This is a genomic window from Serratia sp. BNK-4 (genome assembly GCF_048685115.1).
GTDB classification, from domain to species: domain Bacteria; phylum Pseudomonadota; class Gammaproteobacteria; order Enterobacterales; family Enterobacteriaceae; genus Serratia; species Serratia bockelmannii.
The window spans coordinates 2,780,639-2,836,417 of sequence record NZ_JBLQTM010000001.1 but is presented as its reverse complement, the minus strand read 5'-3'; the positions used below and the strand labels follow the sequence as shown (position 1 = coordinate 2,836,417).

At 59.1% G+C, this 55,779-nt stretch carries 58 protein-coding genes and 2 pseudogenes (2 of these 60 only partly in view); 26 read left to right on the top strand and 34 right to left on the bottom strand.

Features of this window, described 5'->3' with window-relative positions; genetic code table 11:
* The 26 genes from ACMGGW_RS13690 to ACMGGW_RS13565 all read right to left on the bottom strand — a co-directional run.
* Positions 1-596, bottom strand: the 5' portion of a protein-coding gene (locus ACMGGW_RS13690; protein WP_025303297.1) for a PP2C family protein-serine/threonine phosphatase. It extends 178 nt beyond the left edge of the window; 596 of the gene's 774 nt are visible here — the first part of the coding sequence; it begins with the start codon at positions 594-596; the stop codon falls past the left edge of the window.
* Positions 596-2,338, bottom strand: a complete 1,743-nt coding sequence (tagH, locus tag ACMGGW_RS13685; protein WP_049295874.1) for a type VI secretion system-associated FHA domain protein TagH — start codon at positions 2,336-2,338, stop codon at positions 596-598. Before tagH ends, ACMGGW_RS13690 begins: the two co-directional genes overlap by 1 nt.
* A gap of 480 nt (positions 2,339-2,818) precedes the next feature.
* Positions 2,819-3,154: a T6SS amidase immunity protein Tai4 family protein gene (locus ACMGGW_RS13680; RefSeq protein ID WP_227255704.1), complete on the bottom strand. Its 336-nt coding sequence runs from the start codon at positions 3,152-3,154 to the stop codon at positions 2,819-2,821.
* A gap of 69 nt (positions 3,155-3,223) precedes the next feature.
* Complete coding sequence (locus ACMGGW_RS13675) at positions 3,224-3,562, bottom strand: T6SS amidase immunity protein Tai4 family protein (protein WP_226905714.1); 339 nt, start codon at positions 3,560-3,562, stop codon at positions 3,224-3,226.
* Between the two features lie 20 nt (positions 3,563-3,582).
* The gene (locus tag ACMGGW_RS13670; RefSeq protein WP_089196535.1) at positions 3,583-4,062 is read right to left on the bottom strand and encodes a type VI secretion system amidase effector protein Tae4; all 480 of its coding nucleotides are present in this window, start codon (positions 4,060-4,062) and stop codon (positions 3,583-3,585) included.
* Between the two features lie 51 nt (positions 4,063-4,113).
* A complete protein-coding gene (locus ACMGGW_RS13665; protein ID WP_004961372.1) occupies positions 4,114-4,596 on the bottom strand; it encodes an Hcp family type VI secretion system effector in 483 nt (160 codons plus the stop codon).
* 195 nt (positions 4,597-4,791) lie between these two features.
* Positions 4,792-5,220, bottom strand: coding sequence for a T6SS amidase immunity protein Tai4 family protein (locus tag ACMGGW_RS13660; RefSeq protein WP_147823933.1), 429 nt, complete (start codon positions 5,218-5,220; stop codon positions 4,792-4,794).
* Positions 5,221-5,246: 26 nt separating this feature from the next.
* Complete coding sequence (locus ACMGGW_RS13655; protein ID WP_025303293.1) at positions 5,247-5,738, bottom strand: T6SS effector amidase Tae4 family protein; 492 nt, start codon at positions 5,736-5,738, stop codon at positions 5,247-5,249.
* A complete protein-coding gene (locus tag ACMGGW_RS13650) occupies positions 5,735-6,118 on the bottom strand; it encodes a Rap1a/Tai family immunity protein (RefSeq protein WP_025303292.1) in 384 nt (127 codons plus the stop codon). Before ACMGGW_RS13650 ends, ACMGGW_RS13655 begins: the two co-directional genes overlap by 4 nt.
* A 67-nt stretch (positions 6,119-6,185) precedes the next feature.
* Positions 6,186-7,691, bottom strand: coding sequence for a type VI secretion system contractile sheath large subunit (gene tssC / locus ACMGGW_RS13645; protein ID WP_016927259.1), 1,506 nt, complete (start codon positions 7,689-7,691; stop codon positions 6,186-6,188).
* A gap of 3 nt (positions 7,692-7,694) precedes the next feature.
* Positions 7,695-8,231 (bottom strand): type VI secretion system contractile sheath small subunit, encoded by a 537-nt coding sequence (gene tssB / locus ACMGGW_RS13640; protein ID WP_016927260.1) that lies wholly within the window; start codon positions 8,229-8,231, stop codon positions 7,695-7,697.
* A gap of 120 nt (positions 8,232-8,351) precedes the next feature.
* Positions 8,352-9,383 carry a type VI secretion system protein TssA gene (gene tssA, locus ACMGGW_RS13635; RefSeq protein WP_049206021.1) on the bottom strand — a complete coding sequence of 344 codons (1,032 nt, stop codon included), beginning with the start codon at positions 9,381-9,383 and terminating at the stop codon, positions 8,352-8,354.
* Between the two features lie 23 nt (positions 9,384-9,406).
* The gene (gene tagF / locus ACMGGW_RS13630) at positions 9,407-10,126 is read right to left on the bottom strand and encodes a type VI secretion system-associated protein TagF (RefSeq protein ID WP_025303290.1); all 720 of its coding nucleotides are present in this window, start codon (positions 10,124-10,126) and stop codon (positions 9,407-9,409) included.
* A gap of 18 nt (positions 10,127-10,144) precedes the next feature.
* Positions 10,145-13,780, bottom strand: coding sequence for a type VI secretion system membrane subunit TssM (tssM, locus tag ACMGGW_RS13625; protein ID WP_197790857.1), 3,636 nt, complete (start codon positions 13,778-13,780; stop codon positions 10,145-10,147).
* Positions 13,780-14,982, bottom strand: coding sequence for a DotU family type VI secretion system protein (locus ACMGGW_RS13620; protein WP_049272050.1), 1,203 nt, complete (start codon positions 14,980-14,982; stop codon positions 13,780-13,782). Before ACMGGW_RS13620 ends, tssM begins: the two co-directional genes overlap by 1 nt.
* 21 nt (positions 14,983-15,003) lie before the next feature.
* The gene (gene tssK / locus ACMGGW_RS13615; RefSeq protein ID WP_025303287.1) at positions 15,004-16,350 is read right to left on the bottom strand and encodes a type VI secretion system baseplate subunit TssK; all 1,347 of its coding nucleotides are present in this window, start codon (positions 16,348-16,350) and stop codon (positions 15,004-15,006) included.
* Between the two features lie 40 nt (positions 16,351-16,390).
* Positions 16,391-16,921: a type VI secretion system lipoprotein TssJ gene (gene tssJ, locus ACMGGW_RS13610; RefSeq protein WP_049209066.1), complete on the bottom strand. Its 531-nt coding sequence runs from the start codon at positions 16,919-16,921 to the stop codon at positions 16,391-16,393.
* Between the two features lie 29 nt (positions 16,922-16,950).
* On the bottom strand, positions 16,951-17,451 hold the full coding sequence (tagV, locus tag ACMGGW_RS13605) for a type VI secretion system accessory protein TagV (RefSeq protein ID WP_197832288.1): 501 nt from the start codon (positions 17,449-17,451) through the stop codon (positions 16,951-16,953).
* A gap of 48 nt (positions 17,452-17,499) precedes the next feature.
* The gene (locus ACMGGW_RS13600) at positions 17,500-17,892 is read right to left on the bottom strand and encodes a DUF4150 domain-containing protein (RefSeq protein ID WP_004934933.1); all 393 of its coding nucleotides are present in this window, start codon (positions 17,890-17,892) and stop codon (positions 17,500-17,502) included.
* Positions 17,893-17,908: 16 nt separating this feature from the next.
* Positions 17,909-18,544, bottom strand: a complete 636-nt coding sequence (locus ACMGGW_RS13595) for a DUF3540 domain-containing protein (RefSeq protein WP_025303284.1) — start codon at positions 18,542-18,544, stop codon at positions 17,909-17,911.
* A gap of 30 nt (positions 18,545-18,574) precedes the next feature.
* Positions 18,575-19,642 (bottom strand): pentapeptide repeat-containing protein, encoded by a 1,068-nt coding sequence (locus ACMGGW_RS13590; RefSeq protein WP_025303283.1) that lies wholly within the window; start codon positions 19,640-19,642, stop codon positions 18,575-18,577.
* Positions 19,639-22,191: a DUF2169 domain-containing protein gene (locus ACMGGW_RS13585; RefSeq protein WP_197832287.1), complete on the bottom strand. Its 2,553-nt coding sequence runs from the start codon at positions 22,189-22,191 to the stop codon at positions 19,639-19,641. Before ACMGGW_RS13585 ends, ACMGGW_RS13590 begins: the two co-directional genes overlap by 4 nt.
* 171 nt (positions 22,192-22,362) lie before the next feature.
* Positions 22,363-22,863, bottom strand: coding sequence for a hypothetical protein (locus tag ACMGGW_RS13580; protein WP_197832286.1), 501 nt, complete (start codon positions 22,861-22,863; stop codon positions 22,363-22,365).
* A gap of 101 nt (positions 22,864-22,964) precedes the next feature.
* Positions 22,965-23,354, bottom strand: a complete 390-nt coding sequence (locus ACMGGW_RS13575; protein ID WP_025303280.1) for a DUF3592 domain-containing protein — start codon at positions 23,352-23,354, stop codon at positions 22,965-22,967.
* 10 nt (positions 23,355-23,364) lie between these two features.
* Entirely contained in the window at positions 23,365-25,704 is a 2,340-nt protein-coding gene (locus ACMGGW_RS13570) for a type VI secretion system Vgr family protein (protein ID WP_025303279.1), read from the bottom strand.
* A 512-nt stretch (positions 25,705-26,216) separates the two neighbouring features.
* A complete protein-coding gene (locus ACMGGW_RS13565) occupies positions 26,217-27,149 on the bottom strand; it encodes a LysR family transcriptional regulator (protein WP_025303278.1) in 933 nt (310 codons plus the stop codon).
* A 97-nt stretch (positions 27,150-27,246) separates the two neighbouring features.
* Between ACMGGW_RS13565 and pcp the strand changes: the two genes are divergently transcribed.
* A complete protein-coding gene (pcp, locus tag ACMGGW_RS13560; protein ID WP_025303277.1) occupies positions 27,247-27,894 on the top strand; it encodes a pyroglutamyl-peptidase I in 648 nt (215 codons plus the stop codon).
* A gap of 34 nt (positions 27,895-27,928) precedes the next feature.
* Here the strand turns inward: pcp and ACMGGW_RS13555 are convergent, their stop codons facing one another.
* The 3 genes from ACMGGW_RS13555 to ydgT form a co-directional block, all read right to left on the bottom strand.
* Positions 27,929-28,960 (bottom strand): NADP-dependent oxidoreductase, encoded by a 1,032-nt coding sequence (locus tag ACMGGW_RS13555; protein ID WP_025303276.1) that lies wholly within the window; start codon positions 28,958-28,960, stop codon positions 27,929-27,931.
* A gap of 85 nt (positions 28,961-29,045) precedes the next feature.
* The gene (uspC, locus tag ACMGGW_RS13550; protein WP_025303275.1) at positions 29,046-29,465 is read right to left on the bottom strand and encodes a universal stress protein UspC; all 420 of its coding nucleotides are present in this window, start codon (positions 29,463-29,465) and stop codon (positions 29,046-29,048) included.
* 197 nt (positions 29,466-29,662) lie between these two features.
* Positions 29,663-29,878, bottom strand: coding sequence for a transcription modulator YdgT (gene ydgT, locus ACMGGW_RS13545; RefSeq protein WP_025303274.1), 216 nt, complete (start codon positions 29,876-29,878; stop codon positions 29,663-29,665).
* Between the two features lie 1,337 nt (positions 29,879-31,215).
* Here ydgT and flhD point away from each other — a divergent pair.
* From flhD to ACMGGW_RS13460, 17 genes and pseudogenes are all read left to right on the top strand, one after another.
* Complete coding sequence (flhD, locus tag ACMGGW_RS13540) at positions 31,216-31,566, top strand: flagellar transcriptional regulator FlhD (protein WP_004934891.1); 351 nt, start codon at positions 31,216-31,218, stop codon at positions 31,564-31,566.
* Complete coding sequence (flhC, locus tag ACMGGW_RS13535; RefSeq protein ID WP_016927281.1) at positions 31,566-32,150, top strand: flagellar transcriptional regulator FlhC; 585 nt, start codon at positions 31,566-31,568, stop codon at positions 32,148-32,150. The genes flhD and flhC overlap by 1 nt, the downstream gene beginning before the upstream one ends.
* Before the next feature lie 145 nt (positions 32,151-32,295).
* Positions 32,296-33,186 (top strand): flagellar motor stator protein MotA, encoded by an 891-nt coding sequence (gene motA / locus ACMGGW_RS13530; RefSeq protein WP_015378266.1) that lies wholly within the window; start codon positions 32,296-32,298, stop codon positions 33,184-33,186.
* Positions 33,183-34,259 carry a flagellar motor protein MotB gene (motB, locus tag ACMGGW_RS13525; protein ID WP_197832285.1) on the top strand — a complete coding sequence of 359 codons (1,077 nt, stop codon included), beginning with the start codon at positions 33,183-33,185 and terminating at the stop codon, positions 34,257-34,259. Before motA ends, motB begins: the two co-directional genes overlap by 4 nt.
* The gene (cheA, locus tag ACMGGW_RS13520) at positions 34,256-36,271 is read left to right on the top strand and encodes a chemotaxis protein CheA (protein WP_197832284.1); all 2,016 of its coding nucleotides are present in this window, start codon (positions 34,256-34,258) and stop codon (positions 36,269-36,271) included. Before motB ends, cheA begins: the two co-directional genes overlap by 4 nt.
* Before the next feature lie 32 nt (positions 36,272-36,303).
* Positions 36,304-36,804: a chemotaxis protein CheW gene (gene cheW, locus ACMGGW_RS13515; protein ID WP_025303271.1), complete on the top strand. Its 501-nt coding sequence runs from the start codon at positions 36,304-36,306 to the stop codon at positions 36,802-36,804.
* Between the two features lie 195 nt (positions 36,805-36,999).
* Positions 37,000-38,670 (top strand): methyl-accepting chemotaxis protein, encoded by a 1,671-nt coding sequence (tsr, locus tag ACMGGW_RS13510; RefSeq protein ID WP_089195993.1) that lies wholly within the window; start codon positions 37,000-37,002, stop codon positions 38,668-38,670.
* Between the two features lie 76 nt (positions 38,671-38,746).
* Entirely contained in the window at positions 38,747-40,363 is a 1,617-nt protein-coding gene (locus tag ACMGGW_RS13505; RefSeq protein ID WP_038629515.1) for a methyl-accepting chemotaxis protein, read from the top strand.
* 37 nt (positions 40,364-40,400) lie between these two features.
* Positions 40,401-41,273, top strand: coding sequence for a protein-glutamate O-methyltransferase CheR (gene cheR, locus ACMGGW_RS13500; RefSeq protein ID WP_025159837.1), 873 nt, complete (start codon positions 40,401-40,403; stop codon positions 41,271-41,273).
* The gene (locus ACMGGW_RS13495; protein WP_025303269.1) at positions 41,273-42,322 is read left to right on the top strand and encodes a protein-glutamate methylesterase/protein-glutamine glutaminase; all 1,050 of its coding nucleotides are present in this window, start codon (positions 41,273-41,275) and stop codon (positions 42,320-42,322) included. Before cheR ends, ACMGGW_RS13495 begins: the two co-directional genes overlap by 1 nt.
* 102 nt (positions 42,323-42,424) lie before the next feature.
* Positions 42,425-42,814 (top strand): chemotaxis response regulator CheY, encoded by a 390-nt coding sequence (gene cheY / locus ACMGGW_RS13490; RefSeq protein ID WP_004934862.1) that lies wholly within the window; start codon positions 42,425-42,427, stop codon positions 42,812-42,814.
* Positions 42,815-42,824: 10 nt separating this feature from the next.
* Complete coding sequence (gene cheZ / locus ACMGGW_RS13485; protein WP_004934858.1) at positions 42,825-43,469, top strand: protein phosphatase CheZ; 645 nt, start codon at positions 42,825-42,827, stop codon at positions 43,467-43,469.
* Positions 43,470-43,594: 125 nt separating this feature from the next.
* Positions 43,595-43,828: a type II toxin-antitoxin system VapB family antitoxin gene (vapB, locus tag ACMGGW_RS13480; RefSeq protein WP_089195989.1), complete on the top strand. Its 234-nt coding sequence runs from the start codon at positions 43,595-43,597 to the stop codon at positions 43,826-43,828.
* Positions 43,828-44,225, top strand: a pseudogene (gene vapC / locus ACMGGW_RS13475) (type II toxin-antitoxin system tRNA(fMet)-specific endonuclease VapC). The gene vapB and the pseudogene vapC overlap by 1 nt, the downstream one beginning before the upstream one ends.
* Positions 44,226-44,351: 126 nt before the next feature.
* Positions 44,352-45,503 carry a flagellar biosynthesis protein FlhB gene (flhB, locus tag ACMGGW_RS13470; protein WP_043138644.1) on the top strand — a complete coding sequence of 384 codons (1,152 nt, stop codon included), beginning with the start codon at positions 44,352-44,354 and terminating at the stop codon, positions 45,501-45,503.
* Positions 45,496-47,574, top strand: a complete 2,079-nt coding sequence (gene flhA, locus ACMGGW_RS13465) for a flagellar biosynthesis protein FlhA (RefSeq protein WP_127146020.1) — start codon at positions 45,496-45,498, stop codon at positions 47,572-47,574. The genes flhB and flhA overlap by 8 nt, the downstream gene beginning before the upstream one ends.
* Positions 47,574-47,978 carry a flagellar protein FlhE gene (locus ACMGGW_RS13460; protein WP_127146019.1) on the top strand — a complete coding sequence of 135 codons (405 nt, stop codon included), beginning with the start codon at positions 47,574-47,576 and terminating at the stop codon, positions 47,976-47,978. The genes flhA and ACMGGW_RS13460 overlap by 1 nt, the downstream gene beginning before the upstream one ends.
* A 2-nt stretch (positions 47,979-47,980) precedes the next feature.
* Here the strand turns inward: ACMGGW_RS13460 and ACMGGW_RS13455 are convergent, their stop codons facing one another.
* From ACMGGW_RS13455 to flgA, 5 genes are all read right to left on the bottom strand, one after another.
* Entirely contained in the window at positions 47,981-48,283 is a 303-nt protein-coding gene (locus ACMGGW_RS13455) for a helix-turn-helix domain-containing protein (protein WP_015378258.1), read from the bottom strand.
* Positions 48,276-48,650: a type II toxin-antitoxin system RelE/ParE family toxin gene (locus tag ACMGGW_RS13450; protein WP_025303266.1), complete on the bottom strand. Its 375-nt coding sequence runs from the start codon at positions 48,648-48,650 to the stop codon at positions 48,276-48,278. Before ACMGGW_RS13450 ends, ACMGGW_RS13455 begins: the two co-directional genes overlap by 8 nt.
* A 230-nt stretch (positions 48,651-48,880) precedes the next feature.
* Complete coding sequence (locus ACMGGW_RS13445) at positions 48,881-49,315, bottom strand: flagella synthesis protein FlgN (RefSeq protein WP_127146018.1); 435 nt, start codon at positions 49,313-49,315, stop codon at positions 48,881-48,883.
* A 40-nt stretch (positions 49,316-49,355) separates the two neighbouring features.
* Positions 49,356-49,667: a flagellar biosynthesis anti-sigma factor FlgM gene (flgM, locus tag ACMGGW_RS13440; protein ID WP_004934832.1), complete on the bottom strand. Its 312-nt coding sequence runs from the start codon at positions 49,665-49,667 to the stop codon at positions 49,356-49,358.
* A gap of 129 nt (positions 49,668-49,796) precedes the next feature.
* The gene (flgA, locus tag ACMGGW_RS13435) at positions 49,797-50,450 is read right to left on the bottom strand and encodes a flagellar basal body P-ring formation chaperone FlgA (RefSeq protein WP_025303264.1); all 654 of its coding nucleotides are present in this window, start codon (positions 50,448-50,450) and stop codon (positions 49,797-49,799) included.
* Between the two features lie 160 nt (positions 50,451-50,610).
* Here flgA and flgB point away from each other — a divergent pair, with 160 nt between their 5' ends.
* The 8 genes and pseudogenes from flgB to ACMGGW_RS13395 all read left to right on the top strand — a co-directional run.
* Complete coding sequence (flgB, locus tag ACMGGW_RS13430; protein WP_025303263.1) at positions 50,611-51,024, top strand: flagellar basal body rod protein FlgB; 414 nt, start codon at positions 50,611-50,613, stop codon at positions 51,022-51,024.
* A 5-nt stretch (positions 51,025-51,029) separates the two neighbouring features.
* The gene (flgC, locus tag ACMGGW_RS13425; RefSeq protein WP_004934826.1) at positions 51,030-51,434 is read left to right on the top strand and encodes a flagellar basal body rod protein FlgC; all 405 of its coding nucleotides are present in this window, start codon (positions 51,030-51,032) and stop codon (positions 51,432-51,434) included.
* Between the two features lie 12 nt (positions 51,435-51,446).
* Positions 51,447-52,124: a flagellar hook assembly protein FlgD gene (flgD, locus tag ACMGGW_RS13420; RefSeq protein ID WP_016927297.1), complete on the top strand. Its 678-nt coding sequence runs from the start codon at positions 51,447-51,449 to the stop codon at positions 52,122-52,124.
* A 54-nt stretch (positions 52,125-52,178) separates the two neighbouring features.
* On the top strand, positions 52,179-53,402 hold the full coding sequence (flgE, locus tag ACMGGW_RS13415) for a flagellar hook protein FlgE (protein WP_025303262.1): 1,224 nt from the start codon (positions 52,179-52,181) through the stop codon (positions 53,400-53,402).
* A 12-nt stretch (positions 53,403-53,414) separates the two neighbouring features.
* Positions 53,415-54,169 (top strand): annotated as a pseudogene (locus ACMGGW_RS13410) (flagellar basal body rod protein FlgF).
* Between the two features lie 18 nt (positions 54,170-54,187).
* Positions 54,188-54,970: a flagellar basal-body rod protein FlgG gene (flgG, locus tag ACMGGW_RS13405; RefSeq protein WP_004934819.1), complete on the top strand. Its 783-nt coding sequence runs from the start codon at positions 54,188-54,190 to the stop codon at positions 54,968-54,970.
* A gap of 83 nt (positions 54,971-55,053) precedes the next feature.
* On the top strand, positions 55,054-55,755 hold the full coding sequence (flgH, locus tag ACMGGW_RS13400; protein WP_004934817.1) for a flagellar basal body L-ring protein FlgH: 702 nt from the start codon (positions 55,054-55,056) through the stop codon (positions 55,753-55,755).
* Between the two features lie 10 nt (positions 55,756-55,765).
* Positions 55,766-55,779: the beginning of a flagellar basal body P-ring protein FlgI gene (locus tag ACMGGW_RS13395; protein WP_004934816.1), read on the top strand. 1,087 nt of this gene lie beyond the right edge of the window; only the first 14 of its 1,101 coding nucleotides appear in the window; the start codon lies at positions 55,766-55,768; the stop codon falls past the right edge of the window.

Genomic DNA, 55,779 nt, shown 5'->3' with positions numbered 1-55,779 from the left:
TCCAGTTCGGCCTGGCTGAAGCTGTGCCAGAAGCCGTCGGTGCACAGCAGGAAAACGTCGCCGTCTTCCAGCTGCAGCACGTCGCTGTAGGTGGCGTCGCGCTCTTCGTTGAGCCCCAGCGCGAAATACAGCAGGTTGCTGTTGATGCCGTTGGTCTGGTAGCCGGCGTCCTGCATCTGTTGGATCAGGCTGTGGTCGGTGGTGACGGTATGCAGGTAGCCGCGGCGGAACAGGTACAGGCGGCTGTCGCCGGCGTGCGCCCAGTAGGCCAGCTGGTAATCGCGATCGATAAACAGACTGACCAGCGTGGTGCCCATCTTGCTGTATTCGTCCGACTGCCGCTGCTGCTGGTGGATGGCGGCGTTGGCGCTGGTGATGTGCTGACGAATGCTCTGGGCGTTCAGGTGCTTTTCGCCGTCGAAGTTTTGCAAAATGGTGTCGCGTGCCAGTTTGGCGGCGATATCGCCGCCCGGAAAACCGGCGATGCCGTCGCACACCACGAAGCAGGCGGCGCGGTTGCCGAGCACCTCGCCGGTCTGATCCTGGTTGGAGGCGCGGCCGCCCTGGTTGGAGGTAGAGGCTATGGTGATATTCATTACGCGTCCGGTTTGGTCTGTGAGTCTTTGTATTGATTCACTTCAACGTCATAGGCGTGCAGGAAGGCTTCGCCGAACAGGGTGTGGAAATCGTCCTCGATTTCGCCGGAGGTTTGCTGATAGTTCTTTACGAAGTAGTCCCACAGCGCGGCCTTGCGGTTGGCGGGCAGCGACAGACGCGGCGCCACGCCTTCCTTGCGCGCTTCTTCTTCGAGACGCTCCGGGTTAAACGACTGCAGCATGGCGGCGATGATGGCGCGAATACCGGCGATCATCCCCAGCTGGTGCGCCTGCAGGTCGATCAGCGCGTCGCGCACCGCCTGCTCCGGCGGCATAAAGCCCGGCATCTGGCTGCCGAACATCTGCATCAGCACCGTTTTTCCCGAAGGCAGCAGCTTGAACGGGTTGTTGGCTTCGTCGAGGATCATGGTCATCTCGGCCTTCACGCCGCGCTTGAGGATCGAGCGGGATGAGAGCAGGGCGACGGTGCCTTGCGAGAACAGGCTCAACAGGCGACCGGCCTGGCGGATCTGTTGTTCGTCAAAGTGCGGCTGCGGTTGCAGATCGTCGAGACCGATGCCTTGCAGCAGCGCCGCCAGCAACGGCCCTTCCAATGCGTCGCCACTTGGCGCGGCGGCGTGCTGCCGCTGGGCAGACTGGTAGGCAACTGGATCGATGCCCAGGCGGTTGCCCTGGCGCGGGCGCGGCGGCTGTGCAGGCGGTTCCTGCTGGCTGAACTGCGGCGCAGGTTGGGGCTGTGGCTCAGGCGTCTGCACGGGCGGCGGCGTCGGCTGTGGGCGCGGCGCCGCCGGTTGTGCGGCGATCGGCGCCGGTGACGGCGACGGCGGTGCGGGCGGCTGTACCGGCTCCTCCGGCTGGGCCAGCGGCACGGCGCCGCCCATCAGCAGCCCCAGCGGATCGTTGCTGTTTAACGTCTCTGGCGAAGCGGGCGCGGATGAACCGCCGAACAGCGCCAGTGGATCCAGCTCTTGTTCCGGTTGCTGCGCATTCTGGACGGGGGGAGCAGGGCGCGGTGGCGCAGCCTGCTCCGCCAGCAGCGCGCTGGGGGTGGTGTCGGCCAGGATATGCTCACGCTCAAAGGTGGTGTCGGTGTTGAATAAGGCGGCCGGATCGGTTTGCTGTTGCTGCAATTGGCGCAGATCGACATCGCCCGCCAGCTGCGCCAGCGGATCGGCCGGGTTCAGCTCGCGAGCGGGGGTCTCCAGCAGTGGATGGCTGTCTGGATTGGCGACTGGCGGCGGCGTGACGGCGGCCGGTGCATTCGGTGTAAATTCTTCCACCAGGCTGTCCCAGATTTCGTTGGGGATTGGTGCAGCAGATTTTTCTTTGGCGGCGGCTGTTGGGGCCGCAGCAGCGGCAACGGCGGCGGCCTTGGCCACCGGTTGAGCCTGTGGCGCGGCGTGCTGGTGCAGCGCGCTGACTTCAATCTGGTAATCGTCGATGCCGAGTACGTCGCCATCCTGCAGTTCAACCTGGCGGCCGCGTTCCAGCGGAATGTCGTTCAGCAGCACGCGGGTAACGTTGCCGCGGTTGGTGATGCGGCATTCGCCGTCAGCGGAAATGTGCACGATCGCCTGCAGGCGGGAAATGGCGCGCTCTTCGTCCGGCAGCACCAGGTTGTTGTCCACGCTGCGGCCGATGGTGCCGCCCGGCGGCAGAAAATCGCAACTGCTCTGCGGCGGAACCTGGCCGCTTTTATTTTTTACAATGGAAAATCGCATAAGGCATTCCTGCTGATGGGGATTTTAGACTGCTTTGGGCGTATGTTGATTTAGTCATCTAATCTGATGGCTAACTTCTATTCTGTTCTTTTTTGTAATAGGTGTTTTTTGGTAGTTGAGTTAAGTAGATAAAGGTGAATATCAAACTGCCATAGTGTATAGAGTCATAGTCATAGTTGCCTAGTGGGTAGAAGAGATTAAGAAAATCATTCCCGTATGCAAAAATTGAGAGCTGTATGACGCCCATGACAACTACAATGAGACAGTTGAAAACAAAAAATGGATAATTGTGTTTGCGAGCCGATAATTTTTTTAAGTAATATAATGCCACTAAAGTTATGAGTGACAATGAAAAATAGGAAGGTAAGAATCCATATGAGTAAGTTGATAGCGTGACGTCTGGAGTCATGTTAATAATCAATAAGTTTTGATTCTCTTGAGTTGATAACTTTATGAAATTGGATTCAACAATCCTGACTATTACTTAGAGTAACGTTCAAAAATGGTTTCAGCTTCACTGGCGTTCTGCAGTGAAAGACAATCTAAAGTATGGTAAGTCCCTTGAACTGAGCCTTGGCTATTTTTATTTGCGTACTGTTCAGCCAGTTTTTCACCTTGTTCAAATGCATCCATCGGCAGTTTACTCAATTCTAAATAGGCGGAAGCGGAACGGAAGGCGTCTTGCTTGGTTCTTTCTGAGTCAGTGGACTTCCCAATGCAGCGGCTGGTTAACCAATTTTTATAAAGTGCCTCTTGCGATAAAGCATTGAGCGAGTTTTCAGCAAGGACTACATGGCTTCCGAGCAGCAGAGACATTAAAAAGTACGTGTATCTTCTCATCCGAGATAACCTTTGATATGAGCCGTCGTTTGAGCAACTCTGATATCAGTTGTCGTCTTTTCCTTGGTATTTCTTGATGATGGCTTGCAGCGCTTGGCTGTGTACAAGATCGATGCACTTGGCCATCGTCATCGGCTCCCCTGACATACTGTCATAGGGCTTTGCCAGAAATTCTTTTGCCAGCGCCCTGACGGCGGTATGCGCTTCCAGAGAATAATCGCCGAATTCCGTGTAACCCCGAGCGGCGGCGGCGGCATCGTTTTTGACTTCTTTTGCTGAGTACCCCTCGGCGATGCAAACGCTAAGCGCGTAGTTTTTGAGGTACTCTTCGGGGGTATAGGTTTCTTTGGCTTGAGCCGATTGAATACATCCCAAAAATATCATGCTTGCAACACACAGGGATTTTATTTTAGTAACCATATAGATGCCTCGTTGGATTTTGGAAAGTAACAATGATCTGAGCAGGTTGTACCGTTCCATAATGTTGCGTGTCCGCTGGCATCATTCCATCCTGGAACAGTGAAAACCAATATCCCTTTGTCTTTTGAAAAATCACTAGGGGTAGGGTTTTTAATCGTTTTATCAGGTTTGCCGAACTTATAATTCAAAAAGTTAATAATATCTCTGACGCGATAAATGTACCAATTTTTATCTTTGCCTGAAACGGTCTTCCATGCTCCTCGTTCAACTTTAAAACCAGAATAATTGAGCGTGTAACTCATGCGTATTGCGCAGGCATTGGTGAATCCTTGCAATGGGTCATTGACGCCAAGCTCAATGTTAAGACCTACATTTCCACCTATCTTTTTGCCAACGTCAGTAATATCTACGTTGATTTCGCTAAATCGTTGCCACGCTTGTTGGAATGAAGGGCGACTCATTATAACGTCCTCTGTTGATAGATGCCCCTAAGTCGGGGCATCTGTGTGGGAAGATTAAGCTTCGCGGTTTTCCTTGATGTTCCAACCTGCGCTGCTTTCGGCGCCTTTGCCGCCTTTGTCGCTCTGCTCCCAGTATTGCTGTTTCACTTTCGCCGCCTGGAAGGAGTAGGTGACGCCCACGGTGTCTTCGCCGCCTGCGCCGGTGTACTGCACGGCGGTGACCAGCACGTCGTCCAGGGTGATTTTAACGTACTCAACCTGAGTACCGCCCGCCTTGCAGACAGACAACTCAACCTTGGTCAGGTGCTTACCGCTGGAGCAGTGCTTCAGCAGCGCCGGGGTTGATTTGTCGACCAGCGCGTTAACGTGCAGATCGTTGAAGCACACTTTGCCGGCACCACCGCCGCCGCCAACGCCCATATTGCCCGGTTGAGAAGCGCCCCAGGAGAAAGAAGTAATGTCGGTCCAGCCTTTGTGATTCGAATCTTTGGATTCGCCGCTGGCACCTTCAACTTTCAGGAACATATCAATAGCCATAGTTTCTTCACTCTTTATTAAGGGTTAACAGTAGTATTAACGTTACGTTGAAAAACTCAGGTAATAGCAGCAGGAATTGCAAGTGTGGTAATGCATTACCAATTTATATCCTTGTGCCATGCACCTTCTTAAATACCGAAAACTATCGGTACGGGTTACCGAGCCACTATTAAGTGCTAATGGCTCAATGCTTAATTATTTCGCGTTATCTTGATTCCACGTGCGATCTGGGTTGCCTGCTATGAGCTGTCGAGAAAGCTTGTCCAATTCAGGGCTATGGTACAACCGCAGGCAGTTTAGGGTGACACCTTGACTCTTGTCTTTAGTTTCGCTGTGAAAATCATTGATTCTGGATTTATATTTGTCGATGAGAACATTGATTTTCTCATCACCTGATTCGATATCGAATGGCATCCATTCTCTCATCGCATTCGCCGTTCTGGCTGCATCAAGAGAGAATGCTTTATCCGAATCGGAGACCTGTGCCAGGCAGCGTGACAATGCCAGTTCTTTTACGACCTGGTGATAAGGCATCTGTTTGATAAATGCCACCGGATCCTGAATCGGCGCTGCTTGCAGCCTTAATGAGGTGATAAGCAAGCATGCAGTTAAACCAAACCTCATGCATTTACTGATAAGCCGATGGAACACTAGCTCAACTCCCAAAACCAGACCTCTTTGCAGTTAAAATAGCAATGGGAATGGCAGGTTAATAGCGAGTTTTCTGGTTCGATAAGATCAATGTGTCCGCCATCATAGTTGGTGATCTTATTGAAGAACACGACTCCTTTTTTATTGCCAATACCTTTCTCTGCATCTGGAGCATTAAAGAAAATTTTGGCTTTGCCAAAACTACTGGAGCGATGCAACTGATCGGCCAGCAATTTGGCTCCCGGTTCAATCGTTTTACCCTTATAGGCGCCTTTCTTGATTGGCAGGCGGCCTTTGAAGCTGATACCGGTTTTCAACAGCGCCAGGCTCATGCGGACGGCACAGGTATTGGCATAACCAGGATTTTGCTTTAGAAGCGTATCAAGCTCATAGCCAATCTCAGCGTAAACGGCTTCTGCTGCCAAATATCCCGGGCTAGAGTAATCAGAGGAGTAATGGCTGCTTTTTAGCTGACGATATAAAGGTTTCATGCTTTGCCTCCTTTGCAGGGGAAGCGAGTCGCCAGAGCCTCTTCAATCAGGGGGGCAGCCCTTTCGTGCAGGCGCGCAGCGGGAAGTTTATTAAAGAATTCGAACACAAACTCCTGCAGAGTGACGGTTTGTAGCTGGCTGTATTGGCACCAGCTTTTTCCTTCCGTCGCGTCCAGCACGCCCAGCAAATAAATCCGCGCTTTCTCTTTTTCCTGTTTATCTGCACTGCGATAGAAACGGAAAAAGTCGCTGCCTGGCAGATTGACATCATCGGACGTCAAATGCGCTATCGATGTCTGCTCTGCGAAAGCTGGCGGCGCGGCGGAGAGCGAGCAGACGACTGCCAACAGCGATGCCAGATAAAACCGTTTTGTCTTCATCTTTCTTTCCCTGTGATGAGGTTAATGTATCAGCCAGGCCGCACTACCGCGGCCTGACTTCAGTCCATCAGGACGCGTCGTTTTGCTTCAGCGAAGGCAGCTTCGACACCAGGCGCAGGGAGACGGTCAGGCCTTCCAGCTGGTAGTGCGGGCGCAGGAAGAACTTGGCGCTGTAATAGCCCGGGTTGTCTTCGATCTCTTCCACCTGCACTTCCGCCGCGGCCAGCGGTTTGCGCGACTTGGTTTCCTGCGAGGAGTTGGCCGGATCGCCGTCCACGTAGTTCATGATCCAGTCGTTCAGCCAGCGTTCCATGTCGTCGCGCTCGCGGAAGGAGCCAATTTTGTCGCGCACGATGCACTTCAGATAGTGCGCGAAGCGGCAGCAGGCGAACAGGTACGGCAGGCGCGCGGAAAGCTGGGCGTTGGCGGAGGCGTCGGCGTCGTAGTATTCCGCCGGCTTCTGCAGCGACTGCGCGCCGATAAAGGCGGCGAAGTCGGAGTTTTTGCGGTGCACCAGCGGCATAAAGCCGTTTTTGGCCAGCTCGGCTTCACGGCGGTCGCTGATGGCGATCTCGGTCGGGCACTTCATGTCCACGCCGCCGTCGTCGCTCGGGAAGGTGTGGCACGGCAGGTTTTCCACCGCACCGCCGGATTCCACCCCGCGAATGGCGGTGCACCAGCCGAACTCTTTGAACGAACGGTTGATGTTGGCGGCCATGGCGTAGGCGGCGTTGGTCCAGGTGTAATTGCCGTGGGTCGCGCCGTCGGTGTCTTCTTCGAAGTCAAACTCGTCTACCGGGTTGGTGCGGATGCCATACGGCAGGCGCGCCAGGAAGCGCGGCATCACCAGCCCCAGGTAGCGCGCGTCTTCCGATTCGCGCAGGCTGCGCCAGGCGGCGTACTCGGTGTTCTGGAAAATCTTGGTCAGATCGCGCGGGTTGGAGAGCTCCTGCCAGGACTCCATCTGCATCACGCTCGGCGCGGTGCCGGCGATGAACGGGCAGTGCGAGGCGGCGCCGATCTTGGCCATTTCGCCCAGCAGCTCCACGTCCTGCGGGCTGTGATCGAAGTAGTAGTCGCCCACCAGGCAGCCGAACGGTTCGCCGCCGAACTGACCATACTCTTCTTCGTAGACTTTCTTGAAGATCGGGCTCTGGTCCCAACCCACGCCTTTATAGCGCTTCAGCGTGCGGCCCAGCTCCTGCTTGGAAATGCTCATGAAGCGGATCTTCAGCATCTCGTCGGTTTCGGAGTTGTTGACCAGATAATGCAGGCCGTGCCAGGCGCCTTCCAGCTTCTGGAAGTCGTCGTGGTGAATGATCTGGTTGATCTGCTGCGACAGCTTTTCGTCGATTTCCGCGATCAGCGCCTGGATGGTGCGATAGGCGTCGGAAGAAACGGTGACGGTGTTTTCCAGCGCCTGCTGCGCCAGGGTTTTCACCGCGTTCTCGACCGCTTCTTTGGCCTGATCGGTCTTCGGCCGGAACTCTTTGTTCAGCAGCGCGCTGAACTCATCGCTGGAAAAAGTCTCGGTGGTTTGCAACGCATTCTGTTGCTGAGGCGAGTTGCTCATCGATTAATCCTCACGCTCGTTGTTGTCGTCGTTAACCGCCGGCTTCGGCGCGTCGGTCAGGGATTGCAGCAGCGCCGGGTTTTGCAGGATCTTGGAGATCAGCTCTTCGGCGCCGTTCTTGCCGTCCATGTAGGACAGCAGGTTGGAAAGCTGGGTGCGGGCGTCCAGCAGATTGTCCAGCGCGTCGACCTTGCGGGCGATAGCGGCGGGGGAGAAGTCTTCCATGCTTTCGAAGGTCAGATCGATGTTCAGCTTGCCTTCGCCGGTCAGGGTGTTGTCGACCTGGTAAGCGACGCGCGGCTTCAGCGATTTCATACGCTCGTCGAAGTTGTCGACGTCGATTTCCATGAATTTGCGCTCTTCCACGCTGGCTTGCGGGTCGACCGCTTTCCCCACCAGATCCGCCATCACGCCCATCACGAACGGCAGCTGGATTTTGCGCTCTGCGCCATAAATTTCGACATCGTATTCAATCTGTACGCGCGGCGCGCGGTTGCGGGCGATGAATTTCTGCCCGCTGCGGGATTTCGAGTTTGACATGATTTACTCCATCTAATGGCGATTGGGAACGCGCCTCGTCCGGCTGGGAGAGTCAGGTTCTGATTCGGGTCTGCGCAGGGCAGACGGTATCGGATGCGTCAAGAGAACAAAGGTCGGCGGCTAGCTGTTCTCCTCGTTGTCGGGGCGACCGAGAATGGTCTCCAGTTGGTTAAGCCCATCGGGCGCCAAATCGCGGACGATTTGCATAAAGTCCAGCGTAATCAGTCGCTGGACCCGATCGATCATCAGTGGCGCCGGGTGGCTCGGTTCATGAAGACGAAAATAGTTTTTCACCTTGTCCAGCATTAACTGGGCGTCGTCGCGCGACTGGATCTGCGCGCTGCGCCAGTTGAGTGGAGCGGTGGCGCTCTGTACGGCGGCCGGTTGCTGCATGGCAGCCGCTTCAGGCGTCGCGTCTGGTTCGTCGGCGGCCGGGGCATCGCTCTGGCCGGCGAGCGCCACCAGAGAAAACACCTTGGTCAGCGCGCTCATTTCCGGCAGCGCGCTTTCCCCCAGATGGCGGGTCACTTCGCTGCGAATGGCGCTCAGGGTGTTGGCGATGCGCGTCACCAGGGCGCCTTCGGGGCGATCCTGCTGCGCCAGTTCATCCTGCAGCCGCGCACGGCCGCCGGGAAAGTTGGGGCACTCCTGTTTGCTGCCGTCGAGCAGGGCACCGGCATCGCGCAGCGAGATTTCTCCGGCGGCGCTTTTCAGCAGCGGCGCGGCGCGTACGCTGGCGGCCAGCGCCGCTTTGTCGCCAAGGTCGGCCAGCGCGTTGATGCGAAACAGCGGATCGGCTTCTCCATCGAACTCCAGCGGCGGCTGCAGGGTGTTCCAGTAACGGGTCATCGACTGGTGGACCAGCGTCAGCCCGTCGGCGTAGCCCGGCAACCCGCGCAGCTGGGTCCAGGCGCGGGTGAGATACAGCATGACGCGCAGGTCTTTGGTGCGCGTTAGCAGCGAGGTCGCGAGGCGCTCGACCTGCACCCAATCCGGCGCTTCTTCCGGAATGATGGTGCTGCCGAACTGTTGTTCGGCCTTGCCGGTGGCGGCTTGTTCCATCGCCAGAAAGTCGGCGTCGTATTCCAGGTTGTCGCCGCAGGGATTGTCCGCGTCAACCGGGGCCAGCAGGGTATCGGTATCGATAGCCATAGAATTTCCTTCAACGAACGATGTTAATCAAACATTTGCGGGTACTGGCCGCCGCGGCCGGGGCGCGCCCAGCCGTTGGGTTCGAACAGCAGTGAAAACAGCTGCACGGTGAGGTTGCCGCTGTGCACGTGGGTGTAGAGCGGATGTCCGTCGGCCTGATTGGTCCACCAGAAGCTGGTGTACTGCGCCGGATCGAAGCAGTCGGCGGCCTGTTGCCAGCCGAGGCCCGGTACGTCCGGATGCTGGAAACCGATAATCGACAATATCTCGGAATCCGCTTCCGCCGGTGGGCTGGGCAGCGCCGGGATCGCCTGCAACGTGCGGTCGATCTGCTCGGCGGAGAAACCGTTGCGCACGCCGTTCAGCAGGGTATGGCCGAGCTGTTGATACCAGCTCGCCGCCATGTTCAGCTGTTGCGGGCGCCATTCTTGCAGGCTGAACAGGCGCAGTGCGCAGATGGGGTAGCGCCGCCCGACGCGATCGCGCGCCGGCAACAGGCAACCCATCTGCACGTACGGGCTGCCGAGCGTGGCGGGGATCACGAAGTTCCACACCGGTGCGTTGCTGAACGGGTGGCCGTTCGGCCCCTGTGCATCGCGCTGTAAATTCACCAGCCCGTTATGGAACCAGTGGGCCCAGTTGTTGACCACCGGGTCAGGCAAACGGCGTTGCAGGAAGTCACCGGCGGAAGGAAGTTTGCCGTACCAGCCGATGCTCGTCGGGGCGCTTGAATCAGTGCTCATGGTCATGTCCTTTCGGGGCTACGGGCACGAGAAGGCCGGCAGTTGGAACGGATTGCGGATGCTGTTGGGCGTGAACTCCAGCGTGACGCGGTGGCCGTCGAGATTGAACGTCGCCTGGCGGCCGAGGCCGCCGGTGCCCGACGATTGCGCCATGTCGACCAGGCGATTCAGCGCCCATGGTCCGCTGGTCACCAGGCTGGCGGTGGTGCCGTTGGCCAGCGCCAGCTGCAGATGCACCTGGTTGGTATTGCGGGTGCCCGGCCAACTGACCACCAGCGGTACCTGTGGGCCGTGGCTGTATTTGAACAGCTGCCCGTCGATATCCAGCGTCAGGTTGAGGATGTCGTTATCCATCCGCACCGGCCGCACGGTCACGCGGTAGGAGGGCGTCGCCGTGCCGTTGGCGAAAAAGGCGTCGCGGATGCGCTGCGCCTGCTGGAACGACCGCAGGATGCCTTCGCCGCCGGGCAGCGTCTTGCCGTCCACGCCGGGCGTGAAACGCCAGTTGGCGCGGGTGGTATCGACCTTGCCCTGCAGATTGTCGCGGAAGAAGCTGTCCATCAGCCCGCTGTTCGGCGCGAACATGCGCGCCAGATCGTCCGGCGTCACTTCCTGCCGCGCCCGGGCCACCAGCGGATAACGGCCGGCGATCGCCTGGCGGCAGAAGCTACCGACCTCGAAGCTGATGCGCTTTTTCACGTTCTCCATCTCTTTGCGCTGGGTATCGCTGCTGGCGCCGATCGCCAGCGACAGCAGCATCTGTTTGAACGGCACCGGCAAGCGGCCGGATTCGGCCTGCAGACGCGGGATAATGTCGCTCGGCGGCGCCGACATGCCGCTGTTGGCCGCGCCCTGCACCGCCGTCAGGTAACTGTACAGTTCATCGACCTGTTTCAGCACGCTGTCGAAAGGGATCGCCTTATTGCCTTCGCCCTGGCTTTGCGCCAGCTCCAGCAGCGGCGCGAAGTGCGCCATCACCAGCTGTTCCGGCTGGGCCGACACGTCACCGTCGGCGTTGGCCGGTCGGTTGGTGAACAGCGCTTCCAGCGTGCGGTTGGCATTTTGGTTCAGCTTATCTTCGGTTTTTGCCAGCAGCGAGCGCGAATCGGCGTCGTTTTTTTCGTCGCGCAGGGTGACGTTTTTGCTGACGTTGACCAGCAGATTGCGCATTGGCGACGGGTTGCCGGACAGCAGGCGCGCGCTGCTGATGCGCTGGGTCAGGTTGCCGATGTTGGCCAGTTGGATATCCCCCAGCAGCTCATCCCAGGCGCTGATGAAATCTTGCATGTACAGCTGGCGGATGGTCTTGGTCAGATCGGCGCTTTTCTGCTCCGGCGTCTGGCTGTTCAACACCCAGACGTCTTCCTTGCGCAAGGTGTCGGTCACCGGGTCGATGTTGTCGTTGAACGCTTTCCAGTACCCTTGTGAGGTGAACAGGCCCGGTACGCCGTCGGTGACCGGTTTGCCGCTTTTGCGGCTGAACGCCAGTTCGGTCTGCGGGCCGGCCAAATCGACCAGGCTGACCGGCTTGATGTCGGTCTGTTTCAGCAGCAGGCGCTTGAGGCGGCCATAGACGCGCTGCGACAGCGGCGCCCGATTGAGTGCGGCCTGCGCCTGCGCCACCAGCTGTTCGTCTTTGGCGTAAGGCGAGGCCTGGATCTGCGCATCCAGCAGTTGGCTGAGGTGCCATTCGATCTGCTGCAGCTGTTTCTGCGTGCTGCCCTGCGGCAGGTTGCGTTGCAGGTTGAGCATCACCCAGGCGCGCAGGAATTTACCGTCGTACTGCTTTGGCAGATACAGCATCTGATAGGCCTTCAGCGCTTCGTAGCTGAAGTCCGCGTCGCCGTGGTTGTCGTTGCGCAGCGTGGTGGCGATCTGTTGCGCCACCTGCGGCAGCAGCAGCTCTTTCAGCGCTTTTTGGTACAACGCATTGCCGGCGTCGCCCACCTGATCGCCGCGGAACAGCCCCATGCGGTAGGTGAACGGCGGATCGTCCAGCGAAAAGTTCTGGCTGTCCGGCAGATGCAGCAGGCTGTTGAGGAACGGCAGCAGCGAGAACATGTCGCCGTTGCCCAACGGGGTCAGGCTTTGTCCCTGTCGCTCGACGCCGGGCACCTTGGCGGCCACTTCCGCCAGATAGGCCTTGTTGTTGCCGTAGCTGGTGAACCACAACATCGCCAGCACCGCCAGGATCACCGCCAGCGCGATGTACCCTGCCCAGTGCAGGGCGCGGTTGCGGTATTCCCACCAGCGGTTGCTGCCCGCCAGCCCGGACTCCTGGAAGACCACCGATTCCAGCGTCTCTTTCAGGAAGAAGCTCTGGCCTTTGGCTGCCGGGATCGGCGTTTCCTGCCCCACGCTGTCCCAGGCCGCGTTGGCCTGCACCCCTGAGTTGGCCGTCGGCAGCTGCAGGTAGCGGTTCAGTTCGCCCATCACCCGGTCAAACGGCAGACCTTCCTGCGTGCCGCTGGTGAAATAGATGCCGCGCGGGGTAAAGCGGGTTTCAAAACTGGAGGTGGCGAACACCTGTTCCAGATATTGGCCGAGCAGCGGGCGCAGCGCGGCGAACTCCTGCGGGAACAGGTAGCTTTCGGCGCGTTGGCGCGCGTCGTGCTCCATCAGCAGCGTATCCGGCAGCGCCGCATCCAGCCGTTGTTGCAGCAGGGCGTATTGTTGTTCGAAGGCGGCGTTCAGGTTGAAGTCCGGCTGCCGTGAGCGCTCGTAAGGGAAGGTGAATCCCCAGATCTGGTCGCGCTGCGCTTTATCGAAGCTGCCGAAGTAGGCCATAAAGCCGTTGAGCAGGTCGGTTTTGGTCACCAGCACATAGACCGGGAAGTGAATGCCCAACTGTTCGTGCAGTTCAATCAGGCGTTTGCGCAGCGCGCTGGCCTGGGCGGCGCGTGCTTCGGCGCTGTCGCTCAGCAGATCGGCGACGCTGATGGTCACCATCACGCCGTTGATCGGCTGGCGGGTGCGGTATTTTTTCAGCAGCGCGACGAAGCTTTGCCATTCACCGGCGTCTTCTTCGCGCTGGCTTTCCTGGGTGGTGTAGCGGCCGGCGGTGTCGAGCAGCACGGCGTCGTTGGTAAACCACCAGTCGCAGTTGCGGGTGCCGCCCACGCCGCGCAGCGCGGCTTTGCCGAAGCGATCCGCCAGCGGGAAGTGCAGGCCGGAGTTGACCAGCGCGGTGGTTTTGCCGGCGCCGGGCGCGCCGATGATCACATACCACGGCAACTGGTACAGATATTGACGGCTGAAGCGGGTCATCCAGCGATGTTTACCGTCGCCCTGGCCCGGTGCGAAGCGCGCCTTTTTCAGCAGCTGCGCCGCTTCGTCGAAACGCTGCGCCAACTGATCGTCTTGTTTGACCTCGGGCTTGCCGTCTTCCGCCGGCACCGCTTCGGCGGCGCGCAGATTGCTCAGCAGGCGGCTGTTGAACCAGGCACTGTAGAGGCGCGGGATCAGGCGGCACAGGAACCAGATCAGGTAAATCACGCCGATGGCGATCTGGCGGTTGAGTTCCGGCTCCAGCGGGCGATAGTCGCCGATGGCCACCAGCGGGCCGATCGTCCAGATGATGAACGCCAGCGCGGTGATGCCGACAAAGCCCCACAGCAGGCGGCTGGTGATGATGGAGAATAACGTACTGAGCATTACTTTCCGGTTCCTTGCGGCAAGCCGTTGATTTCCGCCTGGGTGTTTTCAGGGGCGACCAACAGCGTAATTTCTACCCGGCGGTTCAACGCGCGGTTCACTTTGTTATCGTTCGGCGCGACGGGGTTGCTCTCGCCGCGGCCCTCGGCCTTGACCCGCTGCGGGTTGGCGAGGTGTTTTTGCAAGCGGGCGCTGACCGCTTCGGCGCGCGCCAGCGACAGCTCCCAGTTGGAGGCGAAACGGGCGCTGCGGATCGGCACGTTGTCGCTGTAGCCGGTGACCAGGATCTTGCCGCTGACGCCGTTCATGGCGGCGGCGATGCGGTCGATGACCGGAATATAGTTGGCGCGTACCGTGGTGGCGGCAGAGTCGAACAGCCCGTCACCTTTGAGGATCACCACGCTTTGCTGCGCTTCGTCGCGCACCACCACCAACCCCTCGGCGATCTCTTTACGCAGGAAACTTTTCAGGCTCAGCGTCGGCGGCGCGGCCGGCGCCGGGTTACCGATCGCCACCTGCGGCAGATTGGTTTGGTAAATCGCCGCCAGCACCGGGCTGGTGTTGTCGCCCAGTCGCCAGTTGAGGGCGATGAACAGCAGCGAAGCCAGGAAGCCGGTCAACGCCACGCAGGCCCACAGCGGCACCAGCGGGCGCCACAGTTTCTGCTGTACCGGCAGGTCCAGCGCATGAGGCGACAGCGGCGGGGCATAGCCGCCACGCACCGATCGGATCAGCTGCAGCAGGCGCTGCTTCATGGTTTCCAGCTGTGAGCGGCCGTTTTCCATCACCCGGTAGCGGCCTTCAAAGCCCAACAGCAGGCAATAATTGATCAGTTCCAGCAGGTTGATGTGCTCGCGCGGGCTTTGCGACAGCTTGGCCAGCAGCTGGAAAAACTTCTCGCCGCCCCAGGTTTCGTTATGGAAAGTCACCAGCAGCCCGCTGCCGGACCACACGCTGTTGCTGCCCCACGGGGTCAGCGCCGCCGCTTCATCCAGCGCGGTGCACAGACAATAACGCGCGCCGATGATCACCTCGTAAGGCAGGTTGGCGCGTTGGCCGCGGATCTCGAAGCGGCGCATTTCGTCAATCAGCTGTTGGCGCAGCTGCGCCGGGTTGGCGTGCGTGGCCGATTGGCGGATCTGCGAAATGGCGTTCAGCAGCGGGTTGGCGGCGTCTACCAGCGGGTTGGCCGCCGGCGCCATGCTATTTTCCTGAGTCATAGGTTACCGGTCCGTATGGCTGCGAATCGCCCAAAATTCCATGTCCAGCCCCGGGAATTCGCCGGCCAGGTGCAGGGCGAAGGCGCTGGATTTTTCCATCTGTTTCCACAGGTCGCCGCCTTTTTCCAGCTCGAAGTAGGTGTAGCCGGCGTGATAGGGGATCTGGCGCGGCGCAGCGGGCATGGTGCGCAGACCGATGCCCGGCAGCTGCAGCTGCACCAGATCGCGGATGCGCGTGACCGGGGCGATCTTCATCTGCGCCGGGAAATGGGTCAGCAACACCTCGGCGGCCACGTCGGCGCGCACTGCCAGCACGAAGCCAAAATCGCGCATCATTTTGGCGTCCTGCACGGTGGCGACGTTCAGCCCGTGGGAGCGTTCGACCAGCGTCAGCTGAATGGCGTTGTCTTCCAGCACCACCGACAGCCCCTGACGCAGCAGCAGCATCAGCTTGCCGAAGCACAGCGCCAGGTTGTCGTGGTCATACACCGGCAGGCGGCCTTCCGGGGTGCGCTGCGCCGAGAAGCTGGCGAGCTCGGTGGCGAACTGCAGCCAATCGGCGAACAGGCGCTCCGGGTGCAGATGGTCGAGGTGGTAGGCGTGGCTCACCTGGCCAAGATGGCGATTGATCAGCTGCAGCAGCATGAAATCGACCATTTCGGAACTGCCGCCGCGGCCCGGCTGCAGCAGGCGCTGGCTCATCTGCTGGCTGCGCTGTTGCAGCAGGCCCTGCAGATCGTTGATGAAGGTTTTCAGTACCGGGTTGCCCTGGCAGTTCAGCATCGGCGGGATCTGCGTGGTATCGAGACGCAGGCTGTTGTCGCCGCGCTTTTCCAGCACGCGGGTAACGCCGAGCGCCGTCCATTCGGCGTTGAGCTCACTCTCCAGCATCAGCCGCAGGCGCAGGCGACCGAACTGCAAGGCCGCGCTGCCCACCGAGACGGCGTTGAGATCGTCGACTTCGTTCTCATAAGCCAGATAGCGCGCCAGCGCCTCCGGGCTTTCCTGAAAGATCACGTCTTCACGCCCCGCGCGGTAGGTCGGCAGAGCCAGCACCACGTTTTCACCGGTCTTGTTTTCAGCGATGGTCAGCGGCGCGGGCGCCTGCTGGGCGCCGGAGAAGCGAAACGGCGTGCCGTCCGGCATGATGCCGCTGGCGGCGTTGAGCGCAATCTTGCCCTGGCGCAGCAGCGTTTGGTCCAGATCCAGGGTGAGGAACCCCCAGAAACAGCCGCTGTGGGCCTGGCCCCAGTTGCGCATATAGCCTTCGAGATAGTTTTCCGCCTGCTGGAAATGGTGAGGGCGCAAAAACATCCCCTCAGTCCAGACAACCTTATGAGCATCTTTCATCATCACACCTATAGTTACTTCGCTTCAGCGCAGCGGTAGGTCAGTCGACCTTTTTTACGGGGCGCAGGCCACTCACGCCCGCGACGATATGCGCTTCCAGCTCATCCGGCGAGAATTGCCATACCTTGTAGAAATTGGTTTCGGTAGGTTCCGGCAGCGGCAGTGACATGCGCCAGGTCTTGCCGTCCAGATTTTGATATTCGGCGATCACGCCGATGTAACGTGCGTCCAATGCGCTTTGCCCACCGAGCTTCTTGCCGGTCTGGCCCGGCGTCAGGAAGAACTGATCGCTGTCCAGCAGGCTGTTGCCGAGCACGCTTTTGGCGTCGTTTTGCAGACTGAAGAAGTCGGCATCCATGAATTCCGCATCCGAGCGCAGCAGCAGCACGCGAATTTTGATCGGCGCCGGTTGCGCGCCGGCGGCGGCGTTGACCTGGCGGTCAGCGTCAAACACCAGACTGTAACGCGACGGCACGCTTTTGGCGGAAGACATGCAGCCGCCGAGCGCCAGCGCGCCCAGCAGCAGAAACAGCATCCCGCACCAGCGGGAAGCGATAGGGGTCGTCATCATAGGAATCTCGTCGCCCGCAGGCGTGCTGACTACTGGAGGATCCAGGTGGCTGAGCCGGCGTTTTTACACGCCTTGCTGTCGCCGCCGACTTTGACGCAGTCCTGTTTGGCGGCGCGCGCGCGACGCGGCAGATCTTTGCGCAGCGTTGATTTGTAGCGCGCTTCCGGCACGCCGGCGTTGGCCTGGATATACCCCATCAGATCGCCCCCGCGGATGGCGGAGATCGCCAGCCAGTTGTTTTCCACTTCGCCCAGCGCGTAGAACGCGGCGGCGTTGTCCAGGCTGCCGACGGCGGTGCCGGTATAATTCGGGCTACTCATGATGCTGGCGGCATACAGGCTGCGGTACTGCTCACCGATCGGCTTGAACTGTTTCGGCGCGCTTACCGCGGCGCGGTGCTGCAGGGTGACGCCGTTGACTTCACTGCTGATGAGGGCGTCGTTATTGAGCGCCGGCGGCGGTGGCGGCGGGGTGGAACAACCGGCAAGCGTCAGGGCGGTCAGCAGCGTCAGGGTAATCCGTGTTTTCACAATGTCCTCTTTTTCTTGATTGAATGGCTGTGTAATAAGGCGCCGTCATCAGGGCGCAAGCAGCAACACTTTTAATTGGCTCGGCACGATGCGCATGCCGAGCGCGTTGGTGGAATTCTGCAGGCTGAGGCTGGTCAGCCGGGTGGCCGGAGTGCCTTTGAGCAACACGGTAAAGGCGCCGGTCAGGTGGCGGGATGGCCCCATCACCGTCCCGGAAGCGACACCGGTGGCTACGCCGGGGTTGTCGCCGTTGGTCAGGGGCGTTACCGTCGCCATGTTGTGCGCCGGGGTACCGACGAACAGAATGTTGAACGCGTTCGGGATGGCGGTCGGCGCGAGGGCGATATCCGGGTAGGGTACGGGCACCGGCGCCGGGCTTGGCGTCAGACAGACGTCGGGAAACGCCAGGTCCACGCCGATCATTTGGCTGTTGGCAAACATAAAAGGCCTCCGCAGGTTATCCGACGTGGATTTGTTCTGAATCCAGCTTGGTGATGTCTTTTGAGGTAATGAGCGTGTTGCGGGCATGAATGCGGGCGTAATCTTCCGCCTGATAATCCAGCTGCCCGGCGCGCACGTGCTCGGTTTGGCGCACTTTGCGGAACAGCGAATGGCTGATCTGGCTGACCGAATGCCACAGCGACTCGCAGCGTTTACCGACCAAACGGCTGATGCTGACGAAGGCCGACAGCTCTTCGCCGCTGTATTTCATCTTGTCGACGTGGCAGTCGCCGCTGTTCGCCTGCAGCGTCATGGCGTCGCCGCTCAGTTTCAGCGCCTGCGCGCTGTGCAACGACAGCGAGCCGTTCGGCGTTTCAATCTGCAGATCGCCTGCGACGCAGAGCCGCGCCGTGCTTTGCGGCTCTGCCCGCTCGAGGACGGCGATCGCCCACAGCTGGTGGCCGCAGCCGGCGACCAGCACGTTATCGCCGAGGGCCGGCGTCAGCAGGCAGCTCGCCGCCCGGCGACAATGCCAGCCACGACCTTCACATTCCACCACCAGACTGCCGTCCGGCAACAGGTTGACGACCTGGCCAGCGGCCTGTTGGGGCGGTGCGATGTTGACGGCGCGAGTTGTGTTGGCAACGCTCATGGTGATCCCCTCGTGAAGTGGTCAATGCATTCAAATTCGGCTCTGGCGCTGTGCGCTCCAGGTTTCGGCGGCGTACAGCTCTTCGTCGCTCTCGAGGATCCCGCTGCGATCGCTCCAGCGCGTTTGCTGCTGGTGGGCGCGATGCATACGGGTGCGCATAAAGCGCGCGCGCCGGAAATCGGCGGCGCCAATGTCGGCATAACAGAAGTCGGCGTAGGTCAGGTCGCTGTCGCTGTAATCACAGCGCGCCGATCGGCTGTGCTGAAATACGCATTGATACAGGCGCGCCTGGCTGAAGTTGGCGGCATCCAACGTCGCTTCGCTGAAGATCGCCTGATCGAACTGCCCGCCGCGACACTGCGCCTGAGTCAGATTGGCCTCCAGCCACAGCGACTGCTGCGCCTGTACGCTGGTCAGGTTGGCGCGCCGCAGCGAAGCGCCCTTGAAATTGCTCTGGCGCAGCGTCGCCTGGCTGAAGTCGACGTCGTCCAATTGGTTATCGGTAAACTGGCAGGCGATCAGGCTCTGCCCGGCGTAACTTTTGCCGCGGTGGTCACATTCGAAAAACGTGACGCGGTCGAAGTTCACGCCTTCAAACTGCGTTTTACAGAGATTTAATCGAAAGAACGTGACAAGGCATAAGCGCGCCTGATTCAACATGGCGCCGTCGAGCGGGCTTTCGTAAAAGGTAGTGCGATCGTGCTGAGTGGCGGAAAAATTCGCGCCGGCCAATTGGCACGACATCCAGTGACTTTGGTTGAGCGACAGCCGGCTGAAGTCGCTCTGTTCAAGCCGGCAATCGTTGAACATCGTCAGTTCGATATGGCTCTCGCTGAAGCGGCTGGCCGACATGGCGCACTGATTGAAGGCCGTTTGCTTCAGATCCGCCCGCGTAAATTGTGCGTGTTCGAGCTGGCAATCGCTGAAAACGCTGTCGCGCAGATCGCAGTCAGAGAAGTTCACGCCGTTCAGGTTCAGTTCGTTGAACATGCCGCCGGCCAAATCCAGACCGGCGAATGACAGGCCGTGCAAGTCCTCTCCGGCGATCGGCTCGCCGCGTTTTACGCGCTGGCGTATCTGCTCTGGTTTTGAGGTCATACTTCCTTCCCGTTGTGGCGAGGCAATGTTTTCACCCTGGCGGTATAGGCGCTCTCGAGCCGGGTTGCCTGATCCACTTGCGACTGCGACAGGTCAGCCCGGAACAGATTGGCGCCCTGCAGGTCGGCGCCTGACAGCACGCATTTTTGCAGGATAGCCGCAATGAAATTGGCATCGCGCAGGCTGGCGCGAGACAAATCGCTGCGGATGAACAGGCTGCCACTGCCGTTGGCCTGGCGGAAATCGGCCTCGTTCAATCGGGTTTCCGACAGATCGCAATTATTGAGACGCGCCCGGCTAAAATTGGCCCGCTGCAACGGCATCTGGCGTAAATTGCACTGGTTTAGCGTCGCGTCGCTGAAATCCGCCTGCGGCAACAGTGTCTTCGCTGCAAAGGCGCAGGCCGTGAGACGTGCGGCGTGGAAGCTGAGGCTTTGCGTCTCGGTGTCAACCCAGGCGCAACTTTCCAGCCGCGCCTGACTGAAGTTCACCGCCAGCAACCGGCATTTGACGAAGCTGACTTTGTCGAGCCGGGCGTGGCTGAATGTCAACTGCTCCAGCTGCAGTTCCATCAGGGTAATGTTGGCCAGCGTGGCGCGGCTGAAATCACATTGTCCGAGCAAGGTTTCGTATCCCAGCAAATCGCGTAATGACGCCATCGTGAAATCGCAGCGTTGAAACAACGTTTGCTGAATATTAGTCTCATGCAGCTGCGCGCCGCCGAAATCTGTCGCTTCGCATTTCGCCAGGGCCAAAGAGGCGTGGCTCAGATCGGCCTGCTGCAAGACGGCGCCGCTGAGATCGGCGCGCGCCAACATCGCCTCGCGAAGATCGCAACCCACCAGTCGGGTTTGGCGTAGATTGGCGTTTTCCAATAACGCGCCGCGTAAGTTAGCCTGGCAGAGATCCATGCCGGACAGATCGGCGCCGGTGAGATCAAGGCCGCTGAGATCTTTATCGCGCAGCATGGCGGCGGCGACGCGTTGGCGAATGATTTGCGCCAGATCGCCACTTAAGCGCAGTGCAGGGCTTTGCGCCTGCGCTGACATTAAATACATTTGGTGCAGCGCGCGCTCGCTTTCCCCCAGTTGCTTCTCGCTGAACGCGTCGGGATGCTGGCGCGCCTCCTGGAACAGCAGATCGCGCTGCTGCTGGTAGCTTTCCGCACCGGAGGGCGACACGTGATCCCCTCCGGGGTTAAGCGGATCGATACCCTCGGCGTGCGCCAGCTTGAGCATGTCCTGATACTGCACCTCGGCCTGGCTTTCCAGACGCTCGACGAATTCGGCGAGTTGGTCCAGCTTCGGCGGCGCTTCTTGCGACGGTAGCGGGAACAGTTCATCGATGTCCTGGCCTTCACGCAGCAGGCGCTGGCGATGCTCTTCGCGCTGCTGGTGCTCGTAGGCGGCGATATTTTCCGCCATTGGGCTTTGCTGCGTCGGCGTTTCCGTATCCAGCCAGGCACCGATGCACGCCTCCGGCAGCAATTCTTGTTCGCGAAAAGCGTGCAAAGCACCCTGTTCTTTATCCAGCCGCTGGGCCAACACCTGCCGATAATGCGCGGTGGAACGGGGCTCCCCTTCGGTTTCCAGGGCCGGCATCAGTTGCATCACGTCGGCGGCATCGTCCTCATTGATGCGCGCGCTACCCTGATAGATCAACAGCATCTGTTCCCGATGCGGGAAGAACCAGACGGTGGTATGGCGCATCGCGATCTCTTCGAAATGCGTTTCACCGCCGCGCAGTCGGTTGATGAAGCAGCGCGCGCGCCACGGCGGTAAATGCCCTTGCTGCACCGGTTCTGAAGGGTGCATATTCCAAATCCGATAGGCAGCCCGCGGCGGCAAGCTATCACGTTGAGGAAACTGCTGATCGCTTTCTGCCATGTTGAACAGGCGCCAGTCGATATCGTTGGCGAAGCCGGGAAAGCCGTGCTTCAACCAGTCGGCGTCGTAGTTTTTACCGATGCGGGAGAAGCGACGCGGCCAGGTGATATCCAGCGCGTCAAAGCTTGCCGGCAGGGCGCTTTGCCGAGGAGACGCAAGGCGTCCCTGCAGCGGTTCAACATTGGGTAGGCGATGGATGCGGCCCTGCGGAAATGTTTCGGGAGTGGCGCCGATGCCGTGCGGATTATCGGCGAACTGGGTGCCGCCGTAAGCCCGGCGCCAGTCCAGACGCATTTCTGCAAAGGGAAGAGGCGTGGAGGGGCGATCGTTGATCCAATGGCGATCGCCGAAAACCACCAGCGTTTTCTCCAGCGAATCAAACTGGATCTTCACGGCGCAGGCGGTTTTGTCTTGTTGATGGTGGGTGTAGGCGTTGCCAGTGGCGAGAAACTCCGCACAGGCTTTTGGGATAGCCAGATCGAGCACGCCGCCACTTAACGTAAGTTCGTCGGCGGCCAACTGCCACAGTTCCGGTTCGGGGCGCAGACGCGGGGAGGCCCCCATGTCGGCCAAGGCCAAAACGGAAACGCCCAGATGATTTTGCCCTTGCCAAGAGAAGGGGCGATGAAGCGCGCTGAGGCGCAGAGGTTTTACGACTTTCATTGTGTGTGTAAAGCTTCCTGTGGATATCAGCTGGCAGCCAGGCTGCTTGCTCAAAAACAATCCGTTTTTCGGTTTAATAGATATCAGGCTACGTCACAACAGATGAAGAAAACGATGCGGCGTTCAGCGCCGATCGCTAATGCGGGGAGAGTCCCACTTCGAAATGGATGATCAAGAGGACAGTGCGTTGTCCTTCCCGTTTATTCCGCGAACCAGCAGCACGGCGGCGACGGACAATGACGCGGCGATCGCCTTGGCGGTAAATTGGCCGGTGCTCTCCAGGTGATAGGGCGCAAAAAATCCGACGCCGGCGGTGCTCAGAACCAGCAGCGCGACGAGCGCCGCAAAACAGGGCAGCTCTATCGCCAGCGTCAGTCTGCCGGGTGTCGCCGCACCGAGGTAACGCATCAAAAAACCGGGCAAAATCAGGAACCCGATCAGCTCTGCGGGAGCATTCACCGCAGACATCACCTGCTGATTGTATTTCAGGAGCGCTAGCATCAGCGCGACAAAGATCAGCAACCGCATGGGTAAGGCGGCCGCTCGGCTTGCCGACAAAAAGGTTTTGCCGATCGCAGCGAGCAATACGCAGCCGACCAGGATGCCAAAGACGGTAAACAGGATCTGTCCCCAGAGGCTGTCCTGCGTCGAAAAGGCAATGAACGCGCCCATCGTGACACTTCCTTATGCAAGATGATTTAGCGAACTGATGAACGATAAGCCGTTTGCAGAACGTTGAAATCGGATCGCGTAATTGAAGGGATCCTTTTCGCTCAAAGCCGGGAAAGCTCTTCGATCACCGCTTTTTTGGGGTTCTTCGGATCGTACTTTATCGCGGTGAAATGGCCCGGCTGATAACGCGGCAGATCCACGACGCTGATCGGGCCTTTCGCCACGGCCGTATGGTTTTTTCCGTCTTGGGCGATGTACTTGACTTCGACTTCGCAGACCGGCCGATTTCCGTCCCACAGGTTGGTCTGGCGAATGCTGACGATTTGCCCGGAAGCGGAAATACCGTTCTCCATCACGCTGAGGGAAGAACCGATATGTTTGAAATAACCCCAGATATCGACCGTGATGAATTTGAAAAAACCCACCAGACTGAGGATGGGAGCCAATAAAATCAACCCGATAACGGTGAAAACATTTTTGGCCTTCGACATGGGAGTCCCTTTACAAGAAGATCGCCAGCGCCTTGGTGCTCAATCGTAAGGCACCGTTGGTGACCAGCGCGCCAAGCTGAGTGAACGTCATGGGATCATTACTGAGCTTGAAATTGGTTTTGCTGATCGACAGCGGGTTATGCGAGATATCCAGCATCGTGTGTTTAAGGCTGGTCGCCGTCAACGAAAGATTGGAGCCGTAGAAGGCAAAATTGGCCCCGGTCGCCACCCATTTCCAGCCGTGGCAGTTATCTTTCCAGTTCGGCGTTTGTACCGAGACGCCGTCCGCACTGGTGATATCAATGGTTTTCGCCTTGATGGTCAGCGTGCCGGTGATCGTCGTGTTCTGGTTATTATTATAGGTTTCGGTGACATCCCCGGTCACGGTAGCGGTCTGGCCGCCCGCTTCAATCGTCAGGACTTGCCCGCCGGCAGTAATGGTGGTGTGCTGACCGCCGGCGGTGATGTTGACGGTCTGCCCCTGCTTGATGGTGCTGGTCTGTTGCCCTTCGGTAATGTCGAGGGTCTGGTTGCCTTTCACCGTGACATGCTGGGTTTGCGTAATGTTTTGCGTCTGCGCGCCGTCAAGCTTGAAAGACTGATTGCCGGTGATGTCGATTTTATCGCCGCCGTCGATAATCGTCAGGTCGCGGCCGCCTTTGATGTTCACCGTCTGGTGAGCGTTCAGGTTGGCGGTGTCCAGCCCATTGACGGTCGTCGTGCGTTTCGCTTTGTACAGGAACGTGGCGTCGCCGGTGACGGTGTCGTCCTGCTGGCGCCCGATGGTGGTGGTGCGACTGCCGTCAATATTGACGTTCTTGTCGTTTTCCACCGTCATGTTCATGTTGCGTTCGGCATGCATGTCGAACGATTCGTTGCCGGGCGAGTCTTCCAGGAACAGGAAGCTGGCGTTGTCGGCGCCGCCGCCTTTACTGCGGCTCATAAAGCCCATTTTAGTGGCGTCGCCGGGCAGATCCCACGGCGGCATGCTGTCTTCGTTGTAAACGCGGCCGGTGATGATAGGGCGATCCGGATCGCCGTTGATAAAGTCGACCACCACTTCCTCACCCACGCGCGGGATCTGGATCCCACCGTATTTCCAGCCGGCCCAGGCGCTCGAGACGCGCACCCAACAGGAACTGGTTTCATTGCCGCTGCCGTGGCGATCCCAACGGAATTTGAGTTTCACCCGGCCATATTTATCGGTCCAGATGCTTTCGCCTTCCGGGCCCACTACTTCGGCAGTTTGCGGGCCGTGGGTTTTCGGCCAAGGCGTGGTGCGCGCCGGGCGCCAATTGATGTCCGCCGGAACGACCTGAAATTCGGTTCGCTGCTCGCCAACATCATTATCGTTGCTGGCGTAGCTGTTTTCCTGCATGAAGTACTGCGCGCTGACCACCAGGTAGGCGCGGTTGTCTTCCATACGCGGCGCCTGGGTCAGTTGAAAACGGTAGCCGGGCGCAATGCCCTGCGAATTGCCTTCGCCGCTCATCTGCTCGTGCTGCGCTTCGAACTCCTGTTGGCGAACCTTGACGTAAAACTGGCCGTGGGCGTGATCGGTATAGCGACCGGGCCAGTCGAACACCTCGGCTTTGTCCTGCGCGAACGAGGCGGGATTCTGCCGGGCCTCCAGCAACCGCGCGCGCGGCTTACGAAAATCGTAGTCATCCAGGCTATAGAGGCTGGGCGTGATGGCGTCAGAAACGCTCCAGCTATTGATGCTGTCCTTGTTTTCCACCAGGCCGCCTTCCGCGAGCTGGTAGGGAATGCTGGCGTAGCCGGCGAGTTCCTGATGGGCCGCCGGCGCGTCAGCCAGCACCAGCGTATGGCCGTCTTGCTGGTGCGTGAAATAATAATAGATGCCTTCGTGTTCCATCAGACGGCTGATGAAATCGAAATCGCTCTCCTGATACTGCACGCAGTATCCCCAGATGCGGTAGTCGTAACTCAGGCGGTTATCGATTTTCACCTGATACTGCCCCAGCACCTGAGTCAGGATGTCGGGAACGGTTTTTTCCTGGTGGATGCGAAAATCGCGGTTTTGCGTCAGATACCACAGCGTGGGGCGCAGCACGGCGCGGTAGATATAGTAACGGTTGCCGCCAGCTTCTCGGCCGGAGAGGGTCATGCGCGTGATATTGCCGTTGAGATAACGCGGTGCCAACGGATTGCCCCGCAGCTCCAGCGTGATTTTTTGTCCCAGCAGCGCTTTCAGATCGAGCCGATTGTCGGGGCTGAGCAACTCGACGTCGAACTCGAACAATCCGGCCAGTTTTTCCTCGCCGGAAAGGCTTCTGAACAACAGCTGATGGGAGGGCAAGGGCGTGTGCGCAATGATAAGACGATCCATACTATTCCCCGCTTTAGGCATAGCTACCGCACGAGAATTGACGCGCGATCCCGATGGCGTATCTGTCACGAATAGAGACAGGAACTGACGAAAGATTTAACAAAGTTTACACAAAGGCACGATTTGTGCAGTCTACAATAGAGCTCTGCATTTGCAAAATAGCCTTGTGGATCAATGCTCAATTCGTTAACTTGCTCACGATCTTGTTTTTTATTATCTAAAACATATAGATGCGAGCAAATCATTTTTTATCTCAAATTATTGGGAAATTGGTAATACCAAAGAATAAATGTGTAACACATAAGTCAACGTGCTTATAAAACAACTCTTTTTTTACGTAAAAAAAGTCGCTGACTGTTTTTTATCCTTACCATTTGCCAGTTAAAGATGATCAAATATATAAATTTGGCGAATGTTAATTCGGATGATTCCTATTTGGTGGGCGTCCCAGGGCCCACCGACGGGCCTGGGAACATGCGTTTGAACGGTTGAAAATGCAGCGAATGCCGTCGTTAACGTGGAGAGGAGTCGAAGGAGAGTTGACCTACCAGCTCGCAGAGCCAGATTAAAGCCGGGTCGCGTTGCGCCTGCCGGCCGGCGATCAGCTCAATGGGGAAAGGCGCGATGGCCAACTCGTCAGGCAGCGGGAGAATGCGTACGCGTTGCGGATCGGAAAAATGCCGGGCCGCGCTGGCGGCCAGCGTGGCGATCAGATCGCTGTCGGCGACCACGGCCGGCAGAGCGGCAATATGTGAAAAGGTCACGGCGACTCGCCGCTGACCGCCGATTTCCGCCAGACGCCGGTCGACCAGCCCTCTGGCAGAGCCATCGTCTGCCGGTGCGTACAGCCCATGCGGCAGGCTGAGGTAGCGTGCCAGATCCCAGCGGCCATCCGCCAGCTGGGGGTGTGAACGGCTGGCGATACACACCAGGTGCTCTTCAAACAACGTGCGCACATAGTGGCTTTCCGCACCGGAAAGATGTCCTCCCAGCGCGATATCCACCTCGCCGCGATCCAGTTGCCGATAAATATTGTGGCGATCCAGACGCGAAACGCGAATATCGATGCCGGGGGCGGTCTGACGCAACCGGCTGATGAGGGTGGGCAGCAGCAAGATATCGGCATAGTCGCCGGCCGCCAGCGTAAAACGCCGCTGCCCGGCGGTGGCCGGATCGAAACGGGCAGGGGGGGCCAACGCCAGATGGATCTGTTCAAGCACCTGCTGTATTTGCGGCATCAATTGGTGGGCGCGCGGCGTGGGTGACATGCCGCCGCCGCTGCGCACAAACAGGGGATCGTTGAGAAGAATGCGCAGCCGCGCCAATGCATTGCTGACGGAGGGCTGAGCGCGGTTTAGACGCCGGCCTGCGGCGGTGACGTTGCGCGTCTGATACAACGCCTCAAACACCACCAGCAAGTTGAGATCGACGCTGGCTAAATTCATTTTATGAATACTCTATATACAGATAATCCATTTCCAGAATCATACTGTGTTCTTTAGGCTGAAAGCACACAAATTTAGCCTTCAATCAGGGGAAATGATGAACAAAGTCTTGGTCACCGGCATTGAGCCGTTCGATGGCGATGCGGTGAATCCTTCCTGGCAAATTGCGCAGGCGCTGGCCGGTGAACATATTGCCGGCGCGGAGATCGCGGTGCTCGAGCTGCCCTGCGTATTGGGCGTGGCCAATCAGCAATTGATCGCGGCGATTGAGGCGCTGCAGCCGCTGGCGGTGATTTGTCTGGGCCTGGCCGGCGGCCGGGCCGAGATTTCGCTGGAACGGGTGGCCATCAATCTGATCGATGCCCGCATTCCCGACAATGCCGGTAAACAGCCGATCGACGTACCGGTGGTGGCGGGCGGGCCGGTAGGGTATTTTAGCACGTTGCCGGTGAAGGCCGCAGTGCAGCAGCTGCGCCGACAGGGGATCCCGGCGGCGGTCTCTTATACGGCAGGTACCTATAACTGCAACCATATTTTTTACGGTCTGCGGCACTATCTGGAGACGCAGCACGTGAGTGTCAGGGGGGGATTCGTACATATTCCGTACAGTCATGAACTGGCGGCGTCCCATCCGGGCAAGCCGAGCATGGCGCTGGCGACGATGGTGGAAGCGGTGCGCACGGTCGTACAGGTGACGCTGACGGTAGAGGAAGATGTGCGATTCGGCGACGGCGCCGTACATTAAAAGCAGGGCGTGGTGTACCACGCCCTGCTACGGGTTATTCGTCGGCGACGCGGATCACCAGTTTGCCGAAGTTTTTGCCCTGCAGCAGGCCGATAAACGCCTGCGGCGCCTGCTCCAGCCCATCAACGATGTCCTCGCGGAACTTGATTTTCCCCTGTTCGACCCAACTGCTCATTTGTTGCAAGAATTCGTCAAAGCGTGAGCCGTAGTCGTCGAAGATGATAAAGCCCTGCATGCGGATGCGTTTGCGCAGGATCAGCCCTTCCAGCAGGGGCAAGCGGTCCGGCCCCGCAGGTAATCCGGTGGCATTGTAATGGGCGATGATGCCGCACACCGGAATGCGTGCTTTGGTGTTCAACAGCGGCAGCACGGCGTCGAACACCGCCCCACCGACGTTTTCGTAATAGATGTCGATGCCTTTTGGGCAGGCGGCCGCCAGCTGTTCGGCAAAGTCAGGGGCGCGGTGATCGAGACAGGCGTCGAAACCCAACTCTTCCACCACATAGCGGCATTTTTCCGCACCGCCGGCGACGCCGACGACGCGGCAGCCTTTCAGCTTCCCGATTTGGCCGACCACCGAACCGACCGCACCGCTGGCGGCGGCGACCACCAGCGTTTCACCTGCCTGCGGTTGGCCGATGTCGAGCAACCCCATGTAAGCGGTAAATCCCGGCATGCCCAGCACGCCCAGCAGGCGGGAAGGATGCGGCAGGTGCGGGCCTAGGTTGCGCAGGCCGCTGCCGTCAGACAGGGCGTAATCCTGCCAGCCGTCATAACCCAACACCCAATCGCCGACGTTGAAATCGGGATGCTGTGAAGCCGCCACGCGCGATACCGTACCGCCCACCATGACCTGACCGATCTCCACCGGCGGCGCGTAGGAGGGGGCATCGCTCATGCGCCCGCGCATATAAGGATCCAGCGACAGATAAACAGTGCGCAGCACCAGCTGCCCGGCGGCGGGCTGCGGTGCGGGGACGGTATCGAGACGGAAGTTGGCCGCCGTCGGTTCGCCGTGCGGACGCGAAGCCAGCAGGAAGCGGCGGTTCTGTTGAGAAGGGGACATCGAAAGCTCCTTTGCGTTGCGACAAACAAGATTCGTTAAGCCTAGTCCAGGGGCGGCAAGGCAACGTTACCGAATGTGCTTAGCCTTAGAGCGGAACGATCAGCACGTCGATATGGCTGATATTGATAAAGCGGGCGGCGGAACAGGAGACCTTATTCATCATGCCGTCGCGATGGTTGCCGCAGAGCAGCAGGTCGAACGGCTGACGGCGGCTGGCGTATTCCAGGCTATCACCCAGCTCGCCGTGCACGATCAACGTATCGGCGATCGGGTAACCGGCGCGTTGACGCAGTTCCTCCATAAACAGCCGGGTTTCCTCCTCCATCAACGTGCGTAAATCGCCCAGCATTGGCCCGGCGAAATTATTGTACATTTCCGGGTTGGCGAGCGTGCTCAGCAAGGTGATGCTGCCGCTGTAAGGGCGGACGATGGAGACGGCCTTTTCCACCAGACGGTGGCTGTCAGGGGCAACGGCAACGGTGACCAGAACGTTTTGATACCCCATATCCTACTCCTTGTTGTATCCATCGTGTTTCAGGCTGCCGCATCGGTGGCCTTGGTGGAAGTCTTGCGTCGGATAAAGGGTAGAACCTGGCGGGTGGAATAAATGTGTTTCGCATCACGCGCGGCAATAAAAGCTGAATTTGCACCGGTTATATAGCAATAAAAGATAAAACCGTTGCCGCACGTAATTTCACTGAATTAAAGCACCTGCGTCCACAGCGTTTTCGGCACCTTGCCCAGATCGAACAGTTTACCGGCAACCAGCTCAGCGCGACGGTGGTCGGCAGCGCGGTACATATTGCTCATTTCTGTATCATTTTCAATGGAGTAGTTCAGTTTGTCGTACACCTTCTCCAGGCTGTCCAAAGAGGAGCATTTACGGAATGTCAGCAGATATTCGAGCGTATCGGTCATGATTAAAATATAGCCTGTTAATAGTTAAAGCCGGGTGAATAACACATCGGCGGCTCACGGCGACGCCGTCGAGGTAGCGATGTACGACCTGACAAAAATCATTTCAAGTAGATAAATTGCACTGGGTAATGATGTCACGCCGCCCGTAGCGGCGCTTTGATAAATCATAATATGCCCGTGCGCCGTCAGCAATCTCATCCTGCTGATAAATGGAGAAATAGGGAAAGTCTCAGGGCGGCTGACGGCAGACGCGTCGTCGTCGCTGCTGTGCACAAGCACGCGCTGCCGTGCCAGGCCTCATTCTGCAGTGATTTTTTCACCCGGCCGCGGCATTGGGTGGTGTTTTTCGCCGCCGCTGACGTTAAAACGCCGTTTTTCTCGATGGAGAAATATGAAGAGTAAAACAAAACTGCGTTTTATTTTATGACCATAAGGGGATGAAATCGTAAGCCATGTAAATAATCATCTGGGGATGAGGGGAAATTATCACGACGACAAAAAAGAAATAAAAAGCATTAAAGTTTTATGGCGTGCTGCCGATATATCGTTTTGGCGGAATTTAACGCAAAAAAAGTATTCTTGCATCGTGCTAATACGGAAACATATCGTTACGTCTGTGAGCTTGTTCACTACGCCCGCGAATCATTGATAAGCCATAATCACCTGATGTTGAAAATTAAAACAGCCTCAGGCTGGGGGCTTAAGTCAAATCCGATAGCTAATAACCTTATAGTTTACACTGGTTATTTTTCAGCTTGGATATTTTTTAGTAACTCAAATGGTTATTTATACTGAGTTTGTTGCCTATATACAGATTTTTGTTCTGTTATTTTGGTTTGGTGATGCTTTTGTTCGAATTGATCTAAAAAAGATAATTTTTTGGCGGATAAACATTGTTTTTAAGACGTTTTTTTACCTATGGTTGTTTTGTGTACAAAATGGCGGTCAATAAGTGAGCGTATTTGGGGGTATTTGGCTTAATTATTTTTTATTTTTGTGATCTATGTCACATTGTATTTAAAATTGCCTCTCACTTACATTGTGTGTGCTAATGGTTCGGGGGTAGAGTTGCGCTGCTTTAGGAATAATCTTATTAAATTTGTAAAAATAGTTTCATGGTGACTAAACACTATCGAAGCAGAATGCTGTACATCCATACACGTAGGTTTACGCTCGTAGCAAATACTGAACAGTGGTCGAATTTAGCGATTGTAGAAAATTATAGCAGTCGTTTTTGAGAGATTAATTTGCCAACTTTGGGAAACAACCCAAGTCACGGGCGATAAAATTTATCACCCAGCGTATGTTTTTAAACATAGTCTGTCGGGATGGGGAATATGGGTACGTCTGAATTACTTAAGCATATTTATGACATCAATTTGTCATATTTACTTTTAGCACAGCGTTTGATCAACGATGAAAAAGCGTCTGCGATGTTCCGCCTGGGTATTGATGAAACCATGGCCGATGCGCTGGCGCAGCTGACTTTGCCGCAAATGGTCAAACTGGCCGAGACCAACCAGCTAGTTTGCCACTTCCGCTTTAACGAAAGCCAGACCATCGAACGCCTGACCAAAGAGTCGCGCGTCGACGATCTGCAACAAATCCATACCGGCATTTTGCTATCAAGCCATTTACTGCAAGAGCTATCGAGTAAAGACGCTAGCCCGACGAAGAAAAGAGCCTGATGATGGTTGAGAAAAGTATCGTTCAAGAAGCCAAGGACATTCAGCTCGCTATGGAGCTGATTTCGCTGGGAGCCCGACTGCAGATGCTGGAGAGTGAAACTCAGCTCAGCCGCGGGCGCTTGATTAAACTTTACAAGGAGTTACGCGGCAGCCCGCCGCCAAAAGGAATGTTACCGTTCTCAACCGACTGGTTTATGACCTGGGAACAAAATATTCACTCGTCGATGTTTTACAACGCCTACCTGTTTCTGATGAAAAGCGGGCAGTGCAGCGGAGTGGAGGCGGTGATCAAAGCCTATCGCCTCTACCTGGAACAGTGCCCGCAGCAGGCCGGCGAGGCGCCGCTGCTGGCGCTGACCCGTGCCTGGACGCTGGTGCGTTTCGTCGATAGCGGCATGTTGCAGCTCTCCGCCTGCAGCTGCTGCGGCGGCGCATTTATCACTCATGCGCATCAGCCGCTGAATGGTTTCATCTGCAGTTTATGCCAACCTCCATCCCGCGCCGTAAAAAGACGTAAACTTTCGCCGCAACTGGCCGATATTATTCCTCAACTGCTGGACGAGCAGGTCAAACGCGCCATTTGAGCCGCCACGTTGCCGGCTCTCGGCAATGAATACCGACGTGTGATACGCAGGGGCGGCATGCCGCCCCCAGACACGCAGCCTGGTCTGTCGCGCCAGGGCGCGTTTGCCCCACCTTCCATCCACATTGTTAATTTAAGGAATGCGTGTGCTAGTTATTTTGGGTTATCTCGTGGTATTGGGTGCGGTGTTTGGCGGCTACCTGATCGTGGGCGGTCATCTCGGTGCGTTATACCAACCGGCGGAGTTTCTGATTATCGGCGGGGCGGGTGTCGGCGCTTTCATCGTCGGCAACAACGGCAAGGCGATCAAGGCCACGCTGCGCGCGCTGCCGCGGCTGATGCGCCGTTCCAAATACAACAAAGATCTGTACATGGATCTGATGGCGCTGTTGTTCCGCCTGCTGGCCAAATCGCGTCAGCAAGGCATGCTGTCGCTCGAGTTCGACATCGATAATCCGCAAGAAAGTGAAATTTTCTCTAATTATCCGCGCATCCTTGCCGATAACACCCTGGTGGAGTTCATTACCGACTATTTACGGCTGATGGTGAGCGGCAATATGAATGCGTTCGAGATCGAAGCGCTGATGGACGAAGAGATCGAAACCTACGAGCAGGAAAGCGAAGTGCCCGCCGGCAGTTTGGCGATGGTGGGTGACTCCTTGCCTGCGTTCGGTATCGTCGCGGCGGTGATGGGGGTGGTACACGCCCTGGCTTCGGCCGATCGGCCGGCTGCGGAACTGGGGGCGCTCATCGCTAACGCCATGGTTGGTACTTTCCTCGGTATTCTGCTGGCCTACGGCTTCATCTCGCCGCTGGCCACGTTGCTGCGCCAGAAGAGCGCCGAAAACGTCAAGATGATGCAGTGCATCAAGGTCACGCTGCTGTCGAGCCTGAACGGATACGCACCGCAGATCGCGGTCGAGTTTGGCCGCAAAACGCTGTATACCACCGAACGTCCTTCTTTCGTTGAGCTGGAAGAACACGTGCGCCGCGTGAAAGCGCCGGCGCAGCAGGCGACGGAAGAAGAAGAAGCATGAAACAGAATCATCCGGTCGTTCTGGTCAGAAAGCGCAAGTCGCATCATGCCGCCCATCACGGCGGCTCCTGGAAGATCGCTTATGCCGACTTTATGACGGCGATGATGGCGTTCTTCCTGGTGATGTGGCTGCTGGCGATCGCCAGCCCGCAGGAGCTGACGCAAATCGCCGAATATTTCCGCACGCCGCTCAAGGTTGCCCTGACCAGCGGCGACAAGAGCAGTTCCGAAAGCAGCCCAATCCCGGGCGGCGGCGACGATCCTACGCAACAGCATGGCCTGGTGAGAAAGCAGGTCGACTCACCGGACTCGCGCGCCGAAGAGCTGCGCCTGAACAAGCTGCGCGAAAAGCTGGATGAGTTGATTGAGTCCGATCCGCGCCTGAAGGCGCTGCGTCCGCATCTGTTGATCAACATGATGGATGAGGGGCTGCGCATTCAGATTATCGATAGCCAGAACCGGCCGATGTTCAAAACCGGCAGCGCGCAGGTCGAGAGTTATATGCGCGATATTCTGCGGGCGATAGCGCCGATCCTCAACGACCTGCCGAACAAGATCAGCCTGTCCGGCCACACCGATGATATCCCTTACGCCACCGGCGAGCGCGGCTACAGCAACTGGGAACTGTCGGCCGATCGCGCCAACGCCTCCCGACGCGAGCTGATTGCCGGCGGCCTGGCGGAAGGCAAGGTGCTGCGGGTGGTGGGCATGGCGGCCACCATGAGCCTGAAACAGCACGGCGCCGATGATGCGATCAACCGTCGTATCACCGTGCTGGTGCTGAACAAGCAAACGCAAGAGGGCATCGAACACGAAAATGCCGAAAGTAACGCGATGGATATCGCCCAGCCGGATAGCCTGAAGCAGCTGGCGCCGTCGGCGACTGCGCCGGCCAGCCAAACGCCGGAACCCCAGGCGGTAACGCCGACCGATCAAGCGACGCCGCCGGCGATGGACCCTGTCGCCCAATCGCAGACATCCCCGGCGATAGCCCCGGCCGGCCAAACGCCGGAACAATCGGCGGCTGCGCCCGCACCGACTAACCGCGACTCACAGCCAGAGGTGACCCCGTGAGCATGGACATTAGCGATTTTTATCAGACCTTCTTTGATGAGGCGGACGAGTTGCTGGCCGACATGGAGCAACACCTGCTGGAGCTGGATCCGCTGGCCCCCGATATCGAGCCGTTGAACGCCATCTTCCGCGCGGCACACTCGATCAAGGGCGGTGCGGCGACCTTTGGCTTTTCGGTGCTGCAGGAAACTACCCACCTGCTGGAGAACCTGCTGGACGGTGCAAGACGCCAGGAAATGAGCCTGAGCACCGAGATTATCAACCTGTTTCTGGAAACCAAAGACATTATGCAGGAGCAACTGGACGCCTATAAAACCTCGCAACAGCCTGACGCCGAAAGCTTTGAATACATTTGCCAGGCGCTGCGCCAGCTGGCGTTGGAAGCGCAACAGCAGCAGGAGGCACCCGCGGTTCAACCGGCCGTTCAGCAGCCCGTTGTTCAGCACGCAGCCGCGCCGGCGGCGATCGAAGGCGGCATGCGCATCAGCCTGAACGGGCTAAAAGCCAGTGAAATCCCCTTGATGTTGGAAGAGCTGGGTAACCTCGGCGAGGTTAAAGACCCGCATCAGACGGAACACAGTCTGGACGTGACGTTGCTCACCTCCGCCAGCGAAGACGACATCAGCGCCGTGCTGTGCTTCGTGCTGGAACCGGAACAAATCAGCTTCTCGACGCCGACGCAAAGCGTGCCGGCCGTCGCGGAGGCGAACTTACCGGAAGCGGTCGCCGTGCCGGAACCTGCGCCGGTCGCCAGCGCCGTGCCGCCTGCCGCCAAACCGGCGGCCGCAGCGGCGGAAGCGCCGAAAGCGCGCGCCAAGGCGAGCGAATCCACCAGCATTCGCGTGGCGGTGGAAAAGGTGGATCAGCTGATCAACCTGGTGGGCGAGCTGGTGATCACCCAGTCGATGCTGGCGCAACGCTCCGGCACGCTGGATCCGGTGAACCACGGCGATCTGCTGAACAGCATGAGCCAGCTGGAGCGTAACGCGCGCGATCTTCAAGAGTCGGTCATGTCGATCCGCATGATGCCGATGGAATATGTCTTCAGCCGCTACCCGCGCCTGGTGCGCGATTTGGCCGGCAAGCTGAACAAACAGGTGGAACTGACGCTGCAGGGCAGCTCCACCGAACTGGACAAGAGCCTGATCGAACGGATTATCGATCCGTTGACGCACCTGGTGCGCAACAGCCTCGATCACGGTATCGAAGAACCGGCCACCCGCATCGCCGCCGGTAAATCGGCGGTGGGCAATCTGGTGCTGTCGGCCGAACATCAGGGTGGCAACATCTGTATTGAGGTCATCGACGATGGCGCCGGCCTGAACCGCGAAAAAATTCTCGCCAAGGCCGCGTCGCAAGGGCTGGCGGTGAGCGACAGCATGAGCGACGAAGAGGTCGGCATGCTGATCTTTGCTCCGGGCTTCTCTACCGCCGAGCAGGTGACCGACGTTTCCGGCCGTGGCGTCGGCATGGACGTGGTGAAACGGAATATTCAGGAGATGGGCGGCCACGTCGAGATCCGTTCACAGGCCGGTAAGGGCACCACCATCCGCATCCTGCTGCCGTTGACGCTGGCGATCCTTGACGGCATGTCGGTCAAAGTGAACGACGAAGTCTTTATCCTGCCGCTGAACGCGGTGATGGAATCGCTGCAGCCGCAGGCGGAAGACTTGCACCCGCTGGCCGGCGGCGAACGCGTGCTGCAGGTGCGCGGCGAATACCTGCCGCTGGTGGAGCTGTATCGGGTATTTGAAGTGGAAGGCGCCAAAACCGACGCCACGCAGGGCATCGTCGTTATCCTGCAAAGCGCCGGCCGCCGCTATGCGCTGCTGGTGGATCAGCTGATCGGCCAGCATCAGGTGGTGGTGAAGAATCTGGAAAGCAACTACCGCAAAGTGCCGGGCATCTCCGCCGCGACCATTTTGGGCGACGGCAGCGTAGCCTTGATCGTCGATGTCTCGGCGTTGCAAACCTTGAACCGTGAAAAGCGTCTGACGGACGCCGCCGCATAATAATGAGTTTATTGATTTAAAAGGTGAATGATATGGCAGGATTGGCAGCCGTCAGCAAATTGGCTGGCGAAACGGTAGGGCAAGAGTTTCTGATTTTCACCCTGGGCAACGAGGAGTACGGCATCGATATCCTCAAGGTGCAGGAAATTCGCGGCTACGATCAGGTGACCCGCATCGCCAACACCCCGGCGTTCATCAAGGGGGTCACTAACCTGCGCGGCGTGATCGTCCCGATCATCGATCTGCGGGTGAAATTCTCGCAGCAAAGCGTGTCTTACGATGAGAACACCGTGGTGATCGTACTGAACTTTGGCCAGCGCGTGGTGGGCATCGTGGTTGACGGCGTCTCCGACGTGCTGTCATTGACCGCCGAGCAGATCCGTCCGGCGCCGGAGTTCGCGGTGACGCTGGCGACTGAATACCTGACCGGCCTCGGTTCGCTGGGCGAGCGCATGTTGATCCTGGTGGATATCGAAAAGCTGCTGAGCAGCGAAGAGATGTCGCTGGTCGACAGCGTGGCGAAAAGCGTCTGATTCATGATCCCAGGGGGCAGGGCGCTGCTCCCTTCATCCATCACTCTTCCTGACCTGTCGCGATGCCGCAGACCGTACCAGTAACCCCCACTAAAAATAGTTACTTTCCCGCATAAAGTTTTGCCGCGCGGCGCCGATAACTCTCACATTCAACGTCATCAGAGCCTGTCTGCGCGGGCTTCAACAAGGGAAATCATGTTAAATCGTATGAAGGTGGTCACCAGCCTGTTGCTGGTGTTGGTGCTGTTTGGCGCCTTGCAGTTGATTTCGGGCGGACTCTTTTTCTCCTCGCTGAAAAGCGATAAGGAAAACTTTACCGTCCTGCAAACTATCCGCCAGCAGCAGCTGCAGCTGAGTGAAAGCCGCGTTGACCTGCTGCAGGCGCGCAACTCCCTGAACCGTGCCGGTATTCGCTACATGATGGATACCAACAAGATCGGCAGCGGCGCCACCATTGATGAACTGCTGGCCAAGGCGAAAGAAGAGCTGGGCGAAGCGGAAAGACACTATGCCGCTTACGAAAAAATCCCGCAGGATCCGCGTCAGGACCCCCAGTCGGCGGAACGCGTTAAACAGCAATACGACATTCTGTACGGCGCGCTCTCCGAGCTGATCCAACTGCTGGGCGAAGGCAAGATCAACGCCTTCTTCGATCAGCCTACGCAGAGCTACCAGGACAACTTTGAGCAGAGCTACAACGTTTACCTGGAGCAAAACGGCAAGCTCTATCAAATCGCAGTCGACGGCAGCAACAGCTCCTATAACTCGGCCATCTGGACGCTGATCGTGATCCTGGTGGTGGTGCTGGCGGTGATCGTACTGGTCTGGACCGGTATCCATCACATCCTGGTGCGCCCGCTGAACCGCATGATCGATCACATCAAACAGATCGCCGCCGGCGACCTGACTCAGCAAATCGTCGTCAACAGCCGCAACGAAATGGGCGTGCTGGCGGCCAGCCTGAAACACATGCAAGGCGAACTGATTGAAACCGTCAGCGGCGTACGTCAGGGCGCGGATGCCATCTACAGCGGCGCGTCAGAAATCGCTGCGGGCAACAACGATCTCTCCTCCCGCACCGAGCAGCAGGCCGCGTCGCTGGAAGAGACCGCCGCCAGCATGGAACAGCTGACCGCGACGGTGAAACAGAACGCCGAAAACGCCCGTCAGGCTTCACAGCTGGCGTTGAGCGCCTCCGAAACCGCACAGAAAGGCGGCAAGGTTGTGGCCAACGTGGTGCAGACCATGCATGACATCGCCGGCAGCTCGCAGAAAATTGCCGATATCACCGGCGTGATCGACGGTATCGCCTTCCAGACCAACATCCTGGCGTTGAACGCCGCGGTGGAAGCGGCGCGTGCCGGCGAGCAGGGCCGCGGCTTCGCGGTGGTGGCCGGCGAAGTGCGTAACCTGGCGCAGCGCAGCGCGCAGGCGGCGAAAGAGATCAAAGGCCTGATCGAAGATTCGGTCAGCCGCGTCGATATGGGCTCTGTGCTGGTCGAAAGCGCCGGTGAAACCATGGGCGACATCGTCAATGCCGTCACCCGCGTGACCGACATCATGGGCGAAATCGCCTCGGCGTCGGACGAGCAGAGCCGCGGTATCGATCAGGTTGGCCAGGCGGTAGCGGAAATGGACCGCGTCACCCAGCAGAACGCCTCGTTGGTGGAAGAATCCGCCTCGGCGGCGGCGGCGCTGGAAGAACAGGCCAGCATGCTGACCCAGTCGGTGGCGGTATTCCGCCTGAGGTCGGAAGGCCAGGAAGAGTTTAAAGCGCCTGTCACCAACAAGGCGACGGTAACACCGGTAATCAATCATAAGAAAATGAACGCCAGCGATCTGCAGGATAACTGGGAAACGTTCTGACCGGTATCGGGCCTCTCTCGCAGGGGCCCTTTTCCCTACGTAGGCCGGTCGCCGGCCGGCTGCAAGGAGGTTCACAGTGTTTAACCGAATCCGTATCTCTACCAGCTTATTCCTGTTGTTGATGACCTTCTGCGTTCTGCAGTTGGCCAGCAGCGGCCTGTCGTATTCCGCGTTTCGCTCCGATAACCACAACCTCGACATCATCACCCTCGGCAGCCAGCAGCGCGATTCGCTCAGCCTGAGTTGGGTGTCGCTGTTGCAGGCGCGCAATACGCTGAACCGCGCCGGCACCCGCGCGGCGCTGAAGCTGCCGCAGGAGCAGGTGAACGAACTGATGAGCAGCGCCCGCAGTTCGCTGCAGAAGGCCGATCTCTATTTCAATCAGTTCATGGCGGTTGAACGCAGCAGTGAACAGCAAAGCCAGCAGACGGCCACCACCAAGGCCAGCTACGAGCGGCTGCGCGGCGCGCTGCGTGAACTGATCGGTTTCCTGGAAAAGGGCGAGCTGCAGGCGTTTATGGATCAGCCGACGCAGAAAACCCAGGACCTGTTCGAGGCCGACTTCGTGCAGTACCTGCAGTTGGTCAACGGCGACATCAGCGAAGCCAGGGACGCCAACCAGTTCTCCTTCACGCTGGCGGGCCTGATGCTGGCGGGGGCGGTCTTGATGCTGATCGTGGTGACCGGCAGCGCCATGTGGTGGTTGCGCACCATGTTGGTACAGCCGTTGAACCAAATCCGCAGCCACTTTGAACGCATCGCCGCCGGCGATTTGGCGACGCCGATTCAGGTGTACGGCCGCAATGAAATCAGCATGCTGTTCGCCAGCCTGCAACGCACGCAGCAGTCGCTGATCGGCACCGTCGGCGCGGTGCGCGACGGGGCGGAGTCGATTCTGATCGGCCTGCAGGAAATCTCCGAAGGCAATAACGATCTGTCTTCCCGCACCGAGCAGCAGGCCGCTTCGCTGGAAGAGACCGCCGCCAGCATGGAACAGCTGACCGCGACGGTGAAGCAGAACGCCGACAATGCGCGGCAGGCCTCTCAGCTGGCGCGTGACGCCTCGGCCACCGCGGCCAAGGGCGGCGAGCTGGCCGGCGATGTGGTCACCACCATGCACGATATCGCCAACAGTTCGCAGAAAATCGGCGCCATCACCAGCGTGATTGACGGCATCGCCTTCCAGACCAACATTCTGGCGCTCAATGCGGCGGTGGAAGCGGCGCGCGCCGGTGAACAAGGACGCGGTTTCGCCGTGGTCGCCGGCGAAGTGCGCAACCTGGCGAGCCGCAGCGCGCAGGCGGCGAAAGAGATCAAGGGGCTGATCGACGAATCGGTCAGCCGCGTCAAACACGGCTCGGTGCTGGTGGAAAACTCCGGCGCCACCATGCAGGACATTGTGCGTTCGGTGACCCGCGTGACCGACATCATGGGCGAGATCGCGTCGGCGTCGGATGAACAGAGCCGCGGCATCGAGCAGGTGACGCAGGCGGTGACCCAGATGGATCAGGTCACCCAGCAGAACGCCGCGTTGGTGGAAGAGTCCGCTTCTGCCGCCACCGCGCTGGAAGAGCAGGCCATTACCCTGGCCGATGCGGTCGCGGTATTCCGTCTGGCGGACGATAACTTCGTCGCGCCAGGTAACAGCAGCAACGCAGTTTCACCCGTGGTAAAGGAAGCCCAAGATTGTTAAACCGCATAAGCAGCACGTTTTTCTCCGGTGAAGCGGCATGAAACAGGCGCCGTCAACTTCTAACCGGGATACAGCGTCGATGTTGACGCAAATGGTGCAGCGTCTGCCGCTGTCGGACGTGCATTTTCGCCGTATCAGCCAGTTGATTTATCAACGCGCCGGCATCGTGCTGGCGGAGCATAAGCGCGAGATGGTTTACAACCGCCTGGTGCGCCGGCTGCGGCTGTTGGGATTGCACGATTTCGGCGACTACTTGGCGCTGCTGGAAAGCGATCCGAACAGCGCGGAGTGGCAGGCGTTCATCAACGCGTTGACCACCAACCTGACGGCCTTTTTCCGCGAGGCGCATCATTTCCCGATCCTGGCGGAGCATGCGCGCTCGCGGCCGAACGGCTACAGCGTCTGGAGCACCGCGGCCTCGACCGGTGAAGAGCCGTATTCGATCGCCATCACGCTGAGCGATGCATTGGGCCAGCGGGCCGGCAGTTGCCAGGTCTGGGCCAGCGACATCGACACGCAGGTGCTGGAAAAAGCGGAAGCGGGCGTTTACCGCCAGGAAGATCTGCGCACCCTGACGCCGACCCAAATGCAGCGCTATTTCCTGCGTGGCACCGGGCCGCATCAGGGGCTGGTGCGCGTGCGGCCGGAACTGGCGGCGCGGGTGAACTTCCAGCCGTTGAACCTGCTGGCGCCAGAGTGGGCGCTGCCGGGGCAATTCGACGCCATTTTTTGCCGCAACGTCATGATCTATTTCGATAAGGCGACGCAGGAGCGCATTCTGCGCCGCTTCGTTCCCTTGCTTAAGCCGGGGGGGCTGATGTTCGCTGGCCACTCCGAGAACTTCAGCCAGATCAGCCGGGATTTCTACTTGCGTGGGCAGACCGTGTATGGGCTGACCAAGGAGAGGTAATGAGTAAAATCAGAGTGTTATGCGTAGACGATTCGGCACTGATGCGTCAGCTGATGACGGAAATCGTGAACGGCCATCCCGACATGGAAATGGTGGCGACCGCGCCGGATCCGCTGGTGGCGCGCGATCTGATCAAAAAATTTAATCCCCAGGTGCTGACGCTGGACGTCGAGATGCCGCGCATGGACGGGCTGGATTTCCTCGAGAAGCTGATGCGCCTGCGGCCGATGCCGGTGGTGATGGTCTCTTCGCTGACCGGTAAAGGGTCTGAGATCACGCTGCGCGCGCTGGAGCTGGGCGCGGTGGATTTCGTCACCAAACCGCAGCTCGGTATCCGTGAGGGCATGTTGGCCTACAGCGAACTGATTGCCGAGAAGATCCGCACCGCCGCCAGAGCGCGCCTGCCGCAGCGTTCCAACAGCCCGGCGCCGGCGATCCTCAGCCACGCGCCGCTGCTGAGCAGTGAAAAATTGATCGCCATCGGCGCTTCCACCGGCGGTACCGAAGCGATCCGCCAGGTACTGCAGCCGCTGCCGGCCACCAGCCCGGCGCTGCTGATCACCCAGCACATGCCGCCCGGTTTCACCCGTTCGTTCGCCGAACGGCTGAACAAACTGTGCCAGATCACGGTGAAAGAAGCGGAGGACGGCGAGCGCGTGCTGCCGGGCCACGCCTACATCGCACCGGGGGACCGCCACCTGGAGCTGGCGCGCAGCGGCGCCAACTATCAGGTGAAGCTGCATGACGGCCCGGCGGTCAACCGCCATCGTCCGTCTGTCGACGTGCTGTTCCGTTCGGTGGCGCAATATGCCGGCCGCAATGCGGTGGGGGTGATCCTCACCGGCATGGGGAACGACGGTGCGGCGGGGATGCTGGAGATGCACCGCGCCGGGGCGTATACCCTGGCGCAGAACGAGGCGAGCTGCGTGGTGTTCGGCATGCCGCGCGAGGCGATCGCCAGCGGCGGCGTCAGCGAAGTGGTCGAGTTGGACAGGATGAGCCAGCGCATGTTGGCGCAGATTTCCGGCGGCCAGGCATTGCGTATTTGATTTTAGTCCGCAGGGTTTACCCGGCGGCGATATGACCCTGGTTCGCCGCGCGGCGGCCTGCGGTTTTGCATTATTAAACGGTTAACTATTTCAGGAGTAACAATGGCAGACAAGAACCTCAGATTTCTGGTTGTGGACGACTTTTCCACCATGCGCCGCATCGTCAGAAATTTGCTCAAAGAGCTAGGCTTCAACAACGTCGAAGAAGCTGAAGATGGCGCGGATGCGCTGAACAAGCTGCGCGCCGGCGGTTTCGACTTCGTGGTGTCCGATTGGAACATGCCGAACATGGACGGACTCGAACTGTTACAGACCATTCGCGCCGATAGCGCGCTGGCCGCGATGCCGGTACTGATGGTGACGGCGGAAGCCAAGAAAGAAAATATCATCGCGGCGGCGCAGGCCGGCGCCAGCGGTTATGTAGTGAAACCATTTACGGCGGCGACGCTGGAAGAAAAGCTCAACAAGATTTTTGAAAAATTGGGCATGTAAGGAGAGGGCGATGAGAGACATTCCAATGCCTGCCAGCGATGCAGCGACCGCGGGAGAGATCATCTCCCGCATCGGCCAACTGACCCGAATGCTGCGCGACAGCATGCGCGAACTGGGGCTCGATCAGGCGATCGCCCAGGCGGCAGAGGCGATCCCGGATGCGCGCGACCGTCTTGACTATGTCGTAACCATGACGGCGCAGGCGGCGGAACGGGCGTTGAACTGCGTGGAGGCGGCGCAACCGCGCCAGGCGGAGCTGGAATCCGGCGCCAACGCGTTGAAAGGGCGCTGGGACGAGTGGTTCGCCAATCCCATCGAACTGGACGATGCGCGTTCTCTGGTCAACGACACGCGCCAGTATCTGGATCAGGTGCCGGGCCATACAGCCTTCACCAATGCCCAGCTACTGGAAATCATGATGGCGCAGGACTTCCAGGATCTGACCGGTCAGGTGATCAAGCGCATGATGGATGTGGTGCAGGAGATCGAAAAGCAGCTGCTGATGGTGCTGATGGAAAACATGCCGGAGCAGCCGGTGAAGGAAAAACGGCCGAACGACAGCCTGCTGAACGGCCCGCAGCTCGACCAGAACGGCGTCGGTGTCATCGCCAACCAGGCGCAGGTCGACGATCTGCTCGACAGCCTCGGTTTCTAAGGCTTTTCGGGGCGCGCGACGGCGCGCCCCGAAAGTTGCGCGGTGTCCCGCAAAGATTAATGTATATAGCATTACTATATACATCATGGCGGTTATAATTTGTACTCCAATTTAAGGAGGTCGCCATGACGTTAGGTTCTGTCTTTACCAATAATCGGACACAGGCTGTACGCTTGCCCGCAGAGGTGCGTTTCCCTGATACCGTTTCTAAAGTGACCGTTCGCGTAGTGGGCAAAGAGCGCATTCTTGCCCCCCTGGAGAATACTTGGGACAGTTTCTTCTGTGCGGCAAATGAGGTGAGCGATGATTTCCTCAATGAACGTGCAGGACAGCACCAGGGTGAGCGGGAAGATTTTTGATGTTCAGTCATATGCTGGACACCAACATTGTTATCTATGTCATCAAGCGCCGGCCGCTGGAAGTGCTGGAGGCATTCAATCGCTATGCAGGTAAAATGGTCATTTCGTCGATCACCTATGGCGAATTGGTTCACGGGTGGAGAAAAGCGCTCGTCCAGCGGTGAACGCCAGAGTCGTTGAAGATTTTGTCTCCCGATTGGACATTCTCGATTACAGCGCCAAAGCGACATCGCACTATGGCAATATCCGGGCTGCGCTGGAACGCCAGGGAACGCCTATTGGCGTAAACGATCTACATATCGCCAGGCATGCGCGCAGCGAAGGATTGATCCTGGTGACCAATAATCGACGCGAACTTGAGCGCGTTGAGGGTTTGCGGCTGGAAAATTGGTTGTAACGTCTCCCTGATGGTCTCATCCCCTAAATAACCCGCCTTTTTCCCCGTTGTTCCGCCAATGACATCGCCAATTTTTTGGCATGCTGACCGCCATTCTTTACCCTCCCGACACAGGAACGGCGTTTCGTGGCTGAAGACAGCGATCTGGAAAAAAGCGAGGCCCCCACGCCCCACCGGCTGGAGAAGGCGCGTGAAGACGGCCAGATCCCGCGCTCCCGCGAGCTGACCTCGGTACTGATGCTGCTCTCGGGCCTCGCGATCATCCTGATGTCCGGCAGCAACATGGCGCAACAGCTGGCGGCGATGCTCACGCAGGGGTTGAACTTCGACCATGGCATGGTCAGCAACGATAAACAGATGGTACGCCAACTCGGCATGTTGCTGCGTCAGGCGGTGCTGGCGCTGTTGCCGATCATGGCGGGGCTGGTACTGGTGGCGCTCGCCGCGCCGATGCTGCTGGGGGGCATTCTGTTCAGCGGCAAGTCGATTAAATTCGACTTGAAGCGGTTGAACCCGTTGTCCGGGTTGAAGCGCATCTTTTCCACCCAGGTGCTGGCCGAGCTGCTGAAAGGGATCCTCAAAGCGACGCTGGTCGGTTGGGTGACCGGTCTTTATCTGTGGCACAACTGGGCGGCGATGCTGCATCTGATGACTCAGCAGCCGCTCGACGCGTTGGGCAATGCGCTGCAGATGATCCTGTTCTGCGGTTTTCTGGTGGTGCTGGGATTGACGCCGATGGTGGCGTTTGACGTGTTCTACCAGCTGTGGAGCCACTTCAAAAAGCTGAAGATGACCAAGCAGGATATTCGCGACGAATTCAAAGACCAGGAGGGGGATCCGCACGTCAAGGGACGCATTCGCCAGCAGCAGCGGGCGATCGCCCGGCGCCGCATGATGGCCGACGTGCCTAAGGCGGACGTGATCGTCACCAACCCGACGCACTACGCCGTCGCGTTGCAGTACAACGACAAAAAAATGAGTGCGCCGAAAGTGCTGGCCAAAGGGGCCGGCGAAATCGCCTTGCGCATTCGTGAGCTCGGTGCGGAGCACCGCATTCCGATGCTGGAGGCGCCGCCGCTGGCGCGTGCGCTGTATCGGCACAGCGAGATTGGACAACATATTCCGGCCACCCTGTATGCCGCCGTCGCCGAAGTGCTGGCCTGGGTGTACCAGCTGCGCCGCTGGCGGCGCGAGGGCGGCCTGATCCCGAAAAAACCTGAACGTTTACCGGTGCCGGAAGCACTGGATTTTGCAAGAGAGAGTGACTCTGATGGCTAATTTGGCCTCCCTGCTTCGTTTGCCGGGCAATTTTAAAGATACGCAGTGGCAGGTGTTGGCCGGCCCGGTGCTGATCCTGTTGATCCTGTCGATGATGGTGCTGCCGCTGCCGGCGTTTATCCTCGATCTGCTGTTTACCTTCAACATCGCGCTGTCAATCATGGTGCTGCTGGTGGCGATGTTCACCCAGCGCACGCTCGAATTCGCCGCCTTCCCGACCATTCTGCTGTTCTCCACATTGCTGCGTTTGTCGCTCAACGTCGCGTCGACGCGCATCATCTTGCTGGAGGGCCACACCGGTTCCGCCGCCGCCGGGCGCGTGGTGGAAGCCTTTGGCCACTTCCTGGTGGGGGGCAACTTCGCCATCGGCATCGTGGTGTTCATCATCCTGGTGCTGATCAACTTTATGGTAATTACCAAAGGTGCAGGGCGTATCGCCGAAGTGGGCGCGCGCTTCGTGCTGGACGGCATGCCGGGTAAACAGATGGCGATCGACGCCGACCTGAACGCCGGGCTGATCGGTGAAGACGAAGCGAAGAAACGCCGCGCTGAAGTGACCCAGGAGGCCGATTTCTACGGCTCGATGGACGGTGCCAGTAAATTCGTGCGTGGCGATGCCATTGCCGGCCTGATGATCATGGTGCTGAACGTCGTCGGTGGCCTGTTGGTCGGTGTCGTGCAGCATGGCATGGAGCTGGGGGCGGCGGCGGAAAGCTATACGCTGCTGACCATCGGTGACGGCCTGGTGGCCCAGATCCCAGCGTTGGTGATCTCCACCGCCGCCGGCGTCATCGTCACCCGCGTCGCGACCGATCAGGACGTCGGCGAGCAGATGGTGGGCCAGCTGTTCAACAATCCGCGCGTGATGTTGCTGAGCGCCGGGGTACTGGGGCTGTTGGGCCTGGTGCCGGGCATGCCGAACCTGGTGTTCCTGCTGTTTACCGCCGCTTTGCTGGGCCTGGCCTGGTGGCTGCGTGGCCGTGAACAACAGGCACCGAAAACGGTGGAAGAACCGGCGATGCCGGAGAATCCGCAGGCCGCCGAGGCCAGCTGGGCCGACGTTCAGTTGGAAGATCCGCTGGGGATGGAAGTGGGCTACCGGCTGATTCCGATGGTCGATTTTCAACAGAACGGCGAGCTGCTGGGGCGTATCCGCGGGATCCGCAAGAAATTCGCGCAGGACATGGGCTATTTGCCGCCGGTGGTACACATCCGCGACAATCTGGAACTGCCGCCAGCCAGCTACCGCATCCTGATGAAAGGCGTTGAGATCGGCAGCGGTGAAGCGCAGCCGGGCCGTTGGCTGGCGATCAACCCCGGCAATGCCGTGGGCGAGCTGGCGGGAGACAAAACCGTCGATCCCGCCTTTGGGCTCGAGGCGGTATGGATCGACAGCGCCTTGCGCGAGCAGGCGCAGATCCAGGGCTTTACCGTGGTGGAAGCCAGTACCGTAGTAGCGACGCACCTTAATCACCTGATCGGCCAGTTCGCCAGCGAGCTGTTTGGCCGCCAAGAAACTCAGCAGCTGCTGGACCGTGTTTCACAAGAGATGCCGAAGCTGACCGAAGACCTCGTGCCGGGCGTGGTGTCGCTGACGACGCTGCACAAAGTGCTGCAAAACCTGTTGGCCGAACGCGTTTCTATCCGCGATATGCGCACCATCGTCGAAACGCTGGCGGAACATGCCCCGGCGCAAAGCGATCCTTATGAGCTGACGACCGTGGTGCGGGTGGCGCTGGGCCGGGCGATCACGCAGCAGTGGTTCCCGGGCAACGGCGAGATTCAGGTTATCGGCTTGGATACCCAGCTGGAGCGCCTGTTGCTGCAGGCGTTGCAGGGCGGCGGCGGTCTGGAGCCGGGGCTGGCTGACCGTCTGCTGGAGCAGGCGCGTCAGGCGCTGCAACGGCAAGAGATGCTCAGCGCGCCGCCGGTACTGTTGGTTAACCATGCTCTGCGTCCTTTACTGGCGCGCTTCCTGCGTCGCAGCCTGCCGCAGCTCGTGGTGCTGTCCAACCTGGAGATCAACGACGATCGCCAGATTCGCATGACCTCGACCATTGGAGCCGCCTGATGAAACGCTGTCTGTCCTTGTTGTGTTTGCTGGCGCCGCTAGCCGCCGGCGCGGTGTCCGGCTCCTGGGTGGCCGAAGGGGCGGGCGTGACGCTGGAACAGGGCGGGATGCGCGATGAATCCGCCGGTTTGCGGCCGCCGAACGCGCTGCCGGATGCCAATGCGCGCATCACCAGCGTCAGCTGGCGCTACCGTTTGCTGGGGCCAGAGCCCGTGGGGCTGCAGGCGCAGCTTTGCACGGTCAACCGCTGCATTCCGCTGGGCGGCGGCAGCGGCAGCAGCAACGGTCTGCAGGGCGAGCCGGCCAATGCGGAATTGCGTTTCGTCTATTACGTGCAGTCGCAAGGCGGGTTGAACCCGCCGCTGCGGGTGATTGGCAATCAGGTGATCGTCAATTATCAGTAAGATCAGGCCAGAATTTGCAGGCCGTTGCGTTCCACCAGCGTCAGCAGCTTCATCGCGGCGGAGTTCGGTTGCGCTTCGCCGCGCTCCCATTTCTGTACCGCCTTTTTGCTGACGTTGAGATACAGCGCAAACACCGGCTGACTGACGTTTTCCCGTTCGCGCAGCGCGCGGATCTCGGCCGGCCCGAACTGCTTCACCGGCCGCAGGCACAGCATGTCGAAAGTGCGCATGGTCACGTCGTCGACGAAACCGGCGCGGTGCAGGCCCTGAACTTCCTGGTGGATCTCGGCAAGAATTTTACTCATCGCTTAGCCTCCGTAACTCCCTGTTGTTGACCAGCTGGTAGAGTCTGAATGGCGAATAATCCAGATACAGCGCAGCCAGATGTTTCAATCCCTGTAACTCATCCGCACTGATGTTTTCTCTCTCGCTTTTGGCAAAGCCGCGCATAAAAAACAGGCGGTCTTCATCGCGAAAAACGATCAGCACCCGATAGCCGCCACGTTTGCCCGCACCAGCCCGAGCGATGCGCTTTTTGTATACGCAACCGCCAAGATTGGCGTCGTACCGCTGATGCTGCATTTCTCGCGCCGCTTTCACTATCGTGGCGTCGCTAATGCGCTCGCGTGCGGCAAAACCCTGAAAGGTTTTGGTGAGATAGATATCAGCCATTCGCTCTCCCTGCGAATCTATACCCGTTAAGGGTATATTTCAAGTGATTTAAAAATCACCACAGGGTGACAAGTGGCCAAAGGGAAAGAAACAGCCAAATTCACGTTCTGCGCAGCCTGACGCATAACGTTAAGGGAACTCAGGAGGTGATGAGGTGAAAATGCGAGGGGATGCGCAAAAGTCGGCTAACGCGTGCCCGGTGATAGGCTCACCGGGCGAAATGAGTCAGGTCAGACGCCGATTTTTCTGCCGAGCAGGCTGCCGGCGTGCGACTGGCCGTCCGGGCCATACAGCGATTTGTTGTTCTTACTGAGGATAGCCAGCGCCTGAGCGTTGTGGTCGATCTGCTGATTGAGCAGCAGGCCGTTGTGCTGGTTCTTCTCACGCAGCGTTTGGCTCAGCAACTGAACGTGTTGCCAGCGATCGGCCAGAGGCGCATGGCTGGCATAGGGCGCGCGTTGCCCGCAGGTTTTTTCCTGCCCCAGGCGCTGTTGCTCGAGGTAAGCGACCGTCGCCAGCAGTTGGCTTTTGGCATCGGTGACGCGCTGCAAGGCCACGCCGGGCAACTGGCCGGAACACAGCAAGTCGTGCTCTTCCTCCAGCACGCCATTGAGCGCCTGCAGTGTTTCCAACAGTTTGTCCAGCAGTTGTACCAGCTTTTCCATAGTGATGACTTATCCTTTATCGCTACCCGCCGCCGCGTTGTCAGTCGCGTCCGGCGATCCATTGAACATCGCTCTGCGCGTCTTGCAGCAGTGCGTCGGCGATTTTGCCGGCGTCCATCTTCAGTTCACCGTTGCGGATCGCCTGTTTGATGGCCTCGACCCGGCCCATATCGATATCCTGGGTGCCCGGTTGCATCAGGCGCGCCTGCGCCTCGCTCAGTTTGACCTGCGTGCCGCTGACGGCGGTTTCGGCCACGGCGGCCTTGCGCGGTTGGAGCGGGTTGTCGGCCGGGGTTTCACGCGGTTGCACAGTGGAAACCGGCTGTAACCGCTGGGTGCGATCGATACTCATGGTCCATCTCCGTTTACGCCGTGGCCGCTCGGGGGCGACGACGCTGCAATGAAAGTTTTGCGGCCCTGGTGGCCAATAAAATGCTGCTTGATTTGTCTTATCGGCAAGGTTTGCGGAACCTTTACTTTTTTATAACGTAATGCGGATCGCGCCGTCGTCCCCGACCACGCCGCTGACGATCTGCCCGGACGCCATGCGCACCCGCACGCTGTCTTCGGCGGCGGCGTTGTTCATCGCCTTACCCGCACCGCTGATGCTGAATCCTTCGCCCTGTGCATTGACCTGTACCGATTGCCCGGCCTTGATAATCCAGGCGCGGCGCAGCATGGCGAGGGTCAGCGGCTGACCGGGGCTAATGTTGCGCAGGCTGACGGCGCCTAACGCTTTGCTCGCTTCGGTCAGCGCACGCGGCGGCAGGGTATCGAGCCGGCCTGCTTTCAACGTCAGATCCGCCGCCGTCAACCGGCTGCCGGCGCTGATGCCGCGCGCCGAAACGAGATAGCGGCCAAACACCTGCACCTGCGTCTGGATAAAACGCCGCTCCTGGCCACAGCGCGCCGAAATGCTGACGTTGCCGCCGATCCGCGCGTTGGGCGGCAGCGACAGCTGCGGCAGTTCGCAAGCGGGCCATTGGTTCGGCGGCGTGCGCACCCGCACTTTTACCTGTACCGGTTCGCCGCTGAACTTGCCTTGGATGAAGCTTTCGATTTGCGTCGCCAGATCGTCGGCGCGCGCGTTCAGACTGCACAGCAGGCCGATAAGCAGCAGCATTTTACCTTTCATCGTCATCTTCTCAAGCTTCATCGGGATACGCGTAAGTGTACCCGCAGCGCGCGCAGGCTAAGCAGATAAATAGCGCCCCATTTTGCGTTTATTCCCGCGATAGGGTAGCGCGGGGGGCGTTTATGCTGTCGACTCCAAATTCTAACCTCGCGGAGGGAGCATGCTCGACAAACTGGACGCGGCTCTGCGCTTTGGCCAAGAGGCGCTGAACTTGCGCGCCCAGCGGCAGGAAATTCTGGCCGCCAACATCGCCAACGCAGACACACCGGGTTATCAGGCGCGGGATATCGATTTCGCCAGCCAATTGAACAAAGTGATGGAGCAGGGGCGCGTCAGCGGCAACGGCATGTCGCTGAACCTGACGGCGGCGCGCCACATCCCGGCGCAGACCCTGCAGCCGCCGCAGCTCGATTTGCTGTTCCGGGTGCCGGATCAGCCCTCGATGGACGGCAACACGGTGGACATGGATCGCGAACGCACCAACTTTGCCGATAACAGCCTGAAATATCAGACCGACCTGACGCTGCTCAACGGTCAGATCAAAGGGATGATGTCCGTGCTGCAACAAGGATAAGGCGCATGTCTTTACTGAATATTTTTGATATCTCCGGCTCGGCGTTATCGGCGCAATCCCAGCGCATGAACGTCAGCGCCAGCAACATGGCCAACGCCGACAGCGTGACCGGCCCGGACGGCGAGCCTTACCGCGCCAAGCAGGTGGTGTTCCAGGTCGCGGCGGCCCCCGGGCAGCCGACCGGCGGCGTACGCGTCGCTCAGGTGGTGGACGATCCGGCGCCCGAGCGTCTGGTCTATCAACCGGGCAACCCGCTGGCGGACGCCAAGGGCTACGTGCGCATGCCGAACGTCGACGTGGTGGGTGAAATGGTCAACACCATCTCCGCTTCCCGCAGCTACCAGGCCAATGTCGAGGTGCTCAACACCACCAAGTCGATGATGATGAAAACCCTGACGTTGGGTCAGTAACCGGAGGTTCCCATGGCTATCGCCGCAACCACGAACGAGTCGTTGGACAACACCGTCATCGGTAACAACAGCAAAAATACCAACAGCCAGGATCTGCACAACAGTTTCCTGACGCTGCTGGTGGCGCAGTTGAAAAACCAGGATCCGACCAATCCGATGCAGAACAACGAACTGACCTCGCAGCTAGCGCAGATCAACACCGTGCAGGGCATCGAAAAACTCAACACCACGCTGGGGTCGATCTCCGGCCAGATCAACAGCAACCAGTCGCTGCAAGCCACTGCGCTGATCGGCCACGGCGTGATGGTGCCGGGCAATAACATTCTGGTCGGCAGCAAGGACGGCAAGGTCAGCACGACGCCGTTCGGCGTGGAACTGGAGCGCGCTGCCGATCAGGTGACCGCTACCATCACCAACGCCAGTGGGCAGGTGGTGCGCACCATCGAAATCGGCGGCCTGACCGCCGGTGTGCATGCCTTCACCTGGGACGGTTCGTTGGATGACGGCTCTACCGCACCCGACGGCGCCTACAAAGTGGCGATTAACGCCAAAGGCAATGGCGAGCAACTGGTGGCGCGCAGCCTGCACTTCGGCCTGGTGAACGGCGTGATCCGCGACGGCAACGGCGCCAAGCTGGATCTCGGTCTGGCGGGCAACGCCACCCTGGAAGACGTGCGACAGATCTTATAACCCTAAGCATCAGGCTCAATCGGACGATAGCCTGACCACTATTCGGAGAATAACATGGCCTTTTCTCAGGCAGTCAGCGGCTTAAACGCGGCAGCAACCAACCTGGACGTGATCGGTAACAACATCGCCAACTCCGCGACTGCGGGCTTCAAATCCGGCAGCGTCTCCTTTGCCGATATGTTCGCCGGTTCACAGGTCGGTCTGGGCGTCAAAGTGTCCGGCATCACTCAGAACTTCAAGGGTGGCACCACCACCGGCACCAGCCGTTCATTGGATGTGGCCATCAACGGCAACGGTTTTTTCCGCATGCAGGATAAAGACGGCGGCATCTTCTATACCCGCAACGGTCAGTTCAAGCTGGACGAAAACCGCAACCTGACCAACATGCAGGGGCTACAGCTGACCGGCTACCCGGCGGCCGGCTCTCCGCCGACCATCCAGCAGGGCGCCAACCCGGTGCCGCTGAGCATTCCTGAAGGTATGATGAACGCCAAGGCGTCCACCTCCGGCGAGATGGTGGCCAACCTGAAGTCCACCCATAAAGTGCCGGAGAACAAGACCTTCGATCCGACCAAGCAGGACAGCTACAACTACGTCAACACCATCACCGCTTACGACTCGCTGGGTAATGCGCACAACATCAACGCCTACTTTGTGAAGACAGCAGACAATAAATGGCAGGTCTACACCCAGGACGGCAGCGCCGCGCCGGTTGACGCCGGCACCATGGAGTTCAGCCCCAGCGGCAACCTGGTGAAAACCACCAGCACCAACGGCGCACCGGGCGAGTTCAGCATGGTGATCCCGATGACCGCCAAAGACGGTGCTCCGGCGCAAAACTTTACCCTGAGCTTCGCCGGCAGCATGCAGCAGAACGTGAGCAGCGACTCGGTGAGCAAGGTATCGCAGGACGGTTATGCCGCCGGTGAATACACGGGCTACCAGATCAACAATGACGGCACCATCGTGGGCGTCTATTCCAACCAGCAGACCCAGCTGTTGGGCCAGATCGTCATGGCCAACTTCTCCAACCCGGAAGGGCTGGCGTCGCAGGGCGATAACGTGTGGCAGGAAACCGGTGCGTCCGGTCAGCCGCGCGTTGGTCTGTCGGGCGGCGGCGGCTTCGGTAAGCTGACCAGCGGCGCGCTGGAGTCTTCCAACGTCGATCTGAGCCAGGAGCTGGTGAACATGATCGTCGCACAGCGTAACTACCAGTCCAACGCCCAGACCATCAAGACGCAGGACTCCATCCTGCAGACGTTGGTTAGCCTGCGCTAATAAGGCCGAGTTATGGATCACGCGATTTATACCGCGATGGGCGCGGCGCGCCAAACGCTGGAACAGCAGTCCATTACCGCCAACAACCTGGCCAATGCGTCGACGCCGGGCTTTCGCGCCCAGCTCGCCGCATTGCGCGCGGTGCCGGTCGACGGGCCGAGCCTGGCGACGCGCACCTTGGTGACCGCGTCGACGCCGGGCGCCGATATGAGCCAGGGGGCGCTGAACTACACGGCGCGTCCGCTGGACGTGGCGCTGCAGCAGGACGGTTTCCTGGCGGTGAGCCTGCCGGGTGGGGGGAAGCCTATACCCGCAACGGCAACATTCAGATCTCCTCCACCGGGCAGTTGACGGTGCAGGGATTGCCGGTGATGGGTGACGGCGGCCCGATCGAGGTGCCGCCGTCGGCGGAGATCACCATCGCGGCCGACGGTACCATTTCGGCGCTGAACGCCGGCGATCCGCCGAACACCATCGCGCAGATCGGCCGTCTGAAGCTGGTGAACGCCGATGCGCGCGAAGTGATGCGCGGTGACGACGGGCTGTTCCGCCTGACGCCGGAAACTCAACAGCAGCGCGGCAATCAGTTGCAAAACGATCCGCAGGTGCGGGTGATGCCGGGCGTGCTGGAGGGCAGCAACGTCAAGCCGATGGAGACCATGGTCGACATGATCGCCAACGCCCGCCGTTTTGAAATGCAAATGAAAGTCATCCACAGCGTGGATGAAAACGAACAGCGTGCCAACTCACTGCTCTCAATGAGTTAAGCAGCAAGGAAATAACCGATGATTCCATCCTTATGGATTGCCAAAACCGGTCTGGACGCGCAGCAGACCAACATGGACGTGATCGCCAACAACCTGGCGAACGTCAGCACCAACGGCTTCAAACGCCAGCGTGCGGTATTTGAAGATCTGCTGTACCAGACCATGCGTCAGCCGGGGGCACAGTCTTCCGAGCAGACCACGCTGCCTTCCGGTCTGCAGATCGGCACCGGCGTGCGTCCGGTGGCGACCGAGCGTCTGCACAGCCAGGGCAACCTGTCGCAGACGAACAACAGTAAAGACGTCGCCATCAAGGGGCAGGGTTTCTTCCAGGTGATGCTGCCGGACGGCACCCAGGCCTACACGCGCGACGGCTCGTTCCAGATCGATCAGAACGGCCAGCTGGTCACATCCAGCGGTTTCCAGGTGCAGCCGGCGATCACCATTCCGGCGAACGCGCTGTCCATCACCGTCGGCCGCGACGGCATCGTCAGCGTCACCCAGCAGGGGCAAACCGCCGCCCAGCAGGTGGGTCAACTGACGCTGACGACCTTTGTCAACGACAGCGGTCTGGAGAGCGTGGGCGAGAACCTGTATCAGGAAACCGAAAGCTCGGGCGCGCCGAACGAGAGCACGCCGGGGCTGAACGGCGCCGGTCTGCTGTATCAGGGCTACGTGGAGACCTCCAACGTTAACGTGGCGGAAGAGCTGGTCAACATGATCCAGACTCAGCGCGCTTACGAGATCAACAGCAAAGCGGTTTCGACTTCCGATCAGATGCTGCAAAAGCTGACGCAACTGTAATCTGTCATTGACGGGCCCGGCTTGCCGGGCCCGTCATTCTCTTTCGTGAAACAAAGGCGATACCCGTGGTAACCACATATTCGATGGCAATCCTGCCGCGGCAGGGACAACGCTGGCTGGCGGGAATGGTGATGCTGACGCTGAGCGGCTGCGCTTATATTCCGCATAAACCGCTGGTGGACGGTGCGACCACGGCGCAGCCCGCGCCGGCCAGCGCGCCGATGCCGAACGGCTCGATCTTCCAGACGGTGCAGCCGATGAACTACGGCTATCAGCCGCTGTTCGAAGACCGCCGTCCGCGCAACGTCGGTGACACCCTGACCATCGTGCTGCAGGAAAACGTCAGCGCCAGCAAGAGCTCTTCCGCCAACGCCAGCCGCAACGGCGCCAGCAAGTTCGGCGTCGCCACCTCGCCGCGTTACCTCGACGGTCTGTTGGGCAATGCGCGCGCCGATATGGACATTTCCGGCGACAGTACCTTCGGTGGCAAGGGCGGCGCCAACGCCAACAACACCTTCAACGGCACCATTACGGTGACGGTCAACCAGGTGCTGGCCAACGGCAACCTGCACGTGGTGGGGGAAAAGCAGATCGCCATCAACCAGGGCACCGAATTCATTCGCTTCTCCGGCGTCGTTAACCCGCGCACCATCAGCGGCAACAACTCGGTCACCTCGACGCAGGTGGCGGACGCGCGTATCGAATACGTCGGCAATGGCTATATCAACGAAGCGCAGACCATGGGCTGGCTGCAGCGCTTCTTCTTAAATGTTTCACCGTTCTAAGGATTGACTGATGCTGAAAAAATG

Excerpts from the sequence above, each read along its gene's own strand:
- tagH (WP_049295874.1), bottom strand. The coding sequence starts at position 2,338 with ATGCGATTTTCCATTGTAAAAAATAAAAGCGGCCAGGTTCCGCCGCAG.
- ACMGGW_RS13680 (WP_227255704.1), bottom strand. The coding sequence starts at position 3,154 with ATGTCTCTGCTGCTCGGAAGCCATGTAGTCCTTGCTGAAAACTCGCTC.
- ACMGGW_RS13675 (WP_226905714.1), bottom strand. The coding sequence starts at position 3,562 with ATGATATTTTTGGGATGTATTCAATCGGCTCAAGCCAAAGAAACCTAT.
- ACMGGW_RS13665 (WP_004961372.1), bottom strand. The coding sequence starts at position 4,596 with ATGGCTATTGATATGTTCCTGAAAGTTGAAGGTGCCAGCGGCGAATCC.
- ACMGGW_RS13660 (WP_147823933.1), bottom strand. The coding sequence starts at position 5,220 with ATGAGGTTTGGTTTAACTGCATGCTTGCTTATCACCTCATTAAGGCTG.
- ACMGGW_RS13655 (WP_025303293.1), bottom strand. The coding sequence starts at position 5,738 with ATGAAACCTTTATATCGTCAGCTAAAAAGCAGCCATTACTCCTCTGAT.
- ACMGGW_RS13650 (WP_025303292.1), bottom strand. The coding sequence starts at position 6,118 with ATGAAGACAAAACGGTTTTATCTGGCATCGCTGTTGGCAGTCGTCTGC.
- tssC (WP_016927259.1), bottom strand. The coding sequence starts at position 7,691 with ATGAGCAACTCGCCTCAGCAACAGAATGCGTTGCAAACCACCGAGACT.
- tssB (WP_016927260.1), bottom strand. The coding sequence starts at position 8,231 with ATGTCAAACTCGAAATCCCGCAGCGGGCAGAAATTCATCGCCCGCAAC.
- tssA (WP_049206021.1), bottom strand. The coding sequence starts at position 9,383 with ATGGCTATCGATACCGATACCCTGCTGGCCCCGGTTGACGCGGACAAT.
- tagF (WP_025303290.1), bottom strand. The coding sequence starts at position 10,126 with ATGAGCACTGATTCAAGCGCCCCGACGAGCATCGGCTGGTACGGCAAA.
- tssM (WP_197790857.1), bottom strand. The coding sequence starts at position 13,780 with ATGCTCAGTACGTTATTCTCCATCATCACCAGCCGCCTGCTGTGGGGC.
- ACMGGW_RS13620 (WP_049272050.1), bottom strand. The coding sequence starts at position 14,982 with ATGGCGCCGGCGGCCAACCCGCTGGTAGACGCCGCCAACCCGCTGCTG.
- tssK (WP_025303287.1), bottom strand. The coding sequence starts at position 16,350 with ATGAAAGATGCTCATAAGGTTGTCTGGACTGAGGGGATGTTTTTGCGC.
- tssJ (WP_049209066.1), bottom strand. The coding sequence starts at position 16,921 with ATGATGACGACCCCTATCGCTTCCCGCTGGTGCGGGATGCTGTTTCTG.
- ACMGGW_RS13600 (WP_004934933.1), bottom strand. The coding sequence starts at position 17,892 with ATGTTTGCCAACAGCCAAATGATCGGCGTGGACCTGGCGTTTCCCGAC.
- ACMGGW_RS13595 (WP_025303284.1), bottom strand. The coding sequence starts at position 18,544 with ATGAGCGTTGCCAACACAACTCGCGCCGTCAACATCGCACCGCCCCAA.
- ACMGGW_RS13590 (WP_025303283.1), bottom strand. The coding sequence starts at position 19,642 with ATGACCTCAAAACCAGAGCAGATACGCCAGCGCGTAAAACGCGGCGAG.
- ACMGGW_RS13585 (WP_197832287.1), bottom strand. The coding sequence starts at position 22,191 with ATGAAAGTCGTAAAACCTCTGCGCCTCAGCGCGCTTCATCGCCCCTTC.
- ACMGGW_RS13580 (WP_197832286.1), bottom strand. The coding sequence starts at position 22,863 with ATGGGCGCGTTCATTGCCTTTTCGACGCAGGACAGCCTCTGGGGACAG.
- ACMGGW_RS13575 (WP_025303280.1), bottom strand. The coding sequence starts at position 23,354 with ATGTCGAAGGCCAAAAATGTTTTCACCGTTATCGGGTTGATTTTATTG.
- ACMGGW_RS13570 (WP_025303279.1), bottom strand. The coding sequence starts at position 25,704 with ATGGATCGTCTTATCATTGCGCACACGCCCTTGCCCTCCCATCAGCTG.
- ACMGGW_RS13565 (WP_025303278.1), bottom strand. The coding sequence starts at position 27,149 with ATGAATTTAGCCAGCGTCGATCTCAACTTGCTGGTGGTGTTTGAGGCG.
- pcp (WP_025303277.1), top strand. The coding sequence starts at position 27,247 with ATGAACAAAGTCTTGGTCACCGGCATTGAGCCGTTCGATGGCGATGCG.
- ACMGGW_RS13555 (WP_025303276.1), bottom strand. The coding sequence starts at position 28,960 with ATGTCCCCTTCTCAACAGAACCGCCGCTTCCTGCTGGCTTCGCGTCCG.
- uspC (WP_025303275.1), bottom strand. The coding sequence starts at position 29,465 with ATGGGGTATCAAAACGTTCTGGTCACCGTTGCCGTTGCCCCTGACAGC.
- ydgT (WP_025303274.1), bottom strand. The coding sequence starts at position 29,878 with ATGACCGATACGCTCGAATATCTGCTGACATTCCGTAAATGCTCCTCT.
- flhD (WP_004934891.1), top strand. The coding sequence starts at position 31,216 with ATGGGTACGTCTGAATTACTTAAGCATATTTATGACATCAATTTGTCA.
- flhC (WP_016927281.1), top strand. The coding sequence starts at position 31,566 with ATGATGGTTGAGAAAAGTATCGTTCAAGAAGCCAAGGACATTCAGCTC.
- motB (WP_197832285.1), top strand. The coding sequence starts at position 33,183 with ATGAAACAGAATCATCCGGTCGTTCTGGTCAGAAAGCGCAAGTCGCAT.
- cheW (WP_025303271.1), top strand. The coding sequence starts at position 36,304 with ATGGCAGGATTGGCAGCCGTCAGCAAATTGGCTGGCGAAACGGTAGGG.
- tsr (WP_089195993.1), top strand. The coding sequence starts at position 37,000 with ATGTTAAATCGTATGAAGGTGGTCACCAGCCTGTTGCTGGTGTTGGTG.
- cheR (WP_025159837.1), top strand. The coding sequence starts at position 40,401 with ATGAAACAGGCGCCGTCAACTTCTAACCGGGATACAGCGTCGATGTTG.
- ACMGGW_RS13495 (WP_025303269.1), top strand. The coding sequence starts at position 41,273 with ATGAGTAAAATCAGAGTGTTATGCGTAGACGATTCGGCACTGATGCGT.
- cheY (WP_004934862.1), top strand. The coding sequence starts at position 42,425 with ATGGCAGACAAGAACCTCAGATTTCTGGTTGTGGACGACTTTTCCACC.
- cheZ (WP_004934858.1), top strand. The coding sequence starts at position 42,825 with ATGAGAGACATTCCAATGCCTGCCAGCGATGCAGCGACCGCGGGAGAG.
- vapB (WP_089195989.1), top strand. The coding sequence starts at position 43,595 with ATGACGTTAGGTTCTGTCTTTACCAATAATCGGACACAGGCTGTACGC.
- flhA (WP_127146020.1), top strand. The coding sequence starts at position 45,496 with ATGGCTAATTTGGCCTCCCTGCTTCGTTTGCCGGGCAATTTTAAAGAT.
- ACMGGW_RS13460 (WP_127146019.1), top strand. The coding sequence starts at position 47,574 with ATGAAACGCTGTCTGTCCTTGTTGTGTTTGCTGGCGCCGCTAGCCGCC.
- ACMGGW_RS13455 (WP_015378258.1), bottom strand. The coding sequence starts at position 48,283 with ATGAGTAAAATTCTTGCCGAGATCCACCAGGAAGTTCAGGGCCTGCAC.
- ACMGGW_RS13450 (WP_025303266.1), bottom strand. The coding sequence starts at position 48,650 with ATGGCTGATATCTATCTCACCAAAACCTTTCAGGGTTTTGCCGCACGC.
- ACMGGW_RS13445 (WP_127146018.1), bottom strand. The coding sequence starts at position 49,315 with ATGGAAAAGCTGGTACAACTGCTGGACAAACTGTTGGAAACACTGCAG.
- flgM (WP_004934832.1), bottom strand. The coding sequence starts at position 49,667 with ATGAGTATCGATCGCACCCAGCGGTTACAGCCGGTTTCCACTGTGCAA.
- flgA (WP_025303264.1), bottom strand. The coding sequence starts at position 50,450 with ATGAAAGGTAAAATGCTGCTGCTTATCGGCCTGCTGTGCAGTCTGAAC.
- flgB (WP_025303263.1), top strand. The coding sequence starts at position 50,611 with ATGCTCGACAAACTGGACGCGGCTCTGCGCTTTGGCCAAGAGGCGCTG.
- flgC (WP_004934826.1), top strand. The coding sequence starts at position 51,030 with ATGTCTTTACTGAATATTTTTGATATCTCCGGCTCGGCGTTATCGGCG.
- flgD (WP_016927297.1), top strand. The coding sequence starts at position 51,447 with ATGGCTATCGCCGCAACCACGAACGAGTCGTTGGACAACACCGTCATC.
- flgE (WP_025303262.1), top strand. The coding sequence starts at position 52,179 with ATGGCCTTTTCTCAGGCAGTCAGCGGCTTAAACGCGGCAGCAACCAAC.
- flgG (WP_004934819.1), top strand. The coding sequence starts at position 54,188 with ATGATTCCATCCTTATGGATTGCCAAAACCGGTCTGGACGCGCAGCAG.
- flgH (WP_004934817.1), top strand. The coding sequence starts at position 55,054 with ATGGCAATCCTGCCGCGGCAGGGACAACGCTGGCTGGCGGGAATGGTG.